Annotated in this window: 43 protein-coding genes and 6 pseudogenes (1 of these 49 cut by a window edge); 26 read left to right on the top strand and 23 right to left on the bottom strand. The window is 73.1% G+C overall.

Going from position 1 to position 56,104, the window contains the following annotated elements; genetic code table 11:
• A protein-coding gene (locus tag AC3EQ1_RS21070) for a VOC family protein (protein WP_432095887.1) crosses the window boundary here: on the top strand, positions 1-431 show its 3' portion. The gene continues 4 nt to the left of window position 1, outside the view; 431 of the gene's 435 nt are visible here — the last part of the coding sequence; its start codon lies beyond the left edge, outside the window; the stop codon is at positions 429-431.
• Between the two features lie 193 nt (positions 432-624).
• The gene (locus tag AC3EQ1_RS21065; protein WP_432095886.1) at positions 625-1,149 is read left to right on the top strand and encodes an LppU/SCO3897 family protein; all 525 of its coding nucleotides are present in this window, start codon (positions 625-627) and stop codon (positions 1,147-1,149) included.
• Between the two features lie 196 nt (positions 1,150-1,345).
• Here the strand turns inward: AC3EQ1_RS21065 and AC3EQ1_RS21060 are convergent, their stop codons facing one another.
• From AC3EQ1_RS21060 to hmgA, 3 genes are all read right to left on the bottom strand, one after another.
• Positions 1,346-2,587 carry a type ISP restriction/modification enzyme gene (locus tag AC3EQ1_RS21060; protein WP_432095909.1) on the bottom strand — a complete coding sequence of 414 codons (1,242 nt, stop codon included), beginning with the start codon at positions 2,585-2,587 and terminating at the stop codon, positions 1,346-1,348.
• Positions 2,588-2,954: 367 nt separating this feature from the next.
• A complete protein-coding gene (locus AC3EQ1_RS21055) occupies positions 2,955-3,701 on the bottom strand; it encodes a GntR family transcriptional regulator (RefSeq protein ID WP_432095885.1) in 747 nt (248 codons plus the stop codon).
• Positions 3,702-3,899: 198 nt separating this feature from the next.
• A complete protein-coding gene (hmgA, locus tag AC3EQ1_RS21050) occupies positions 3,900-5,240 on the bottom strand; it encodes a homogentisate 1,2-dioxygenase (RefSeq protein ID WP_432095884.1) in 1,341 nt (446 codons plus the stop codon).
• A gap of 202 nt (positions 5,241-5,442) precedes the next feature.
• Here hmgA and AC3EQ1_RS21045 point away from each other — a divergent pair, with 202 nt between their 5' ends.
• From AC3EQ1_RS21045 to AC3EQ1_RS21030, 4 genes are all read left to right on the top strand, one after another.
• Positions 5,443-7,500, top strand: coding sequence for a right-handed parallel beta-helix repeat-containing protein (locus tag AC3EQ1_RS21045; protein ID WP_432095883.1), 2,058 nt, complete (start codon positions 5,443-5,445; stop codon positions 7,498-7,500).
• Positions 7,497-8,441, top strand: coding sequence for a hypothetical protein (locus AC3EQ1_RS21040; protein ID WP_432095882.1), 945 nt, complete (start codon positions 7,497-7,499; stop codon positions 8,439-8,441). The genes AC3EQ1_RS21045 and AC3EQ1_RS21040 overlap by 4 nt, the downstream gene beginning before the upstream one ends.
• On the top strand, positions 8,438-9,724 hold the full coding sequence (locus AC3EQ1_RS21035) for a hypothetical protein (RefSeq protein WP_432095881.1): 1,287 nt from the start codon (positions 8,438-8,440) through the stop codon (positions 9,722-9,724). Before AC3EQ1_RS21040 ends, AC3EQ1_RS21035 begins: the two co-directional genes overlap by 4 nt.
• A 271-nt stretch (positions 9,725-9,995) precedes the next feature.
• Entirely contained in the window at positions 9,996-10,631 is a 636-nt protein-coding gene (locus AC3EQ1_RS21030) for a TetR/AcrR family transcriptional regulator (protein ID WP_432095908.1), read from the top strand.
• Between the two features lie 223 nt (positions 10,632-10,854).
• Here AC3EQ1_RS21030 and AC3EQ1_RS21025 read toward each other — a convergent pair whose 3' ends face one another.
• A complete protein-coding gene (locus AC3EQ1_RS21025) occupies positions 10,855-12,489 on the bottom strand; it encodes an alpha/beta hydrolase (RefSeq protein ID WP_432095880.1) in 1,635 nt (544 codons plus the stop codon).
• Positions 12,490-12,759: 270 nt separating this feature from the next.
• Between AC3EQ1_RS21025 and AC3EQ1_RS21020 the strand changes: the two genes are divergently transcribed.
• The 6 genes from AC3EQ1_RS21020 to AC3EQ1_RS20995 all read left to right on the top strand — a co-directional run bounded on the left by AC3EQ1_RS21020 (position 12,760) and on the right by AC3EQ1_RS20995 (position 21,683).
• Positions 12,760-15,009, top strand: a complete 2,250-nt coding sequence (locus tag AC3EQ1_RS21020; RefSeq protein ID WP_432095879.1) for a molybdopterin-dependent oxidoreductase — start codon at positions 12,760-12,762, stop codon at positions 15,007-15,009.
• Between the two features lie 168 nt (positions 15,010-15,177).
• Entirely contained in the window at positions 15,178-16,665 is a 1,488-nt protein-coding gene (locus AC3EQ1_RS21015) for a CitMHS family transporter (RefSeq protein WP_432095878.1), read from the top strand.
• Entirely contained in the window at positions 16,665-17,993 is a 1,329-nt protein-coding gene (locus AC3EQ1_RS21010; protein WP_432095877.1) for an MFS transporter, read from the top strand. The genes AC3EQ1_RS21015 and AC3EQ1_RS21010 overlap by 1 nt, the downstream gene beginning before the upstream one ends.
• Before the next feature lie 294 nt (positions 17,994-18,287).
• Positions 18,288-19,706 carry an aldehyde dehydrogenase family protein gene (locus tag AC3EQ1_RS21005; RefSeq protein ID WP_432095876.1) on the top strand — a complete coding sequence of 473 codons (1,419 nt, stop codon included), beginning with the start codon at positions 18,288-18,290 and terminating at the stop codon, positions 19,704-19,706.
• A gap of 215 nt (positions 19,707-19,921) precedes the next feature.
• Positions 19,922-21,001: a Zn-dependent alcohol dehydrogenase gene (locus tag AC3EQ1_RS21000; RefSeq protein WP_432095875.1), complete on the top strand. Its 1,080-nt coding sequence runs from the start codon at positions 19,922-19,924 to the stop codon at positions 20,999-21,001.
• 22 nt (positions 21,002-21,023) lie between these two features.
• Positions 21,024-21,683: a hypothetical protein gene (locus AC3EQ1_RS20995; protein ID WP_432095874.1), complete on the top strand. Its 660-nt coding sequence runs from the start codon at positions 21,024-21,026 to the stop codon at positions 21,681-21,683.
• A 269-nt stretch (positions 21,684-21,952) separates the two neighbouring features.
• Here the strand turns inward: AC3EQ1_RS20995 and AC3EQ1_RS20990 are convergent.
• Positions 21,953-22,483: pseudogene (locus AC3EQ1_RS20990) on the bottom strand (phosphatase PAP2 family protein); the annotation flags it as partial.
• A gap of 303 nt (positions 22,484-22,786) precedes the next feature.
• Between AC3EQ1_RS20990 and AC3EQ1_RS20985 the strand changes: the two are divergent.
• Positions 22,787-23,040 (top strand): annotated as a pseudogene (locus AC3EQ1_RS20985) (RidA family protein); the annotation flags it as partial.
• 31 nt (positions 23,041-23,071) lie between these two features.
• On the opposite strand, the gene AC3EQ1_RS20980 reads toward AC3EQ1_RS20985, so the two are convergent.
• The 4 genes from AC3EQ1_RS20980 to AC3EQ1_RS20965 form a co-directional block, all read right to left on the bottom strand.
• The gene (locus tag AC3EQ1_RS20980) at positions 23,072-23,470 is read right to left on the bottom strand and encodes a hypothetical protein (RefSeq protein WP_432095911.1); all 399 of its coding nucleotides are present in this window, start codon (positions 23,468-23,470) and stop codon (positions 23,072-23,074) included.
• 138 nt (positions 23,471-23,608) lie between these two features.
• Complete coding sequence (locus tag AC3EQ1_RS20975; RefSeq protein ID WP_432095873.1) at positions 23,609-24,592, bottom strand: AraC-like ligand-binding domain-containing protein; 984 nt, start codon at positions 24,590-24,592, stop codon at positions 23,609-23,611.
• 205 nt (positions 24,593-24,797) lie between these two features.
• Complete coding sequence (locus AC3EQ1_RS20970; RefSeq protein ID WP_432095872.1) at positions 24,798-25,694, bottom strand: alpha/beta fold hydrolase; 897 nt, start codon at positions 25,692-25,694, stop codon at positions 24,798-24,800.
• Between the two features lie 300 nt (positions 25,695-25,994).
• A complete protein-coding gene (locus AC3EQ1_RS20965) occupies positions 25,995-26,642 on the bottom strand; it encodes a TetR/AcrR family transcriptional regulator (protein ID WP_432095907.1) in 648 nt (215 codons plus the stop codon).
• A 64-nt stretch (positions 26,643-26,706) separates the two neighbouring features.
• Here AC3EQ1_RS20965 and AC3EQ1_RS20960 point away from each other — a divergent pair.
• A pseudogene (locus tag AC3EQ1_RS20960) lies at positions 26,707-27,859 on the top strand (acyl-CoA dehydrogenase family protein).
• A gap of 128 nt (positions 27,860-27,987) precedes the next feature.
• Complete coding sequence (locus AC3EQ1_RS20955; protein ID WP_432095906.1) at positions 27,988-28,602, top strand: TetR/AcrR family transcriptional regulator; 615 nt, start codon at positions 27,988-27,990, stop codon at positions 28,600-28,602.
• A gap of 289 nt (positions 28,603-28,891) precedes the next feature.
• Here AC3EQ1_RS20955 and AC3EQ1_RS20950 read toward each other — a convergent pair whose 3' ends face one another.
• Entirely contained in the window at positions 28,892-29,545 is a 654-nt protein-coding gene (locus AC3EQ1_RS20950; RefSeq protein ID WP_432095871.1) for a TetR/AcrR family transcriptional regulator, read from the bottom strand.
• 155 nt (positions 29,546-29,700) lie between these two features.
• On the opposite strand from AC3EQ1_RS20950, the gene abc-f reads away from it, so the two are divergent.
• Together abc-f and AC3EQ1_RS20940 are read left to right on the top strand one after the other, a co-directional pair.
• Positions 29,701-31,320 carry a ribosomal protection-like ABC-F family protein gene (gene abc-f / locus AC3EQ1_RS20945; RefSeq protein WP_432095870.1) on the top strand — a complete coding sequence of 540 codons (1,620 nt, stop codon included), beginning with the start codon at positions 29,701-29,703 and terminating at the stop codon, positions 31,318-31,320.
• Positions 31,321-31,537: 217 nt separating this feature from the next.
• Complete coding sequence (locus AC3EQ1_RS20940; protein ID WP_432095905.1) at positions 31,538-32,221, top strand: CatB-related O-acetyltransferase; 684 nt, start codon at positions 31,538-31,540, stop codon at positions 32,219-32,221.
• A gap of 138 nt (positions 32,222-32,359) precedes the next feature.
• Here AC3EQ1_RS20940 and AC3EQ1_RS20935 read toward each other — a convergent pair whose 3' ends face one another.
• Both AC3EQ1_RS20935 and AC3EQ1_RS20930 read right to left on the bottom strand, forming a co-directional pair.
• Complete coding sequence (locus AC3EQ1_RS20935) at positions 32,360-32,746, bottom strand: VOC family protein (RefSeq protein WP_432095869.1); 387 nt, start codon at positions 32,744-32,746, stop codon at positions 32,360-32,362.
• A gap of 137 nt (positions 32,747-32,883) precedes the next feature.
• Positions 32,884-33,345, bottom strand: coding sequence for a MaoC family dehydratase (locus tag AC3EQ1_RS20930; protein ID WP_432095868.1), 462 nt, complete (start codon positions 33,343-33,345; stop codon positions 32,884-32,886).
• Between the two features lie 138 nt (positions 33,346-33,483).
• Here AC3EQ1_RS20930 and soxR point away from each other — a divergent pair, with 138 nt between their 5' ends.
• Positions 33,484-33,945, top strand: coding sequence for a redox-sensitive transcriptional activator SoxR (gene soxR, locus AC3EQ1_RS20925; protein ID WP_432095867.1), 462 nt, complete (start codon positions 33,484-33,486; stop codon positions 33,943-33,945).
• A 197-nt stretch (positions 33,946-34,142) separates the two neighbouring features.
• On the opposite strand, the gene AC3EQ1_RS20920 is transcribed toward soxR, so the two are convergent.
• Positions 34,143-35,588 carry an amidase gene (locus AC3EQ1_RS20920; RefSeq protein WP_432095866.1) on the bottom strand — a complete coding sequence of 482 codons (1,446 nt, stop codon included), beginning with the start codon at positions 35,586-35,588 and terminating at the stop codon, positions 34,143-34,145.
• A 237-nt stretch (positions 35,589-35,825) separates the two neighbouring features.
• On the opposite strand from AC3EQ1_RS20920, the gene AC3EQ1_RS20915 reads away from it, so the two are divergent.
• Positions 35,826-36,404: a hypothetical protein gene (locus AC3EQ1_RS20915; RefSeq protein ID WP_432095865.1), complete on the top strand. Its 579-nt coding sequence runs from the start codon at positions 35,826-35,828 to the stop codon at positions 36,402-36,404.
• Positions 36,405-36,440: 36 nt separating this feature from the next.
• Here the strand turns inward: AC3EQ1_RS20915 and AC3EQ1_RS20910 are convergent, their stop codons facing one another.
• Positions 36,441-37,052 carry a hypothetical protein gene (locus AC3EQ1_RS20910; protein WP_432095864.1) on the bottom strand — a complete coding sequence of 204 codons (612 nt, stop codon included), beginning with the start codon at positions 37,050-37,052 and terminating at the stop codon, positions 36,441-36,443.
• A 222-nt stretch (positions 37,053-37,274) separates the two neighbouring features.
• Here AC3EQ1_RS20910 and AC3EQ1_RS20905 point away from each other — a divergent pair.
• Positions 37,275-37,564 (top strand): annotated as a pseudogene (locus tag AC3EQ1_RS20905) (hypothetical protein); the annotation flags it as partial.
• 249 nt (positions 37,565-37,813) lie between these two features.
• Positions 37,814-39,151, top strand: a complete 1,338-nt coding sequence (locus AC3EQ1_RS20900; protein ID WP_432095863.1) for a CAP domain-containing protein — start codon at positions 37,814-37,816, stop codon at positions 39,149-39,151.
• 133 nt (positions 39,152-39,284) lie between these two features.
• On the opposite strand, the gene AC3EQ1_RS20895 is transcribed toward AC3EQ1_RS20900, so the two are convergent.
• From AC3EQ1_RS20895 to AC3EQ1_RS20875, 5 genes and pseudogenes are all read right to left on the bottom strand, one after another.
• Positions 39,285-39,944 carry a response regulator transcription factor gene (locus AC3EQ1_RS20895; protein WP_432095904.1) on the bottom strand — a complete coding sequence of 220 codons (660 nt, stop codon included), beginning with the start codon at positions 39,942-39,944 and terminating at the stop codon, positions 39,285-39,287.
• 56 nt (positions 39,945-40,000) lie between these two features.
• On the bottom strand, positions 40,001-41,437 hold the full coding sequence (locus tag AC3EQ1_RS20890) for a sensor histidine kinase (RefSeq protein WP_432095862.1): 1,437 nt from the start codon (positions 41,435-41,437) through the stop codon (positions 40,001-40,003).
• Positions 41,434-42,735: an ABC transporter permease gene (locus AC3EQ1_RS20885; protein WP_432095861.1), complete on the bottom strand. Its 1,302-nt coding sequence runs from the start codon at positions 42,733-42,735 to the stop codon at positions 41,434-41,436. Before AC3EQ1_RS20885 ends, AC3EQ1_RS20890 begins: the two co-directional genes overlap by 4 nt.
• 191 nt (positions 42,736-42,926) lie before the next feature.
• A pseudogene (locus AC3EQ1_RS20880) lies at positions 42,927-43,724 on the bottom strand (ABC transporter ATP-binding protein); the annotation flags it as partial.
• Between the two features lie 346 nt (positions 43,725-44,070).
• Positions 44,071-45,354 carry an exo-beta-N-acetylmuramidase NamZ family protein gene (locus AC3EQ1_RS20875; RefSeq protein ID WP_432095860.1) on the bottom strand — a complete coding sequence of 428 codons (1,284 nt, stop codon included), beginning with the start codon at positions 45,352-45,354 and terminating at the stop codon, positions 44,071-44,073.
• 148 nt (positions 45,355-45,502) lie between these two features.
• Between AC3EQ1_RS20875 and AC3EQ1_RS20870 the strand changes: the two genes are divergently transcribed.
• The 3 genes from AC3EQ1_RS20870 to AC3EQ1_RS20860 are packed head-to-tail and all read left to right on the top strand — an operon-like array spanning position 45,503 to position 48,548.
• A complete protein-coding gene (locus tag AC3EQ1_RS20870; protein WP_351507637.1) occupies positions 45,503-46,270 on the top strand; it encodes an SDR family oxidoreductase in 768 nt (255 codons plus the stop codon).
• Positions 46,267-47,922 (top strand): class I adenylate-forming enzyme family protein, encoded by a 1,656-nt coding sequence (locus AC3EQ1_RS20865; RefSeq protein ID WP_432095859.1) that lies wholly within the window; start codon positions 46,267-46,269, stop codon positions 47,920-47,922. Before AC3EQ1_RS20870 ends, AC3EQ1_RS20865 begins: the two co-directional genes overlap by 4 nt.
• Before the next feature lie 32 nt (positions 47,923-47,954).
• Positions 47,955-48,548, top strand: a complete 594-nt coding sequence (locus AC3EQ1_RS20860) for a TetR/AcrR family transcriptional regulator (protein ID WP_432095858.1) — start codon at positions 47,955-47,957, stop codon at positions 48,546-48,548.
• A gap of 203 nt (positions 48,549-48,751) precedes the next feature.
• Here the strand turns inward: AC3EQ1_RS20860 and AC3EQ1_RS20855 are convergent, their stop codons facing one another.
• Positions 48,752-49,873, bottom strand: a complete 1,122-nt coding sequence (locus tag AC3EQ1_RS20855) for an XRE family transcriptional regulator (protein ID WP_432095857.1) — start codon at positions 49,871-49,873, stop codon at positions 48,752-48,754.
• Positions 49,874-50,849: 976 nt separating this feature from the next.
• On the opposite strand from AC3EQ1_RS20855, the gene AC3EQ1_RS20850 reads away from it, so the two are divergent.
• Positions 50,850-52,076 carry a helix-turn-helix transcriptional regulator gene (locus tag AC3EQ1_RS20850; RefSeq protein ID WP_432095856.1) on the top strand — a complete coding sequence of 409 codons (1,227 nt, stop codon included), beginning with the start codon at positions 50,850-50,852 and terminating at the stop codon, positions 52,074-52,076.
• 189 nt (positions 52,077-52,265) lie between these two features.
• Here the strand turns inward: AC3EQ1_RS20850 and AC3EQ1_RS20845 are convergent, their stop codons facing one another.
• From AC3EQ1_RS20845 to AC3EQ1_RS20835, 3 genes are all read right to left on the bottom strand, one after another.
• Positions 52,266-53,486: an acyl-CoA dehydrogenase family protein gene (locus AC3EQ1_RS20845; RefSeq protein WP_432095855.1), complete on the bottom strand. Its 1,221-nt coding sequence runs from the start codon at positions 53,484-53,486 to the stop codon at positions 52,266-52,268.
• Positions 53,487-53,492: 6 nt separating this feature from the next.
• Complete coding sequence (locus tag AC3EQ1_RS20840) at positions 53,493-54,512, bottom strand: phosphotransferase family protein (protein ID WP_432095854.1); 1,020 nt, start codon at positions 54,510-54,512, stop codon at positions 53,493-53,495.
• A 236-nt stretch (positions 54,513-54,748) separates the two neighbouring features.
• Positions 54,749-55,687: an MBL fold metallo-hydrolase gene (locus AC3EQ1_RS20835; RefSeq protein ID WP_432095853.1), complete on the bottom strand. Its 939-nt coding sequence runs from the start codon at positions 55,685-55,687 to the stop codon at positions 54,749-54,751.
• Between the two features lie 217 nt (positions 55,688-55,904).
• Between AC3EQ1_RS20835 and AC3EQ1_RS20830 the strand changes: the two are divergent.
• A pseudogene (locus tag AC3EQ1_RS20830) lies at positions 55,905-56,104 on the top strand (RNA-guided endonuclease TnpB family protein); the annotation flags it as partial.

Here is a 56,104-nt window from a genome sequence, read left to right as displayed (position 1 = left end):
CATCGGTCAAGCAGTTCCAAGTCACCTTCGACTGCGCGGAACCCGAGCGCGTCGCTCGTTTCTGGTGCGAGGTGTTGGGGTACGTCGTACCGCCGCCACCGGAGGGTTTCGCCACGTGGAACGATTTCGACCGCTCGCTGCCGCCTGAGCGTCAGGGGTCGGCGTTCGCCTGCGTGGATCCCTCAGGGGTGGGCCCGCGGCTGTTCTTTCAGCGCGTTCCCGAAGGCAAGGCCGTCAAGAATCGGCTGCATCTCTGCGTGCGGGTCGGCACCGGACTCGTAGGGGAAGAGCGCCTGGCGGCGCTCGAGGCCGAGTGCGCACGCCTGCTCCCGCTCGGCGCGGTGCGCGTGCGACTGCTGCCTGCCGACGAGGACAACGAGTCGTGCCTGGTGATGCAGGACATCGAGGGCAACGAGTTCTGTCTCGACTGAGCATCCTCCGAGGCGGAGAGGTGAGGAGTCCGGGGCCCGGACCGGGCTCCGCAGGGGACATCGCGGGCGTATGGCGACGCACAGGGACAGCAGTGGCCCCCGGGCTCGGGGCTCCGGCGGCCGGGCGCTAACTTGTCGGCTCCACGTCAATCTTGACGTGGCATCACCGTACTGTCATTCATGGGGGACTCGTATGTCTACGCCTCAGCCGCCCGGCGGCTACCACCCGTACGGCCAGCCGCAGCAGCCGCCGTACGGCGCACCGCCGCAGCAGGGGCCCTACGGTCAGCAGCCCCACCCGGGGCAGGCGCCCTACGGTGGGCCGCAGATGATGCCCGGTCCCGCACCGCGCCCGCCGCGGCGGCCCGGGAGCAGCCTCAAGGTCAAGATCTTCGCGGTGGTCGTCGCCCTCGGCATCGCCGCCGTCTGGAGCTACAACAGCAAGGGCAACACCCTCACCAAGAACAAGCACGGACGGACCGTCGCCAAGGGCGCGGAGAAGGCCGCCGTCTCGGCCGAGCCGGGCGACTGCGTGCAGAACAAGGGCACCGAGGGCAAGCCCGTGATCGAGATCGTCGAGTGCGGGAGCGTCGAGGCCGAGTTCACGGTGGTGGAGACCGAAGGCGTGGACACCTGCCCGGCCGGCACCAGCCGGTACCAGGAGCTCCGCAGGGGCGTGCCGCAGATCACGCGCTGTCTGAAGCCGCTCGAGAAGTAGGTACCGAGCGCGGGACGCCGTGAGGGGGCGGGTGTCCGGGCCGGCTGCGCCGTCGGTGCGCTGTGCCCGGGCCCGCTCCGCCCGCGGTCCGGTCCGCTGTCTCCAGCAGGACCGGGTGCCCACCCGGGCGATGAGGGACCACGCCCGTCGGCCCGCCGCAGTGGTGGTCGGCCGGCCGCAGTGGCGCCGCACCGGCTCAGAGCAGGGCGAACTGGCCGTTCGGGCCTTCCTCGTGGTGGTCCAGCACGGACGCCGGGTGGCGGGCCGCGGCCGGGGCGGGCAGCACACCGGCCGCCCGCAGTTCGTCGGCCGTGAGCTGCGGCCCCTCGGTGAGGATCCCGGCCAACTCCCGCTGCTGCGGCTGGAGTTCTGCCAGCAGGGCGAGCACGGTGATCAGTTCCAGCAGGTCGGAGGTCCACTCCCGCGGCCAGAGAGCCGGCCGGACCGCGTCCAGGGGCCCGGCCGGTGCCGGGGCCGTGCGGAGCTCGACCCAGTGCTCCAGCACGCGGACCCCCGCGGCCCGGAACTCCCAGGCACCCGTGGGCACCGGCGCGATCCGGCCCTCGCCCAGGTGCAGGGTCTCCGCGTCGGCGTCGTAGCGCAGCGTGCCGGACAGGTCGCGGAGGCTCGACGGGAGGGCGGCCCGGACGTACGGGCGGCGCCCGCCGGGCAGTTTGGGGCGGTCGTCCGGCGACCGGCCGCAGCGCGCGCCGTGCGTGTACAGCCACAGCATCCGGCGGCCGAGCGCCACCCCGGTGTCCCAGACGGCGGGGGAGAGCGGGAGCGGCACGGCGCAGCCGCCCGCACCGTGCGCCGCGGCGGCGGTGGTCCAGGCGAGGAAGTCCTCGGCGCGGACGGCCCGGCCGAGCAGACCGGTGAGCCGGTCGAGCAGGCCGGGCGCCAGGTTGGGCTCCCGGCCGCCGGGCCGCCGGAAGAGCGGCCGGATCCGCCCGGGCCGGCCGGCCGGCGCGTACCCGTCCGGGAGCAGCGCGGAGCACACCACGGCCGGTCCGGCCGGGCCCGGGTCACCGAGCGGGGCCCGGCCCTCCGCCGCGCGGGCGGCGGGCACCGGGCCGCGTGCCTGTTCCACCATGAAGGTCTGCCCGGGGCCGGCCACCCGCCACAGCTCCGGCCGGGCCGCGTCGATCAGCCGGTGGTCGGGGATCAGCCACTGCTGGTCGAACGGGCCGTGCAGCACCCGCACCGGCTCGGGACACGGGCCGCGCTCCACGGCGAGCGGTGCCGTCGGGGCGTCGTGGCCGGGCAGCTGGGGCACCGCGCTGTGCGGTCCGCGGATCCGCGAGGGCTGGAACAGGGCGGCGCGCTCCTCGGCCGATGCGCACCGCACCAGGGCGTCCCAGCGGGCGCGCAGGGACGCGGCGTCCGGGGCGAGAGGCCAGGCCCGGCCCGCCCGCAGCGGCGCCACGGACCAGGGCATCAGGTCCGCGAGCAGCGGGGCGCCGGGCGGCGCGGCCCCGGGGGCCGGCCGCTCCTCGGCTGGTTTCGCCGTCACGCAGCGGCCCTCCCCGGCGCGATGGACATCGCGGAACGTCCTTCCGTCCGCCCGCATGGTACCCACGCGGCCCGCGCGGGGGACCCGCTTGCGGCCGGGGTCACCGGACCGAGGGCGCAGCGGGCTCCTGCGGCCGGGACCGCGGGGCCGGTCCTGTCTCCACCCCGCTGTGCCCCGGACCATCAGGTCTCCACCCCGCACCGCGGCCCCCGTCCGCCTCCCGCCCCGTCCGTCTCCCGCGTTGCCGGCCGGCACAGCCCGGTCCTGTGGTCGGAACCACCGTGGGTGGCCCTCATGCCTCCAGAGTCACCGTGAAGGAGAAGCGGTCCCCGCGGTAGCGGATCCGCGCCACGTCGACCACCCGGCCGGACTCGTCGTACGTCACGCCCGTGTAGTGCAGGATCGGGCTGAGCAGCGGCACGTTCAGCAGCCGGGCGGTCTCCGGGTCGGCGAGGCGGGCCTCGACGGTGTCCGTGATCCGGCTGATCCGCACCCCGACCGCGTCCCGCAGCACCTTCGTCATCGGCAGGCGCGTCAGATCGGCGAGGTCGATCCGCTCGGCGAGCTCGGGCCGTACCGCGTTCTCGGCCCAGTTGGTCGGTTCGCCGCTGCTCTCCTCGCAGCGCAGCCGCCGGTACTCCACCACCTCGTCCAGACCGGGGAAGTGCTCCGCCAGATCGGCCGGGACGGGCACCGCCCCGTGGCTCAGGACGGTGGCCCGCTCGCCCGACTGCTGGGCCACGATGGCGTCCACCGAGCCCAGCAGCCGGACCGGGGCGCCGCGCTGTGCGGACGGTTCGATGAACGTCCCGCGCCGCCGGTGCCGGCTGATCAGCCCCTCCGTCTCCAGCTCCTTGAGGGCCTGGCGCATGGTGAGCACGCTGACCCCGTAGTGCTCCGCCAGCCGGTCCTCGGTGGGCAGCCGCAGCGGCTCCTGCGGGCTGCGGCCCAGTATCGAGGCCCGCAGCGACTGCGATACCTGGTACCACAGCGGCAGCTTGCGGTTCAGTACGAGGGAGTCGGGGGCGAAGGTGGTCACGGTGCGGCTCCGGGGCGATGACGGCTGGGCCGGGGGCCGCGGGCACCCGTGTCGGGTGCGGCCGCGGCTCCGGAGGACCGGACCGGGGCGAGGTGCCGGGGTCCGGTCCGCGGTGCCTCCGGGGGGCTGTCGTCGGGTCGGGCCGGGCGCGCGGTGCACGGCGCCGATCCCGGTCCTGCCCGATCCGGACGACAGGCCCTAGGGGCGGTCCCCGGGGCGGAAGTTCGCCTCCAGACCCTGCCACACGTCGTCGTAGCCGCGCTGCAGGTGGCCGGCCTCCGCCGCCTGGCGGGTGGCGGTCACCGGCCAGCGGGTCTCGAACATGAAGGCCAGCCCGTCGTCGATCTTCTGCGGCCGCAGCTCGGCGGCGCTCGCCCGGTCGAAGGTCTCCCGGTCGGGACCGTGCGCCGACATCATGTTGTGCAGCGAGCCGCCGCCCGGCACGAACCCCTCCGCCTTGGCGTCGTACGCGCCCTCGATCAGGCCCATGTACTCGCTCATCACGTTGCGGTGGAAGTACGGCGGCCGGAACGTGTCCTCGCCCACCAGCCAGCGCGGGGCGAACACCACGAAGTCGACACCGGCGAGGCCGGGGGTGTCCGACGGCGAGGTGAGCACGGTGAAGATCGACGGGTCCGGGTGGTCGTAGCTGATGCTGCCCAGGACGTTGAAGCGGCGCAGGTCGTAGACGTACGGCAGATGGTTGCCGTGCCAGGCGACGACGTCCAGCGGGGAGTGGTCGTAGGTGGCGGTCCAGAGGTTGCCGCAGAACTTGTTGATCACCTCGACGGGGCCCTCGCGGTCCTCGTACGCCGCCACCGGCGCGAGGAAGTCGCGGGCGTTGGCCAGCCCGTTGGCGCCGATGGGGCCCAGGTCGGGCAGGGTGAACGGCTGCCCGTAGTTCTCGCACACATAGCCCCGGGCGCTCGTGTCGAGGAGTTCGACGCGGAACCGCACCCCGCGGGGGATCAGCGCCACGTGCCCCGGTTCGGCCCGCAGCAGGCCGAACTCCGTGCGCAGCAGCAGCCCGCCGCGCTCGGGGACGATCAGCAGCTCGCCGTCGGCGTCCGAGAACACCCGGTCGGTCATCGAGGCGGTGGCGTTGTAGAGGTGGATCGCCATGCCGGTGCGCTGCTGGGCGTCGCCGTTGCCGCCGAGGGTCCACAGGCCGCCGACGAAGTCCACCGGGCCGTCCGGCTCGGGCAGCGGGTTCCAGCGCAGCCGGTTCGGGTCCGGGACCGTCTCGGTGAACGGGGCGCTGCGCAGGGCGCCGTTGTCGGTGCGGACGAACGCCGGGTGCGCGGCCGACGGGCGGATGCGGTACAGCCAGGAGCGGCGGTTGTGCGCGCGCGGCTCGGTGAAGGCGGAGCCGCTGAGCTGCTCCGCGTAGAGGCCCAGCGGGGCGCGCTGTGGAGAGTTGCGGCCGAGCGGCAGCGCGCCGGGAATCGCCTCCGAGCTGTGCTCATTGCCGAAGCCGGGGGAGTGGGCCAGCCCCTCGGCCGCCTTCCTCGCCTGCTCGATGCCGCCGCTGCTGCTCATCGTGTGCTCCCGCCGCTCAAGGAATCCTATGGAAGACCATAGGAATGCGGTCGGGGGTCCGTCAATGACGTCCCGGCCGCCGGCGCCCCGCACGGCCCTTCAGGGCCTTCAGGCCCCCCATGCACCCTTCAGGGCCTTCAAGGTCCTCATGGGGGCCTTCATGGGTCTTCCCAATACATGAGCCCTGCTCTACTTTTCGCCCATGGCCTCTTCGGCATGGACACGAAAAGTGGCTGCTCTGCTGGTCGTGCTGGCCGCGCTGCTGGCGACTGCGCCCGCCGCGGAGGCACACGAGGAGCGCGAGGTCCGCTTCCCCGACGGCACCGGCAGCGTCCCGGTGTACCGGAAGGGCGAGCCGGACCTGCTGGTGTGCAAGACCGGCCGGCGCGACTTCGAGCGCCGGATCGCCGGCTTCCCCGACGATCTGCGCCGCCGCAACCTCCAGCTGTACGAACGGTGCCGGAGGGACGGCTTCCGGCACCTTCAGGCAGCGGTCGACGCCGTGGACCGGCCGGGCATGAACATCGCCGTCCTGCCCGGCCGCTACGAGGAGGAGCCCTCCCAGCCCGCGCCCACCGGCGCCTGCGCCCGGCTCACCGCCCGCAAGGCCGCGCTCGGCTACCAGATCCTCTCCTACGCCCAGCAGCGGCAGTGCCCGCACAACCAGAACCTGGTCGCCGTCCTGGGCAAGAAGGACCTGCAGATCGAGGGCACCGGCGCCGGGCCGCGCGACGTGGTCGTCGACGCCGGGTACCGCAAGCTCAACGCGATCCGGGCGGACGGCTCCGACGGCGTCTACTTCCGCAACTTCACCGCCCAGCGCACCACGTTCAACTCGCTGTACGTGCTGGCCGCCGACGGCTTCGTCATCGACGACGTGCTCACCCGCTGGAACGACGAGTACGGCTTCCTCACCTTCGCCAGCGACCACGGGCTGTACAAGAACTGCGAGTCCTACGGCAACGGCGACTCCGGCATCTACCCCGGCAGCGCCTCCGACATCAACGACGGCCGCGGCTACGCCGTACCCCGCTACTCCATCGAGATCCGGGACTGCCGCAGCCACCACAACATGGTCGGCTACTCGGGCACGGCCGGGGACTCGGTCTGGGCGCACGACAACGAGTTCGACCACAACATGGGCGGCGCCTCCATGGACAGCGCCTTCCCCGGACACCCCGGTCTCCCGCAGAACCACGCCCGGTTCGAGCGCAACCTCATCCACGACAACAACCAGGACTACTACCCCTACGTCGCCGACGGGACCTGCGCCCGGCCCTCCGCCGAGCGCGGCTACGAGCGCGGGGTCGTCTGCCCGCAGATCTCCATGCCACCCGGCACCGGCGTCATCACCGCCGGGGGCAACTGGAACGTCTTCGAGGACAACTGGGTCTACGGGCACCGCCGGACCGGCTTCTACCTGAACGCCGTGCCCGCCTGGATCCGCGGCGAGGAGGCGTGGTCGAAACAGACCGACACCTCGCACCACAACCGGTACACCGGCAACCGGCTGGGCCTGACCCGCGGCGGCGAGCACCGGCCCAACCGCACCGATGTGTGGTGGGACGGCCAGGGCCGGGACAACTGCTGGCAGTCGGACACCGGCGCCAGCAGCCCGCGCACCCTGCCGGAGTGCGGACGGAAGCCCGGGGAGGTCTCCGGCGGCTCCCACCGCCTGCTGGCCGAGCCGGTGAAGATCGCCCAACTGCTGGTCTGCGCCGACTACGACGTGGGCGCCCGGCGGCTGCCCGCGGGCTGCGACTGGTACGGGGCGCGCGGCGCCGAGCGGATCGAGGTGCAGCTCGCGCTGGCCGTCGCCGCCGTCCTCGCCCTGGTCGGCGGGGTGCTCTGGTGGCGCCGGCTGCGCCACCACCGCTGGGCCACGGCCGCCACGGCACTGGGCGCGGCCGGGCTGGTCCTCGACGTGGCCGGCGCGACCACCTCGCTGGCGCCGACCGCCGTGCCGCCACTGGCCCTGCTGTGCACCGGGGTGTGGTGGGTCGTCGTGGGGCTCGCGCTGCGCGGGCGGCGGCCCGCGTTCGGCTGGACGACCGTGGTGCTCGGCGCACTGACGCTGCTGGACGCCTTCGACAAGGCCGTACTGCTGGTCCCCTGGCTGCCGTTGAGCCCCGCGTGGCTGCGCGGCGTGCTCGGGGTGGTGTGGGTGCTCTGGGCCGTCGTGGCCTCGGCGCGGAGCGCCGGCCCGGCGCCAGGGCGGACGGACGAACGGTCCGCGGACCCGGCGGGAGCGGCGGCATGACGGGGCCGGGGAGCAGGGCACGTCGAACCCGCCCGCGGTGCCGCCCGGGGCAGCCGGCCCGGTCCGCCGTCGTCGCGCCGGCCCTCGCACTGATCCTTGCGCTGGGCGCGGCCGGCTGTGCCGAGCGGCCAACCACCCATCACAAGCCGGGCACCCGTCACGACGTCGCCGACGGGCCGGCCGGCCGGCTGCTCACCGCCGACGACGGTGAGGGGCACCGGCTGCGGGAAGTGCCCGCGCGCGGCGCACCGGCCGTCACCGTGACCGTCCGGCCCGACGCGGAGGACGGCTGGAACGTCCGGCTGGACGTCCGCCGCTTCCGCTTCACCCCGGACAGCGTCGGCGGCGCCGCCGTACCCGGCGGCGGCCACGCCCATCTCCTGCTCGACGGGCGCAAGCTGGCCCGGGTCTACGGCCGTTGGCACCACCTGCCCGCCGCCGGTGTCCCGGCCGGCCGCCACACGCTCACCGCCCGGCTCTACGCCGACGACCACACGGCGTGGGCGGTACGCGGCCGGCCCGTCGAGGGCTCCGCCCGGCTCACGGCCACGGCGGGCAGCGGGCACGGCCGTCCCTCCCAGGGCCACGGCCACCACCATCCGCCGGAGTCCGGCCGGCCCTCCTCGGGCGGCGGGGCGGGCAGCGCACCCCCGGCCACCGGGCAGGGACGGCCGCGCGCCGACCGGACGATCACGGTCCGGATCGCCGACGGCCGGGTCAGCCCCCGCCCCGGCCGGATCGAGCTGCGCAAGGGCCGGCGGATCGCCCTGCGCGTCACCAGCGACACCGACGACGAGCTGCACGTCCACGGCATCGACCGGTCCGCCGCGCTGCGGGCCGGGCGGACCACCACGCTCACCGTCGTCCTGGACCGCACCGGGCTGTTCGAGGTGGAGACCCATGGATCCGGGCTGCTGCTGGCCCAGCTCGCCGTCCGGTGAACCGCCCCCTCGCGCACGGCGTCGGCTCCTCGCACGACCTGCCGATCTCGCCGTTCCACGCCTACGCCGGGGCGTTCGCGGCCCTGTTCGTCTCGTTCCTCGCCCTGGGGCTGCTCTGGTCCGCGTCCCGGTTCCGCGGCGCCGACGGAGGCCGCCCGCTTCCCGCCGCGGTCCGGCGGGCCGCCGACGCGCCCGCCCTGCGCACCGGGCTCCGGGGCCTCGGCCTCCTCGCGGGCGCAGCCGTCTGCCTGTTCCTGCTGGCCGGGCCCGACGACCCCGACCGCAACCCGGCACCCGGCGCCGTCCACGTCCTGTTCTGGGTGGGGCTCGTCCCGGCCTCGCTCCTGCTCGGCCCCGTGTGGCGGCTGCTCAACCCGCTGCGCGCCCTGCACACCGGGCTCTGCCGCGCCCTGCGCCGCGACCCCGCCACCGGGCCCGTTCCGCTGCCCGACCGCCTCGGCCACTGGCCGGCCGCCGCCGGCCTGCTCGCCTACACCTGGCTCGAACTCGCCTCGCCCGAGCCCGCGTCGGCCGGTGCCCTCCTCGCCTTCCTCACCGGCTACGCCCTCGTCCAGCTGGCGGGCGCCGGCCTCTGCGGGCGCGGGTGGTTCGACCGGTGCGACGCCTTCGAGGTGTACTCGGCGCTGCTCGGACGGCTCGCCCCGGTCGGCCGCCGGGCCGACGGACGGCTCGTCCTGCGCAACCCGTTCGACGGGCTGGACGCGACACCGGCCGCTCCCGGACTGGTCGCCACGGTCTGTGTGATGCTCGGCAGCACCGCCTACGACGGCTTCTCCGACGCGCCCTCCTGGATCGACACGGTCCAGACCTCGCCGCTGGGCCGGACCCCCACCGCCACCCTGGGCCTCCTCGGAGCCGTCGCCCTGGTCGGGGTCCTGCACAGCGTCTGCGCGGGCGTCGTCCGCCTCATCTCCGGCCCGGTGCCCCATCCGTTCACGGCCTTCGTCCACGCGCTGCTGCCGATCGCCGCGGGCTATCTGATCGCCCACTACTGCACGCTGCTGCTCACCGAAGGCCCCCGGACCCTGCTCCTGGCGGCCGGCAGTCGCCCCGCGGACGGCCCGGCGCCGCCGCTCGGGCCGGGTGCCCTCGCCGCACTCCAGGTCACGGCCGTCGTCACCGGCCATGTCCTCGGGGTCGTCGCCGCCCACGACCGGGCCGTACGGCTCTTCCCCGCGGCACGTGCCGTCGCCGGTCAGCTCCCGATCCTCGTGCTGATGATCGTGTTCACCCTCGGGGGGATCGGGCTGCTCATCGCCTGACCGCGGTCGACCGCCGGACCGCGCGCGACCGCCGGACCGCGCGCGACCGCCGGGGCCGCTCGACCGCCGGGCCGCCGCCCGACCACCCGATACCCGACGTCCGGCCGCCCCCGGCCCGGTCGGCTCGGTCGGCCCGGTGTCCGGCACCGGCTGTAGTGGCCTCCGGCCCGGCGGCCCGCCGCGGACTAAAGGCCTGCGTACCGCGGCCCTCGGCCCGTACCACCCTCGTCGGACAGCACCCGGTCCCGAGCGCCGGAGAGGGGAAGGCATGATGGACCCCGTGCCCACGTCCAGTGACCAGCAGTCCCGCCCCACCCTGCGCTGCATGCCCGTGCAGCAGCGCAGCGCCGAACGCCTCGCACGGATCCTCGACGCCTGCGCCGAGGTCCTGGACGAGGTCGGCTACGAGGAGCTGACCACCCGCGTCGTGGCGCTCCGCGCCGGGGTCCCGATCGGCTCCGTCTACCGCTTCTTCAGTAACAAGCGCGCGCTGGCCGACGCTCTCGCCCACCGCAACCTCGAGGTCTACATCGCGCGGGTCAACGAGGGGCTCGGCGCGGCCGACCCGCTCGACTGGCGTCGCGCGCTCGATGTGGTCATCGATGTCTATATCGGGATGAGGCGGGATGTAGCGGGCTTCTCGCACATCGACTTCGGGGTGCCGGTGCCCGCCGCCGGAATTCCCGACCCCGCCAACCACCTCGTCGCCGACCGGCTGTGCGACCTGCTCGCGGGACGGCTGGGCCAAGAGCCCGACGCCGAGCTGCGCCGCACGTTCCTGGTCGCGGTCGAAGCCGCCGACGCGCTGCTGCAACTAGCCTTCCGTACCGAGCCGTCCGGTGACCGAGCGATCATCGCCGAGACCAAGGAGCTGGTGCGGGCCTATCTGGCGCGCCTTCTCGACTGAGGACGCCGGTCCGCCCGCACCACCGGCTCTCGCGTTCCTCCGGCGCCGACGACGCAGGCGGGGACGACGCACGAGCCCCGATGCACGAGCCGCCGACGCACGAACCAGACGACGCACGAGCCGCCGACGCACGAGGGGACGGGACCCCGCTGGGAGGTCCCGCCCCGTCGTCAAGAGGTCGTACGGCAAGGGAGCATTGCGGCAATGGGCCGCGCGGCCGGGCTCAGAAGCGGTCCGGTGCCCGCCCCGGGAGCGGAGATCCGGGGAGCGCGTCCCGCTTCCGGTTCTTCCGTGCCTCCGCGTTCGAATCGGCCGTCGCCTTGCAGGTCACGTCCTTCGCCGGGAGCTTGCCGGTGAGCAGGTAGCGGTTGACCGTGCCGTCCGTGCACGCGTTGCCGTTCGGGTAGACGCCGTGGCCCTCGCCGCCGAGGACGGTGAGCATCTTCGAGCGCTTCAGGTCGGCGTGCAGGGCCTGAGCGCTGGGCAGCGGGGTCTGCGCGTCCCACTCGTTCTGGACGATCAGGGAGCCGACCGTGTTGTTCACCTCTGTTGCCGGTTCCGCGGACTTGCCCCAGAACGCACAGGGCTTGATGCTGGACGCGAAGTCGCCGAAGAGCGGGTAACGGCCCTTGTCCTCGATGGCGTCCCGCCGGTAGCTCTCGGGATCGCGGGACCACGCGGCCGAGTTGTCGCCGCACACCACGGCCCAGAGGCTCGCCGTCATGTTGTCGGACGGCGTCTCGGCGGCACCCGCCGTCCCGGTTCCTTCGGACCCGGCGAACACCGCGAGCTTCTTCGCGGAGGCGGGCTTGCCGGCCGCGGCCTTCTTCAGCTCCACGAGCCCCTCGGCGGCCTCCTTCGGGCTGAAGACCGCCCCGCGGAAACCGCTCCGGATGTCGTCACCGGTGGTCGGCTGCCCGTCCACCTCGATGGGCTTCTCGTCGGCCTGCGCGACCAGGTCCCAGAAGGTCCGCTCGACCTTCTTCGGGGTGTCACCGAGGCCGTACTTCCGCGAACGCTCGGCGGTCCACCCGGTCCACCGGTCGAACGCGGGCTCGGCGCCCTCCGCCCACCACTGGATCATCCCCCGCCAGGCGCGCGCCGGGTCGACCGCGCTGTCCAGCACGAACCGGTCGGCCCGGCCCGGGAAGAGCTGGGTGTAGACGGAGCCCAGGTAGGTGCCGTACGAGTAGCCCACGTACGAGATCTTCTTCTCGCCGAGGACCGCCCGGAGCAGATCCATGTCGCGCGCGGTGTTGCGCGTGGTGATGTGCCCGAGCGTGCCGCCCGCCTTGTTCCGGCACTTCTTCGCGACGGCGCGTGCCCAGGCGACGTCCTTGTCGAACGTCTTCTCCTTGTACGGCCGCAGCCAGTTCTCGTCCTTCGGCTTCAGACCGCAGGAGACGGGGCTGCTGCGTCCCACACCGCGCGGGTCGAAGCCGATGAGGTCGTACTTCTGCCGGCCGGACCGGGGGAGCGACTCCTGCATGCTCAGCGGCATGAAGAGCCCCGGTCCCCCCGGGCCGCCGGGGTTGGAGAAGAGGACACCGTGCCGCTTGCCGGGCGCGGTGCTCTTGATCCGGGATATGGCCAGGTCCATCCGCTTGCCCTCGGGAGCCCGGTAGTCCAGCGGGACCTTGATCGTGGCGCACTGGAAGGTCGCCGGAGAGTCGGCACTGCACCGCTTCCACCGAGGCTTCTGCTGCACGTACCGGTCCAGCGCGCCCTTGGCGGCGGAAGAGGAGGCGGCCGACGGGGTGGCGGCCGGAGCGGCGGTGGCCGTGGCGGTGGCGAGCGCGGGAGCCAGCGTTGCCGTGACACTCACGGCCACCAGGGGCGCGAGACGTCGTCTGCGCACGATATCGATCCTTCCGGTCGTAAATTTCGGACAGGAGAGATCTTTCAGGGGCCGCCCCGCATGCGGATCCCTCAACGGGGCTGCACCTCTGTCCGCCCTGGGGATGACACAACAGCCTTGCGTGGTACCCGAGTTGTACGGGACGGGCCACTCTCGGCCACCTGTCGCGACGGACGAATCGACGTCCGGGGGCTCCCCTCGCATGCGTACCGGTCGGTATGGTCGGGGCGTCGTGCCGCGCCGCCGCAGCCGTGCCCCGGGAGGGACCGAATGAGCCGTACCGCCCTGCGTATCTGCCCGCTGTGCGAGGCCACCTGCGGCCTCACCCTCACCGTCGAGGGGGACAGGGTCACCGGGGCCCGCGGTGACCGCGACGACGTGTTCAGCGCCGGCTTCATCTGCCCCAAGGGAGCCGCCTTCGGCGAGCTCGACGGCGACCCGGACCGCCTGTCCCGGCCGCTCGTACGGCGTGACGGAGAGCTCCGGGAGGCGAGTTGGGGGGAGGCGTTCGACGCGGTCGCCGCCGGGCTGCGGCCGGTGATCGAGGAACACGGCCCCGACGCCGTCGCCGTCGTCCTCGGCAACCCGAACGTCCACACCATGGCAGGCGCGCTCTACCCGCCGCTGCTGCTCGGGGCCCTGCGCACCCACAACCTCTACACCGCGAGCACCGTCGACCAGATGCCCAAACACGTCTCCTCCGGACTGCTCTTCGGGGACCCGTTCGCCATACCCGTACCGGACCTCGACCGCACCGCCCACCTGCTGCTCATCGGGGCCAACCCCTTCGACTCCAACGGCAGTCTGTGCACCGCCCCCGACTTCCCCGGCCGGCTCAGGGCGCTGCGCCGCCGCGGCGGGACGCTCACCGTCATCGACCCGCGCCGCACCCGCACCGCCAAGCTCGCCGACCGGCATGTGGCCATCCGTCCCGGCGCGGACGCGCTGCTCCTCGCCGCGCTCGTCCAGGTGCTGTTCGCCGAGGACCTGGTCGACCTCGGCGCGCTCGCGGACCAGGTCGACGGGGTCGCCGAAGTCCGCGCCCGGACCGCCGACTTCACGCCCGAGGCGGTGGCGGGGGCGTGCGACGTCCCCGCCGCGGAGATCCGGGCCATCGCCCGGGAGCTGGCCGCCGCCCCCACCGCGGCCGTGTACGGGCGGGTCGGCAGCTCGACCGTCGAGTTCGGCACCCTCGCCAACTGGCTGGTCGACGTGCTCAACACCCTCACCGGAAACCTCGACCGGCCCGGCGGCGCGATGTTCCCGCTCGCCGCCACGGCCCGCGCGCCCCGGCCGGCCGGTCCCGGCAAGGGCTTCGACCTCGGGCGCCGGCACAGCCGGGTCAGCGGCCATCCGGAGGTCAAGGGCGAATTCCCGCTCGCCGCCCTGGCCGAGGAGATCGACACCCCCGGGGACGGGCGGGTCCGCGCCGTGCTCGCCGTCGCCGCCAACCCCGTGCTGTCCGCGCCCGACGGCGACCGCCTCGACCGGGCCCTGGCCGGCCTGGACTTCATGGTCGCCGTCGACCCCTACCTGAACGAGACCTCCCGGCACGCCCAGGTGGTGCTGCCCCCGCCGAGGCCCGCGCAGAGCGCCCACCACGACTTCGCGTTCAACGGGTTCGCCGTCCGCAACCAGGTCCGCTACACCCGCGAGGCGCTGCCGCTCCCCGACGGCCGGCCCGACGAATGCGAGATCCTCGCCCGGCTCGTGCTGTGCGTCAGCGGGACGCACGGGGCCGACCCGTCGGCCGTCGACACCCTGGCCATCGACACCGCCCTGGCCAAGGCCGTCGCCGACCCGCACTCACCCGTCCACGGCCGCGACCCGGCCGACCTGGCCGGGCGGCTCCACGGCCGCACCGGTGCCGAACGGCGGCTGGACCTGATGCTCCGGCTCGGCCCGTACGGCGACGGGTTCGGCGCGCCGCGCGCCGCCGGCCCGGAGCAGGCGCCCGGCGGCCTCGGCCTGGAGGTGCTCCTCGCCCACCCGCACGGCATCGACCTCGGTCCGCTCGCGCCGCGCCTCCCGGAACTCCTGCGGACCCGCAGCGGAAAGGTCGAGCTGTGCCCGGAGCCGGTCGTCGCCGACCTGCCCCGGCTGCGCCGCGCCCTGACCGGCCGCCCCGCCGGACTCGTCCTCGTCGGCCGCCGCCATCTGCGGTCCAACAACAGCTGGATGCACAACCTGCCCGCGCTCACCGGCGGCAGCAACCGCTGCACCCTCCAGGTGCACCCGCAGGACGCCGCCCGGCTCGGTCTGACCCACGGCGCGGAGGCCGAGGTGACGGCGGACGGGGGCGGGCTCCGGGTGCCCGTCGAGGTGACCGACGCCGTCCGCGCCGGAGTCGTCAGCCTGCCGCACGGCTGGGGCCACCACCGGCCCGGCACCCGGCTCCGCGTCGCCTCGGCCGACGCCGGAGCCAATGTCAACCAGCTCCTCGACGGCAGCCTGCTCGACCCGCTCTCCGGCACCGCCGTCCTCAACGGCTTCCCCGTGCAGGTGGCCCCCGTGCGCTGAACCTTCCACGCGCACCGCGTTGACCTGGTCTTTTGCGCTTATTGCTCACGCGTCAAGGTCTTGTTCACGCGGAGTTCGGCCCCCTACGGTCATCCGGACCGCCACCGGCGGCTGCCGGGACTGCTCGCCCCCGGTGGAGTTCACGGGCGAACGATTGGTGTCCACCCCATGCTGACAATCCTCGGATTCGTCATGATCGCGGCGTTCCTGACGCTGATCATGACCAAGAAGATGTCCCCGATGGCAGCGCTGGTCCTCATTCCGGCACTGTTCTGCGTCCTCGTCGGGCAGGGCGCCCATCTCGGGGACTACGTGCTCAAGGGCATCGGCGACCTCGCGCCCACGGCCGCGATGCTGATGTTCGCCATCGTCTACTTCGGCGTGATGATCGACGTCGGGCTGTTCGACCCGGTCGTCCGGGTCATCCTGCGGTTCTGCAAGGCCGATCCGATGCGGATCGTCGTCGGCACCGCCGTGCTCGCCGCGGTCGTCTCGTTGGACGGCGACGGCTCCACCACCTTCATGATCACGGTGTCCGCGATGCTGCCGCTCTACCGGCGGCTGAAGATGAGCCTCGTCGTGATGACCGGCGTCGCCGCGACCGCGAACGGCGTCATGAACACCGTGCCGTGGGGCGGCCCCACCGCCCGTGCCGCGACCGCGCTCAAGCTGGACGCCGGCGACATCTTCGTCCCGATGATCCCCGCCCTCGGCGTGGGGCTGGTCTGCGTGTTCGTCCTCGCCTACGTCCTCGGGCTGCGCGAGCGGAAGCGCCTCGGCCTGCTCAGCCTCGACGGGCCGGCCGAGGAGGCCCCCGGCCGGGTGACCGAGAAGACCGCCGAGCAGGAGACGGAGGAGCAGGGCGAACCCGTGCTCGTCGGCGCCGGAGCAGGCCCGGGAGCCGGTGCCGGTGCCGCCGCAGGAGAGGACGGCACCGGGACGCCCGCACAGCGCGGCACCGGCGGAGCCGGGACGGCCGGCGGCACCGACGCCGACCGCGACGACGCCCCCACGGACGCCGTCCTCGACCCGCACCGCGCCACGCTCCGCCCCAAGCTCTACTGGTTCAACGCCGCCCTGACTCTCGCCCTGCTCGCCCTGCTCATCCTGCAGACGCTGCCCATCCCGGTGCTGTTCCTGCTGGGCGCGGCCATCGCGCTGACCGTCAACTTCCCCCACATGCCCGACCAGAAGGCCCGGGTCGCCGCCCACGCGGAGAACGTCCTCAACGTCTCCGGCATGGTCTTCGCCGCCGCCGTGTTCACCGGCGTCCTCACCGGCACCGGCATGGTCGAGCACATGGCCCGGTACGTCGTCGACGCCGTCCCCGACGGCATGGGCCCGCACATGGGTCTGGTCACCGGCCTGTTGAGCATTCCGTTCACCTACTTCATGTCCAACGACGGCTTCTACTTCGGCATCGTGCCGATCCTCGCCGAGGCCGGCGCCGCCCACGGCGTGGCCCCCGTCGAGATCGCCCGCGCCTCGCTCGTCGGCCAGGCCCTCCACATGTCCAGCCCCCTCGTCCCGGCCGTCTACGTCCTGGTCGGCATGGCCAAGGTGGAGTTCGGCGACCACACCCGGTTCACGGTGAAGTGGGCGGCGCTCACCTCGCTGGTGGTCCTGGCCGCCGGACTGCTCTTCGGCATCATCTGATGGCACTCCCGGATACGGGGCCCGGCAGGGGCTGGCTGCTGCGCCTGGTCATCGCCTTCTCGTTCGCGCAGGGGGCGGTGTCCATGGCGCGGCCCGCCGTCTCCTACCGGGCCCTCGCACTGGGCGCCGACGCCCGCGCCGTCGGCGTCATCGCCGGGGTCTACGCCCTGCTGCCGCTGTTCGCCGCGGTCCCGCTGGGGCGCAGAACCGACCACGGCCGCTGCGCCCCGCTGCTGCCCACCGGCGTCGCGCTCATCGCGGCCGGCTGCGCGCTCAGCGGGACCGCCGGGTCGCTGGCCGCCGTGGCCGCCTGGAGCGGGGTGATGGGACTGGGCCACCTCTGCTTCGTCATCGGCGCCCAGAGCATCGTCGCCCGGCAGAGCGGGCCGGCCGAACAGGACCGGAACTTCGGGCACTTCACCATCGGCGCCTCGTTCGGCCAGCTCGTCGGCCCGGTCGCGGCGGGCTTCCTGGTCTCCGAGCACAGCGGACGGATGGGACCCACCAGCGCCACGGCCCTGCTGGCCGCCGCCGCGGTCGCCGCGGTCTCGGTCACCTCGCTCTGGCGGATCGAACACCGCACCGGGCGCCGGGACCGGGCGCCGGGCGAAGCCGCCGCCGGCCGGGTGCCCGTCCACCGCATCCTGCGCACCCGCGGCGTCCCCGCCGGGATCTTCACCAGCCTCGCCGTGCTCTCCGCGACCGACATCCTCACCGCCTACCTCCCCGTCATCGGCGAACACCGGGGCATCGCCCCGGCCACCATCGGAGTGCTGCTCAGCCTGCGCGCCGCGGCGACGATCGCCTGCCGCCTCGTCATGACCCCGATGATCCGGCTCGTCGGCCGCACCGCCCTGCTGGCCGGGAGCTGCCTGCTGGCCGCGCTGCTCTGCGGCAGCATCGCCGCGCCGCTGCCCGTCCCGGTGCTGGCCGGGGTGCTGGTCGCCCTCGGCTTCTGTCTCGGCGTCGGGCAGCCGCTGTCGATGACCACCGTGGTCCGGGCCGCTCCCGCCGGATCCCGCTCCACCGCGCTCGCCCTCCGGCTGACCGGCAACCGGCTCGGACAGGTCGCCGCGCCCGCCGGGGCGGGACTGCTGGCCGGAATCGCCGGTACGGCCGCCCCGTTCGTCACCCTCGGCCTGCTGCTCCTCGTCTCGGCGGGAGCCGCGGCGCGCCCGGGCGGCCCGGCGCCGCCGCCTGCCGCGCCGGACGCGGACCCGGGCCCGGAGCGGGAACCGGCGGGCCGGGCCGCGCCCGGCTCCGGGCGGGAGACCGCGTCCCGAGGCGAGCACCGGCCGGACTCCGCGGGGTCCGGCCGGACGGTGTGAGGGCCGGGCCGGGTTCCCGCAGGCCGGGAGGAGTGGAACGCTGGGAGATCCACGTTCCGGATGCGGCCACCGCGACCGGATCCGGCGGCGTGTGCCGGAGCCGGGGGCGCGTGCCGGATCCGGGGGTATGCCCCGGTCCACGCCCGCCCCCCGGGCGCGGGCCATGCCGGCCCCCGGGGCGCGGTCCACCCCCGCCCCCGATCACGGGTGCCCCGGACCGGATCACCCTGGCGCAATAAAACTACCGCCGCTAGTTTGGTCCGTACCCAGCAGTCTGCCCCGGAAGGACGCACGATGAAGGCCCATGACGGGATGTACCTCGACGGCGACTGGCGGCCGTCCGCCGGCACCGAGACGATCGAGGTGGTGAACCCGGCAGACGAGCAGGTCATCGGTGTGGTCCCGGCCGGGACCCCCGCCGACGTCGACGCCGCCGTACGCGCCGCCCGTGCCGCGTTCCCCGGCTGGGCCGCCACCCCGCCCGCCGAGCGGGCGGCCCGGCTCACCGCCCTGCGCGACGCCCTCGCGGCCCGCCGGGACGAGATCGCCGACACCGTCACCGCCGAACTGGGCGCGCCGCTGGGCTTCTCCCGCGCCGTTCACGCCGATCTGCCCATCGCGGTCGCCGGCAGCTACGCCGAGCTCGCCGCCTCGTACGCCTTCGAGGAGAAGGTGGGCAACTCCACCGTGCTGCACGAGCCGGTGGGCGTCGTCGGCGCGATCACCCCGTGGAACTACCCGCTGCACCAGATCGTCGCCAAGGTCGCCCCGGCCCTCGCCGCGGGCTGCACCGTGGTGCTCAAACCCGCCGAGGACACCCCGCTGGTCGCTCAGCTGTTCGCCGCGGCCGTGCACGAAGCGGGCCTGCCCGCCGGGGTGTTCAACCTGGTCACCGGCGTCGGCCCGGTCGCCGGGCAGGCCCTGGCCGCGCACGAGGACGTCGACCTCGTCTCCTTCACCGGCTCCACCGCCGTCGGCCGGCGGATCGGCGCGGCGGCCGGCGGCGCCGTCAAGCGGGTCGCCCTGGAACTCGGCGGCAAGTCCGCCAACGTCATCCTGCCCGGCGCCGACCTCACCCGCGCCGTCAAGGTCGGCGTGGCGAACGTCTTCGCCAACTCCGGCCAGACGTGCAGCGCGTGGACCCGGATCCTGGTGGACGCCGACCGCTACGACGAGGCGGTCGAGCTCGCCGCGGCCGCCGCGGCGAAGTACGTCCCCGGCGACCCGCGGGACGAGACCTCCCGGCTCGGCCCGGTCGTCAACGCCCGGCAGCGCGACCGCGTCCGCGGGTACATCGAGCGGGGCGTGGCGGAGGGGGCGCGCCTCGTCGCCGGCGGCCCGGGCGCCCCCGAGGGCAGGGAGACCGGCTACTACGTCCGGCCCACCGTCTTCGCGGACGTCACCCCGGAGATGACCATCGCGCAGGAGGAGATCTTCGGCCCGGTCGTGGCGATCCTGAAGTACCGGGACGAGGAGGACGCCCTGCGGATCGCCAACGGCACGGTGTACGGCCTCGCGGGCGCGGTCTGGTCGGACGACGAGGAGGAGGCGGTCGCCTTCGCCCGCCGCCTCGACACCGGACAGGTCGACATCAACGGCGGCCGCTTCAACCCGCTGGCGCCGTTCGGCGGTTACAAGCAGTCCGGGGTGGGCCGGGAGCTGGGCGTGCACGGCCTCGCCGAGTACCTGCACACCAAGTCACTGCAGTTCTGACGGGCCCCGGCTCGACTCGACTCGGCCCGATCCGGATCGAATCGCCCCGCTCCGGCCCGTTGCGCCGTCCCGGCCCCCGTCCCGTGCGGGGCCCAGGACCGGGGCCACCGCGACGGGGCCCGTCGCCCCCGGGATCACCCCTCCGCCCCGGGGAGCAGCCTCCCCCTGTCCCACACCCCGTCTCCCGCCCTCATCCGCCGCCCGAAGGAGAACCCGTGGTCCGCGCCGCCATCCTGCCCGCCGTCGACGCACCGCTCGTCGTCGAGGAGATCGAGCTGCCCCCGCCCGGCCCCGGCCGCGTACGGGTGCGGCTCGCGGCGGCCGGAGTGTGCCACTCCGACCTGTCGCTCTCCAACGGCACCCTGCGCCAGCCCGTCCCCGCCGTCCTCGGCCACGAGGGCGCGGGCACAGTGGTCGCCGTCGGCGACGGCGTCACCACCGTCGCCGACGGTGACCGGGTGGTCCTCAACTGGGCGCCCTCCTGCGGCGACTGCCACTACTGCGGCCTCGACGAGCCCTGGCTGTGCGCCGACGCCCTGGCCGGCGCCGGCGAGCCGTACGCCCGCACCGCCGACGGCCGCGAGTTCCACCCGGGCCTGGGCACCGCCGCCTTCGCCGAGGAGACGGTCGTCCCGGCCTCCGCCGTGCTGCCGCTGCCGCACGGCGTCCCGCTCACCGAGGCGGCGCTGCTCGGCTGCGCCGTTCTCACCGGCTACGGCGCCGTTCACCACGCGGCGGCGGTACGCGAGGGCGAGTCGGTCGTGGTCCTCGGCGTCGGGGGAGTGGGCCTGTCCGTCATCCAGGCGGCCCGGATCGCCGGCGCGGGAGCCGTGATCGCCGTGGACGTCTCCCCGGAGAAGGAGGAACTCGCCCGGAAGGCCGGCGCCACCGGCTTCCTGGTGTCGGCACCCGACACGGCCAAGCGGATCCGCCAACTCACCGGACGCCACGGCGCCGATGTCGCCGTCGAGTGCGTGGGCCGGGCCGAGACGATCCGCACCGCCTGGGACTCGACCCGGCGCGGGGGCAGGACCACGGTGGTCGGCATCGGCGGCAAGGACCAGCTGGTCTCCTTCTCCGCCCTGGAGATCTTCCACTTCGGCCGCACCCTCTCGGGCTGCGTCTACGGCAACTGCGACCCGGCCCGCGACCTCCCGGTGCTCGCCGAACACATCCGCGCGGGCCGACTCGATCTGAGCACCATGGTCACCGACCGGATCGCCCTCGACGGCATCCCCGCCGCCTTCGACACCATGCTCGCCGGCCGCGGCGGGCGCACACTGGTGGTCTTCTGACCCGACAGGAAGAGGCGAAGCCATGGCATCAGCGGACCAGGGGCCGCGGCTGCGCGCGGTATCGGATCTCGCTCCGGCTCGCTGGATCGAGTCCCGGACCGGCGATTTCCATGCCGGAGTCCACGCGCTGCTGCCGTCCGGATTCGCCGCGTACGCACGGGTGTTGCACCCGGTCGAGGCGTCCGGTGGCACGTTCCTGCGGTGGGCCGAGGCCGCCGAGCGGGCCGGCCGCCCCCTGCACTCCCGCGTCCGGTTCGCGGACATCGCCGCCGGTGCCGGGGACGCGGAGCCGTGGCAGGGGTCGTTCGAGGCGGAGCTCCTGCCCGCACTGTGCGAGGTGCTGAGCGCACACACCACCACACCGGAAGCCTGCTACCTGGGGCTCTGGGACGGCTGGGGCTGGCTCACCGCCGACGGCCCCCGGGTGCACCTCAGCGGGCGCGCCTACCTGTTGTACGAGGGTCCGGTCGAGGCCGCGACGGACCTGGGGGACCGCGGGGCGGGCTGCTTCCTGCCCCAGTCGCCGAACCTGTGGTGGCCGCGCGACCGGGCGTGGTGCGTCGCCACCGACGTCGACCTCGACTCCACCTATGTCGGCGGACCGGCCTCACTGATCGAGGAGTTGACCGGCAGCTCGCGCCTGGAAGCGGTGCGAGCGGAGCTGTCCGATCCGCTGAGCTGACACCGGGGGCGACTACCAGGGTCCACCGGCTGTGATACTGGTGGGCTCGCCTATTCAACTGTCGCCAGTCCCTCATTGAGCCCAGCCCTTTGGTGACTGCATGTGGCTTCCAGGGAGCTGGCTCCACGAAATCCCACATGCCCGCCACTGGCGAGTTGTGTGGCCCCGGCAGTCACCTTCTGGCCGCTGCTGACAGCGCGAAGGCGGTACGCGGGTCCCGGGCTTCAGACTCCCGCTCCTCACATCCGTGGACTTGCCCTAAGGTTCCGGATCGGGGCGAGGCGGGGCCACAGCGCGGCGAGACCGGCGGCGAGACCGGCGGCCAGGGTGGCGTGGTTGCTCGGGAACGACCAGTCCCCCGCTCCGGGGCATTCCGCGACGAGTTCGGCGCCTGCGCGTAACGCACGGCAGGGACGCTCCTCGTCCACGACGAGCTTCACCGCTTCGCTCACCGCATAGGCCGCGACGGTCCCGAGACCGGTCAGGACGGATCCGGCGACCTCCCGTGCGTCTTTGCGGCGGATCGCCGTCCACCACATCCAGACCAGCAACATTCCGAGGATCACCAAAGTGCCCTCGGTGGCCACTTCCAGGAGCGGGCCCAGCCACGACGGTGCATCCGCCGCCCCGGCCGTCGACCGGTATGCGGACGCCGAAGCTCCCCCCGTGACCTCGACAGCACCAGCCTCGCCCAGCCCACCTGGGGACAGCCAAGTGACGACTCCTGCCCCCACGCCCAGGGCGGCCAACGCGCCGAGCAGCCGGCCGGCGCGGATCTTCTTTCGCGGTTCTCGTTCCATGAGGACCGAACGTAGAAGCGGGAACAGCCGGGAACCCGAGCCGAACGGCAATACCCGCCCTTGACGATCGTCAGGGTTGACGGCTCTGGGCACCTTCGTTCCGCGTCACCGGACACACACCCCGACCTTCCACCGGGGAAGTCATCAAGGCCGCCCGCGACCTCCTGCGCCTGACCCCCGGCCGCTCGATCACTTCGAGCGCCAAGCTGCTGGGCGTCTCCCCGGGCACCCTCTGCAACCACATCCCCGACCTCCGGGAGTTGCGCGCCGGCGCGGTCCCCCACCAGCGATGCCTACCGGCAGGTGCCGATCGCACTAGGATCGAAACGGGTCTTCATCGCCGGGCAGGTTGCCCTGGGACGCGGAAGGGGGCACGGTCGGCGAAGGTGACCTCACCGCACAGGTCGAGCACTGCTACCTCAGCATCGGGATCGCGCCGGCCGAGGTGGGCGGCTCCTTCGACGACGTGGCGAAGCTGCCCTTGTACGTCGTTGACTGGGCCCCCGACAAGATGCCCCTGCTCCTGGATCTCCCGGGCGGCCGCGAAGCTGGGAGTCGCATGGCGAACCTGGGCGTTCACCGGCGCGCTCAGGCCGCTCCCAGCCCGGATGTCTTGCAGGGTGTGCCCCGAGAGCCCTTGGTGAGGCACAGCAGCAGCTTGACGGCCGTACCTTCCCGAAGGTTGCGCGTCCTTGTAGTGCACTTCCCCTTCCCGCCCACATGCACTACCCGTGCGAGGGCGTTGCTCTCCGAGTCCACAAGCCAGGCACTGACGCCGAAACCGTCATCGTCTCCATCGCAGACCCTGACCAGGTCTCCGTTCGACTTGAACTCGCCCGCCCCGCTGAACCCGGGAGGCGGCTGGAACCCCAGGTTGACCTTTGTCCAACCGATGTCGGTACCGGCGTAGGCAGGGGTGGCGCAGACGGCGACTCCGATCAGCGCGGCGGCCGCGACGGCGGCAGAGGCTCGCTTGGTGATGCCCATGTCTTCCTTCCCTCTACAACGCTTGCCTTCCGCCAAGTTGAGCGGGGCAACGTCAATCGGTGACATGGCATCAGAGTGTCGGGTGGAGGGCTGGAGTGTCGTTAGCGGACAGTTTCCGGTCTGTTGGCAATCCGTCCACTACTCACGGGAGTGCAACGCCACCTTGTCCCGGTAGTCCCGGGGCGGGATGCCGTAGGCGGTTCGGAAGGCGCGGGTGAAGTCGGCGGCGCGGGGAAAGCCCCAGCGGGCGGCGATGACGTGGACGGGACGGTCGCGCAGGCCCGGATCGGTCAGGTCGCGGCGCGCGTGTTCCAGGCGCTGGCGGCGGATCCAGGCCGCCACGGTCTCTGCCTCGGGTTCGAAGAGGCGGTGCAGGTGGCTGAGGGAGATGTGGTGTGCGGCGGCAATGCTGCGGGGTGTGAGCTGCGGGTCGTGCAGGTGCGTCCGGACGAAGGCACGGATGCGCAGGACGAGCGTGTGCCGGCGCGTCTCGGGCGGGAGTGACCGGTCCGCCTCCAGAGCGTGGGCGAACAGCGCGGACAGCAGATCGACCATCACGGCTCCGAGCCGGGGCCCGTCGGCGGGCCGGTAGGCATCGGTGCCGTTCGCCAGCTGGGTGAGCAACTGCGCGAGCAGCAGGCCGAATCCCTCCAGGGCCGACAGTGGCAGACCGGCCGCCCGGTCGAGCTGCCGGCCGGCCAGCGGCAGCACCGACTTGGGGACCTCCAGCCCCACTCCGGTGTGCAGGCCTGAACCGTCGCCCCCGTACACGTCGACAGGCCGCGAGGTATCGACCACACACAGGCTGTCCGGGCCGTACACACACTCCTCCCGGCCCCGGTCGGTGCGCAGCGGCCCGCTCAACGGCAGGGAGAGGTGCAGACCCTCGGGATCCGACTGCCGGATCAGCCTCGGGGTCCGGCGAAAGCACACCGGCTGGAACGTGGTCGGCCACACGGACACGACACCGAGGTCCAGCAGCCGCTGAGAGGCCCTGAAGTCCGCCCGGTGGTCGCTGAGCAGCTCCAAGGGCGCATGCGTCTGGCCGACCAGCTCGCGCCAGTGGTCGAACCGGTCCGCCGCCGGAACGTCCTCGCTTCGGAACACCGTCTCGGTCAGCATGCCCCCATCATCCCCTCCGAGAAGACCGCCTCCCAGACGTGAATGCGACGCGGTGCCGCATCGGGTCCGAGCGTGCCTCGCGGCCGGTCAAGACCCACGTTCCGCATCGGGTTCGAGCGCGCCCCGCGGCCTCCCGGTCAGGACTCACGTTCCGTCGAGAGGCGGTCATGTGACCGGTACGCCAACGGCTTCTCGGCCACGTCCATCACCGCCCCGCCGGCATCGTCCCGGCGCCGCCGGCGGCCCGGTCGAGGAGTGCGGCGAGGACCGGCTCGGCGTGCGTCCACAGCAGCGCGCCGCCCGCACCGGGAACAACCCGGCGCCGGGCGCCGGGAATACGGTCGGCCAGCCGTGCCCCGGCATCGGGGGAGTGGCCGGTGTCCCGCTCGCCGTACCAGATGTCGACCGGGACGGAGATGCCGTCGAGGGCGAACGGCCACCGCCCCATGGCCAGCACCGTGTCCCGGGCGTAGCCCTCCCCGCCCTGAGCGAAGCCCTCGTCCAGGGCCCGGCGGTAGGCCGCCGCGAAACCGGGCTCCCGGTACACGGCGAGGTCGCACTCCGGACTCCCGGCCATCACCCTGTCCCGCATCGCCTCCGCGCCGAACCCCGCGAAGAACTTCTCGGCCCCGCCCGGATCGCACGCAACCCGCTCCACGAGGCCCCGCAGTTCCGCCGGCAGCACCGGGGCGAACTCCGGCGCGGCGACCTCGTCCGCGCCGGAGACGACGGCCAGCGCGGACACGACGCCCGCCGCGGCACAGGCGAGAGCGAACGGCGCGCCCTGCGAGTTCCCGACGACGGCCGGACGCCCCAGCCCGCGCAGCACGGTGAGTTGCCGCAGGTCGGCGGCGAAGTCGGCGAAGGACCGGCCGGGCGCGGGGGTCGACGCGCCGAGCCCCGGACGGTCCACCGAGACCAGCCGCACGCCCAGCGACTCGGCCGCGCCCGCGCCGAGCCCGAGCCACCGGCTCGTCGCCGCACCCGGACACAGCACCACGGGCGTCCCGTCCTCCGGCCCCCACTCGGCCCAGCCGAGCATTCGTCCGTCGGGCAGCCGGCTCCGACCGAGCCTGGCGGGTTCATCAGCATACGCATTCATGATCGCCAGCATGGCCGGAGCAGGGGTCGCTGCGCACGGAATATCGCCCGGCTCCGATCACCTCGCGCGGCGGTGAGTTCGCCATGGCGCGACCGTGATCCGTTGCCCGTGCTCTCCCGTGCTCTGCGGAGACGGCGCAGCCGCGGTGCCGGCACGGCTGCCGCTTCCCGTTCCCGGCGGCCTCGGACCTCCGGCCCGGCCACCCGGTGTCGGGCCTCCCGGTCCCGGTCTCGGACCATCCCGCCGCGGACCATCCGGCCTCGGACGACCCCAGACCGCCCGGCCTCAGACCGCCCGCCCTCAGCCCGGCCGCACCTGCTCGAACTGCAGCGCCAAGCCGTCCACCAGCGCCGTCAGCCCTGCCTCGAAGGCGCCCTCGTCCACCTGCTGTTGATGCTCGGCCAGCAGATGTGCCTGACCGAGGTGCGGATAGTCGGCCGGATCGTAGGCCGCGGCGTCGTCCACGAAGCCGCGGGCGAACGAACCGAGCGCCGAGCCCGCCACGAAGTAGCGCATCAGCGCCCCGATCCGGGTCGCTTGTGCGGGCGGCCAGCCCGCGCCGACCATCGCGCCGAACACCGCGTCCGCCATGCGCAGTCCGGCCGGCCGGCGGCCGGGACCCTGCGCGAGGAACGGCACGATGTTGGGGTGCGTGGTGAGCGCGGCGCGGTAGGAGCGTCCCCAGGCCAGCAGCGCGCTCCGCCAGTCCGTGCCGTCCTCGAACATCGACAGGTCGACCTGCCCGACGACCCGGTCCGCGACCGCGTCCAGGATTTCGTCCTTGACCGCGAAGTGGTTGTACAAGGACGGCCCGCTGACCCCGAGTTCCGCTGCCAGCCGCCGCGTCGACACCGCCTGAAGCCCCTCCGCGTCGGCCAGCGCGAGCGCGGTGGTGACGATGCGGTCGCGGCTGAGCAGGGGCTTGCGGGGACGTGCCATGCGGCACATAGTAGAGGCGGCCATAAACTAGCGCTGCTAATTAAAGCGCTGCGCATGAACGGGAGGGGTCCGCGTGAACCTGGAGTTGTCCGAGGAGCAGGCCGCCGTCCGCCGGCTCGCCCGGGACTTCGTCGACCGCGAGATCACCCCGAACGCCGCCGCCTGGGACCGGGCGGAGAGCGTCGACCGCGGCATCGTGAAGCAGCTCGGCGAGCTGGGCTTCCTCGGGCTCACGATCCCCGAGGAGTACGGCGGCTCGGGCGGTGACCACCTGGCGTACGCCCTGGTCACCGAGGAGCTGGGCCGGGGCGACTCCGCGGTCCGCGGCATCCTCTCCGTCTCCCTCGGCCTGGTGGCGAAGTCGGTCGCGGCCTGGGGGGAGCGAGGAGCAGAAGCGGGAATGGCTGCCGCGGCTCTGCTCCGGTGCGGCCCTCGGCTGCTTCGGCCTGACCGAGCCGGGGACCGGCTCCGACGCCGCCGCCCTCACCACCCGTGCGGTCCGCGACGGCGACGGCTATGTGATCGACGGCGGCAAGACGTTCATCACCAACGGCACCTGGGCCGATGTCGTACTGCTCTTCGCCCGCACCGGCGAGGACGCCGGGCACCGGGGGATCAGCGCGTTCCTCGTCCCGGCCGGCACCCCGGGGCTCACGCGCCGGGAGATCCACGGCAAGCTCGGACTGCGCGGCCAGGCCACCGCGGAACTGGTCCTCGACGGCGTCCGGGTGCCCGTCTCGGCCATGATCGGCCCCGCGGGCAAGGGATTCTCCGTCGCCATGTCGGCGCTGGCCAAGGGCCGGATGTCGGTCGCGGCGGGCTGCGTCGGACTCGCCCAGGCGTGCCTGGACGCCGCCGTGGGGTACGCGGGCGAGCGCGAACAGTTCGGCACCCCCATCGCGGGCCACCAGCTCGTCCAGGAACTCATCTCCGACATCGCGGTGGACGTCGACGCGGCCCGCCTGCTGACCTGGCGGGTCGCGGACCACATCGACCGGGGGCTGCCGTTCGCCACCGAGTCCTCCGTCGCCAAGCTGTACGCGAGCGAAGCGGCGGTGCGCTGCGCCAACAACGCGCTCCAGGTCTTCGGCGGCTACGGCTACATCGACGAGTGCCCCGTGGGCAAGCTGCTGCGCGACGCCCGGGTGATGACCCTCTACGAGGGCACCAGCCAGATCCAGAAGCTCCTCATCGGCCGCGCCCTCACCGGCGTCGGGGCCTTCTGACCCGGGGGCGGGCTGCCCTCGCCGCCACACCCCGAGCACCTCTAAGCGCTTGCTCACCTTCGGGGTATGGTGTACGTCCTGTCAGCGGACGGACCGCCGAAGGACGGGAGAAACGGGGCGTGGGTGCCATGGGCGGCGAGGAGCAGCAGACCGGGGCCTGGGCGGACATCAGCCCCGACGCGGCCAGGCGGCTGGTGATCGCCGCCGTCGAGGCTTTCGCCGAACGCGGCTACCACGCCACCACCACCCGCGACATCGCTGGCCGCGCCGGGATGAGCCCCGCCGCCCTCTACATCCACTACAAGACCAAGGAAGAGCTGCTCTTCCAGATCAGCCGGGTCGGCCACCAGCTCTCGCTGCGGATCCTCCAGGACGCGGCGGAGAGCGCGGGCACCCCGGCCGACCGGCTGGCCCGGGCCGTCCGCGCCTTCGTCCGCTGGCACGCCGAGCACCACACGACGGCCCGGGTGGTGCAGTACGAGCTGGGCGCGCTCTCCGAGGAGCACTACACCGAGGTCGTCGCCCTGCGGCGGCGCACCGACGGCGCGGTGCGCTCCATCATCGAAGCCGGGGTGGACACCGGCGACTTCGACGTCCCCGACGTGCCGGGCACCACCCTCGCGGTCCTGTCGCTCTGTATCGACGTGGCCCGCTGGTTCAACACCGAGGGCCGCCGCACCCCCGACGAGGTCGGCGACCTGTACGCGGCCCTGGTGCTGCGCATGGTGGGGGCGAGCGGGTAGGGCCCCCGAAGATCCACCCGCAGCCCGGCCCCATTCGCAGCCCGGCCCCATTCGCAGCCCGGGCCCACCTGCAGCCCGGGCCCACCTGCAGCCCGGGCCCACCCGCAGCCCGGCCCCCCTCGCAGCCCCGACCCACTCGCAGCCTGCGGCCCACCCGGCCCGGGCACACCCATGGCCCGGGCCCACCCCGTCGCCCGCCGGCATCAGCTCACCGGCGGACGGGGCCGTCCCGGCTGCCGGTACTGGAATTCGGACGGCGCGCGGCGCGACGGCCGTGCGGGCAGGGCCGTCAGGTGTCATCTGCCGCCGGAGGCTCGGCGACGGCGAAGGCGCCGGCGCTCGCGGCGAGGGCGGCGGTTCGGGCCGCCTGGCCCGGCAGGTGCGGGTCGGGCGGCGTCCGGAGGAGCACCAACTGGTGGTACAGCGGCGCCGTGGCGGCGAGGAGCAGGCGCCGGGCGTCGGTGCGCGGCGGGAGTTCGCCGCGCCGTACGGCGCGGTCGACGGTGACCTCGCAGCGGGTGTACCGGTCCTCCCAGAGCCGCTGTTGGGCCTGGGCGGCTTCCTCGGAGCGGAACGAGGCGGCGATCAGCGCGGCGACGATCGGCGGCTGCGCCGTCAGGGCCGTGTGGATCTCCTGGTTCAGCGCTGTGAGGTCGCCCTCCAGCGAGCCGGTGTCCGGCGGCTGCCAGTCGTCGTCGCTCGCCGCGTCGAGGACGTCGGCGAGCAGACCTCCGACGTCCCTCCAGCGCCGGTACACCGTGGTCCGGTGCACACCCGCGCGGGCGGCCACGGCTTCCACGGTGAGCCCGTCGAAGCCGTGTTCGCCGAGCTCAGCGAGTGCCGCGTCGAGTACCTGCGTGCGGATACGGGCGGTGCGGCCGCCGGGCCGGCGCCGGGCCGACGGCCGCCGGGTGTCTTCCGGGCCCGGGGCTTCGGGAGTCATCGCTGGAAATCCGATTGCTCAGGGGAAGGCGTTGTGGCAGCATCTTAACGCATCAGTTGTCGCACTAGTGGAGTGATCGATGCTCATTCGAAGCGTTCGCCCGACCATCCGGCCCTCGACGGCCGTCTCGTCCCCGAATGCTTCGGAGTTTTTGTATGCCTGCACAGATCACCGCGCTCGCCGTCAGCAAGTCCTTCAACGACAGGCTCGTCCTTGACTCGGTGACCTGCTCGCTCCCCGTGGGCGAGCGCACCGGGATCATCGGTGAGAACGGATCCGGCAAGACCACCCTGCTGCGCCTGCTCGCCGGGCGTGAACGCCCCGATCAGGGCGAGATCGTCGTCCAGGCGGCCGGCGGCGTCGGCTACCTCGCCCAGGACGAGCGCCTGGACCCCCGAGTGACGGTCCGGCAGATCATCGACCGGGCCCTGAGCGACCTGCGCGCCGTCGAGCGGCGCATGGGCCGTCTGGAAGCCGCGATGGCCGAGGGCGACGAGTCCGTTCTGGCCGAATACGGCGAACTGATGACCGTCTTCGAGCTGCGCGGCGGCTACGACGCCGACGCCCGGGTGGAACGTGCGCTGCACGGCCTCGGCCTGGGGCTGGTGGGCCGTGACCGTACCGCGGGCAGTCTGTCCGGCGGAGAACAGGTCCGGCTGCGGCTGGCGGCCGTCCTGGCGGCTTCACCGGAGGTGCTGCTGTTGGACGAGCCGACCAACCACCTCGACGAGGCCGCCCTGCACTGGCTGGAGGAACACCTGCGCACCCGGCGGGGCACCACGGTGACGGTCTCCCACGACCGCCTCTTCCTCGAACGGGTCGCCACCGGCCTGCTGGAGGTGGACGCCGACCGCCGCCGCGTCGTCCGGTACGGCAACGGCTACACCGGCTACCTCGCCGAGAAGACGGCCGCCCGGCAGCGCTGGGTCCAGGCGCACGACCAGTGGCGGGCCGACATCGACCGGCAGCGCGAGGCCGTCGCGACCACCGCCCGTCAGGTGGCCCCCGGCCGTCCGATGAAGGACCGCAACAAGATGGCCTACGGCCGGGCGGCCGGCCGCGTGCAGCAGTCGCTCGCCGGCCGGGTGCGCAACGCCGAGGAACGGCTGCGCCGCCTCCTCGCCGACCCGGTCCCGGCCCCGCCGGAGCCGCTGCGCTTCACCCCCGTCCTGCGGGCCCGCCGCGTGCGGGGCGCCGTACTCGACGCGGCCGACGTCGCCGTCACCGACCGGCTCGACCGCACGAGCCTCACCGTCGCGGCGGGCGAACATCTGCTGATCACGGGGGCGAACGGAGCGGGCAAGAGCACCCTGCTCGGCGTCCTGGCCGGCGAAGTCGCCCCCGACAGCGGGGGCGTCACCCGCCGCGGCAGGATCGGCCACCTCCCCCAGGAGCCGCGTCCCGGGGAACCGGACGAAACCGTGCTGGCCGCCTTCGCCCGCGGACGGGCGGGGGAGGCCGCGGAGCACGCCGAACGGCTGCTGTCCCTCGGCCTGTTCGCCCGCGACCAGCTCACGGTGCCGGTAGGCCGGCTGTCCACCGGGCAGCTGCAGCGACTCGCTCTGGCCCGACTGCTCAGCGAGCCCTCGGACGTCCTGCTGCTCGACGAACCCACCAACCACCTCTCGCCCGCCCTCACCGAGGAACTGGAAACCGCTCTGGCCGGCTACAACGGCGCCCTCGTCGTCGTCAGCCACGACCGCCGGCTGCGTCGGCGCTGGCAGGGCACCCACCTGGAACTGCCGGCGAACGCGAAGTCCGGCGCCACGGCTTGAGGGGCACGGCTTTGAGGGGCACGGCCTTGAGGTCCGCGGCCTGAGGGCTGCTCGGCCTCGAGGTCGCGGCCTGAGGTGAGGTCCGCGCCCCGAGGCCCCCAGTCCGAGGCCCCCGACGCCTGAGGTCCGCAGCCGCCCTGCCGGAGGCCCCGGCCCCACAGTCATCTCGCCCTTTTCAGGAAGGAAGACACACGCAATGTCACCTGTTCCCGCCGATATGTCCCCTGTTCCCGCCGACCCGACCGTGGTGCATCCGATGCCCGGCCAGCCGCGCGTGGTGCTGCTGAAGCCGCTGGTCACCTCGCCGCTGATCGAGGTCGGAGAGTTCTCCTACTACGACGACCCCGACGATCCGACCGCCTTCGAGACCCGCAACGTGCTGTACCACTACGGGCCGGAGAAGCTGGTCATCGGGAAGTTCTGCGCGCTGGGGGAGGGCGTGCGGTTCATCATGAATGGCGCCAACCACCGCATGGACGGCCCCTCGACGTTCCCGTTCCCCATCATGGGCGGCTCCTGGGCCGCGCACATGGACCTCATCGCCGGGCTGCCCGGACGGGGCGACACCGTGGTGGGCAACGACGTCTGGTTCGGCTACCGCGCCACGGTGATGCCCGGTGTCCGCATCGGTCACGGAGCGATCATCGCCTCCGGGGCCGTCGTCGTCGATGACGTCCCCGACTACGGCATCGTCGGTGGCAACCCCGCCCGTCTCGTCCGCCGCCGCTACAGCGATGCGGACGTCGACCGCCTCCTGGCCCTGGCCTGGTGGGACTGGCCGCTCCAGCAGATCACCGAACACCTCCGCACGATCATGTCCGGCAGCGTCGACGACCTGGAGACGGCGGCGGCCGGACAGACGGCGGCGGAGGCGCGTCAGGACCCGCCGCCGGGCCGTTGAACGCGCGGCAGAGGACGAACGGGCCCTGCGAAGGCCGGTCCCCTGCTGGGAAGAGCTCCGTGCGGTGAGGCCGAAAGGCTTCACCGCCGCCACCGCGCCCCGCCGCAGGTTCGGCGCGGCGCGGTGGGCGGTCTGCGATCAGGGGTGGCGGCCCGCGAGGACGCAGAACTCGTTCCCCTCCGGGTCGGTGAGGACGACCCAGCTCTGATCGCCCTGGCCGACGTCGGCCCGTCGGGCACCCAGGTCGAGCAGGCGACGGACCTCGTCGTCCTGCTCCCTGTCGGTCGGGTTGACGTCGATGTGGAGCCTGTTCTTGACGGTCTTGCCCTCGGGCACGCTCGCGAAGGTCAACGTCGGTGGCACCGGGCCGGGGCGGTGCTTGCCTTCGGGCGCCATGGGCGAGCCAATGGTGACCAGTCCGTCGTCCTCGTCCTGCACCTCGTAGTCGAGGACCGAACACCAGAACCGGGCGAGACCGCGGGGATCGGCACAGTCGATCGCAAGCTCCGTGAACTTACTGGCCATGTGGGGCCTTCCGGTCGGGTGGTGCGGGTTCGCCACAGGCCACACGCCAATCGCGGTGTTCGGCGGTGCGGCAGGGTCCTTGAAGCCGAACAACGAAGCCGAACAACGGCGATGCGGCGCGGACAGCGGTGCGGCCGTCAAAGATAGAAGCGGCTCACCGTCTCCGCCACGCAGACCGGCTTGTCGCCGCCCTCCCGCTCCACCGTCACCACGGTGGTCAGTTGCACGCCGTCGGTCACCTCGGCCACCTCGGCGATCTTCCCCGTGGCACGCAGGCGGGAGCCGACCGGCACGGGGGAGGGGAAACGGACCTTGTTGGCGCCGTAGTTGATGCCCATCCGGACGCCGTCCACCCGCATCAGCTGCGGCACCAGGGCCGGCAGCAGCGACAGCGTGAGATAGCCGTGGGCGATCGTGGTGCCGAACGGTCCGGCCGCGGCCTTCTCCGAGTCCACATGGATCCACTGGTGGTCGCCGGTCGCGTCCGCGAACAGGTCGATCCGCTTCTGGTCGACCTCCAGCCAGTCGCTCGTGCCCAACTGCTCGCCGACCGCCGCCCGCAGCTCGTCCAGCGACCCGAAGACCCGGGGGTCCGCCATCTCGTACCTCCACCGACATCCGTCATCCGGCATCCGACAACTGTGCGTACTAAGCAGTTGCTCAGCATGCTGCGACAGGGCTCCGCTGTCAACGTCCGCCGACGGGTGCCGCGGCGTGGCGACGTACGCTTGGACGCTGTGCCCCAGATTCCCCGCGACGTCCAGGAACTCAGCGTCGGCCAGGTGTCCGCCCGCAGCGGCGCGGCCGTCTCCGCGCTGCACTTCTACGAGTCCAAGGGGCTGATCAGCAGCCGCCGGACCCCGGGCAACCAGCGCCGGTACAGCAGAGACGCGCTGCGCCGGATCGCGTTCATCCGGGCCGCGCAGCGCGTCGGCATCCCGCTCGCCACCATCCGGGACGCCCTCGCCGAACTGCCCGAGGAGCGCACGCCGAACCGGGAGGACTGGGCCCGGCTCTCCGAGCTGTGGCGCTCCGAACTGGACCGCCGCATCCAGCAGCTCAACCGGCTGCGGGACCACCTGACCGACTGCATCGCCTGCGGGTGCCTGTCGCTGGACACCTGTGTGCTGTCGAACCCGGACGACACCGTCGGCCGGCAGGGCAGCGGCTCCCGCCTGCTGGCCGAGCGCAAGCGCTGAGCACGGGGCGGCCCGGGCCCGGCTGCTGGTCGGCGCGGTGATTCCGGGCCGGGCCGGGGGCCGGGTGGCGTTCGGAATGCGCGTCCGCCGCTGCCCTGTCACTCCACTGCATCGCCGTTCCGCTGCGCTGCCACTCGCGCTTCCGGACGGCAGAGTGAGGATCGCCGTTCCGGAACGCCTCCCCGTCCGTCCGCCCCTCACCACATGGCAGGATGCCGCCCGGCCCACGGCCGGGCCTCCTCCAGCTCCGCCGAGAGGGAGAGCAGTGTCGCCTCGGCGCCGTAGCGGCCGCCGAGCATGACGCCGACCGGCAGCCCGCTCTCCGTCCAGTGCAGCGGCAGGCTGACCGCGGGCTGGCCGGTCGCGTTGTAGAGCGGGGTGAACGGGGTGAACGCGGTGATGGCCGCGAACTCCGCCTCGGGATCCGCGTCGTTGCGCTGGCCGCCGACCGGAGCGGGCGGCTGGGCCAGGGTCGGGGTGAGGATCACGTCGTAGCCGGTTCCGGCCGTCAGCAGCACGTCCTCGACCATCTGGCCGAGCATCCGGAACGCGTACAGCGCGTCCGCGAAGGACTTCGCGGACACCCGGCCGCCGCGCTCCCGCAGATGGCGGGTGAGCGGCATCAGGTGCTCCTCCGCGTCGGCCGGTACCGGACGGGCCAGGGTCATCACGTCCCAGACGGCGGCGAACGCCTGCCGCACCGTGTCGTCGACCGGCAGCTCCAACTCGTCCACCTGGTGGCCGAGTTCCCGCAGCAGCGCCGCCGTGCCGTCCGCCGCGGCCCGGCAGTCCGGGTGCAGTTCCACGCCCGGCACGGGCGGGGTGAGCAGCGAGACGATCCGCAGCCGCGTCTCCGGCCGCCGCCGGGCGTGACCGAGGAAGGTCTCGCCCGGCGGCAGGCCCGGAGCGCCGTACGGGTCGCCGGGCATGGGGCCGGACAGCGCGTCCAGCAGCGCCGCCGCGTCCGCCACGGTGCGGGCGACGGGTCCGGAGGTGCTCAGTCCGCTGATGTCGTGCAGGGTCGGCCCCGAACTGACCCGGCCCCGGCTCGGCTTGATGCCGTAGAGCCCGCACACCGAGGACGGGATGCGGATCGAGCCTGCTCCGTCGCTGCCGTGCGCGAGGGGCGCCAGGCCGCCCGCCACCGCCGCGGCGGCGCCGCCGCTGGATCCGCCCGCCGACCGGTCGAGGTCCCACGGGGTGCGCGCCGGGGGAGCGAGCCGGTTCTCGGTGTAGCAGGGGAGCCCGAACTCGGGGGTGTTGGTCTTGCCGAGCATGACCGTGCCCGCCGCGCGGAGCTTGGTCACCACATGGTCGTCGACCTCCGGGACGTGGTTCCGGAAGGCCTCCGAGCCGAAGGTGCAGCGCACCCCTGCCACCATGCTCAGGTCCTTCACGGGCACCGGGACGCCGTGCAGCGGCGCCAGGCCGTGGCCGTCCCGGCGGGCCGCGACGGCCACGCTCTCGGCGTCGGCGGCCTGCTTGCGCGCGATCTCCGGGGTGACCGTGATGTAGGCGCCGAGGGACGGGTCGAGCCGGTCGATGCGGCTCAGATAGTGCTCGGTGAGCTCCACCGGGGAGAGCGTGCCCTCCCGGATCGCGTCCGCCTGCTCCAGGGCTGTCAGATCGTGCAGCTCGGCCATGCCGTCCGTCCTCTCGCGCGTGGACGGGAATCCTCCCACTACCGATCGGTAACGACCAGACCCGTGGGGGGCCCGGCGGGCTTGACGGACCTGTGACCGGGCATCACCGTCCCAGAGCCGGCCGGGACGAGCCGGCGGAGGAGCTCGGGGCCGACGGGAGTGCCGGGCCGGCTGAGCGCCGGGCCGGCGGGGACGTCGTCCGGACCGGTCCCGTGACCGGTGGAGAAGGGGTGGCCGATGAGCCTGGTCGTCTGTTCGCTCAAGTGGGATCTGGGGACCTCCGGGACGGGCCCCCAGCGGATCAGCTACGACTCCGACGGGTACCACCTGGTGCGCTTCCCCTACGGCCGGACCGGCGAGTCGACGGACCCCTGGGGCATGCACGATCCGGCCCACGGCGGGAGCGAGCCGTCGGTGTACCCCGACGCCCGGTCGGGGCTCATCCACCCCAGCCACGACGGCTGGGGTGTGCTGTCGGCGATGGTGATCTGGCAGCCCGACACCCGGCCGAGCGAGTTCCGGGCCCGGTTCGTCCGGGACCCGCTCGGCCAGAGCACCGGGTACGACTCCACGGGGACCTGCGACTCCGCGCACACCGGTGGCAGCCAGTTCCGCACCTACATGTGGCAGTTCGCCGTCAAGCGCGGCACGCCGGTCGGTCTGAAGGTGACCGCGCGGGGCAGCGACGACCGGCGGATCGCCGTGCCCGTCACGCTGGCCGAGTTCAAACTCGCCATCCACACCGACGTCCTGCTGCCCGGCTCCGACGCCGAGTACGACGGCGGACGGGCTGACGGGTCCGCGCCTGCCGCGTGACGGTCCGGGGCGGGACGTGCCGGGGTATTCCCGGCGTCAGGAAGCGGTGGCCAGCGTGCCGAGTCTGGATCTCTTGGCCTCGGCCAGCGCCTCGACGGTCAGCGCGGGTTCGGGTACGACGATGCCGCAGCCGGTGCAGACCGGGCCCGAACTCGGATGGTGGTCCAGGCCGCCGCGCCACACGATCCGGTCCGTGGCGCACACCGGGCACGCGGTGCCCGCCTCCGACTCCAGCGCGCCGATGATGCGGCGCAGCACGTCCGGCAGGGGAGCGGACGGATGGACCAGCGGGTCGTCGCACCAGGCCACGCCGCACCCGCCCCAGGTGCAGCGGTGCCAGTCGTCCAGGGGGACGGGCTTCCTGATGCCCTCGTGCTTCTCGCGCCGGCGCCGGGCCGCGAACTCCACCTCGTACGCGAGCCACACGGTCCGGGCCTCCTCCAGTTCCTCCAGTGCGGCCACCAGCCGCCCCGGGTCGGCCTGTCGGTCCTCGGTGCCGACTCCGGCCCGGGCGCACAGATGGTGCCAGGTCGCCCGGTGTCCGTAGGGGGCGAATTTCTCCAGGCACTTGCGCAGTGCGGTGCGCCGCCGACGGGTCTCGACCCGGGGGTCGCGCACATGCTCCGCGAGACTTCTGAATCCGGCCATCCTTGCCACCTCCGTCGCTGGTACTTCGGCGATGAGGAATGGACGTACGGCACCCCCATCCGGATCCATCGAACTGTTGTCCCGCGTACCCGTGGCGTTCTCCGGTATTCGTGGTGATTCAGAAGAGGTGACGGCTGCTCGTCTTCCGGCTGTGGCGTACCGCAATTGACGTGCTCCCTTGCCTGAAGTCCAGGCATTCCGGCCTGGGTCGTGTGCCCCTTCCGGGGCCTAAGGCAGGTCCTCGGACAGCCCGTCAAGGGGAAGCCGGCGAAGTCGTACTGCGGCGCCGGTGACCTGGGCGCTTGCCGCGACACCCTGCTCGGCGCGCTGAAGCAGGCGGCCGGGAAGAGCCCGCCGACGTCCACCCGGGCGACGCCGACTGCAAGGCCGGCGACCAGTGGTGCGCGGACGCGATCATCCACCGCCCGGTGGGCGGCATCACCCAGGACACCGTCCACTGGCAGAAACGGCCGGCCTTCCAGCACGTCGTGGAGTTCCCTGGCCGGAGCTGACACTCCATCGGGTCATGCTCCCGACCAGTGGCCCGGACGGTGGAACGCCGTCCGGGCCATGCGGAGTTCGGCCCGCCGCAGGGCCGCTCCGAACTGCGGGAACGCGCCGGACCGGGCGAGCCGTCCGCGGCCTCCGGCGGGTGGTCCGGCTGGATCGGTCACCGATCTGACGGAGTGTCGACCATTGTCCGATGACCCATCTGGACTCGCGTGGATGCAGGGGGTAGCCGCCCCGGTTATGGATGAGCCATGGTCATCCACAGCACTGGTCAGCGGTCCGGTCGGGCCGCCCGACGCCACACGCACCGGAAGGGCACCGCCTCCCTCCGGCTCATCGTCCCCGCCGCCGTCGTCCTGGCAGCCACCTGGGGGGTCCCGGCCGAGGCCTGGGCTCGCCCCGTACCGCAGCCCGCCTCCGGCCGGAGCGCCGGTCCCGCACAGGAGTCGGCGGTGCCGCAGGGCCCGAAGGCGCCCGCCGCGCCGTCCGTCCCCGGCGGCGGTTCCGACACGGACCCGGTTCCCGGTGAGCCCGGCTCCCCGGCGGCGGCGCCCGCCGCCGGCCCGGCCGGCCCCCCGCCCGCCGAGCCGCCCGCCGACCGGCCCGCGCCGCCGGCCGCGACGGGCCAGAGCCCGGCGCAGGCCTCCACGCCGGCGCCGGCGCCGGCGCCCTCCGCCTCCGCCTCGTCCGCCCCGTCCGACGGGCCGTATGTGACCCTGCCCGCGGTCGACCGGCCCGCGGACGCGCCCGCCGTACCGTCCGCCGAACCGCAGTCCGCTGCCCCCTCGGCGGGGCCGTCCGTGGACCCCTCGGCGGGGACCGCGAGTGCCGCCCCCGCCCAACAGCAGCCGCAGCAGTCCGCGGCCGCGCAGCAACCACCGCAGCAGTCCGCCCCGTCCGCTTCGGCCGCGCCGTCCGCTTCGGCCGCGCCAGCCGCGCCGTCCGCCTCCGCCGCTCCGTCCGCCCCGGAGGCTGCTCCGGCCCCGCAGCCCGTCGCGAAGGAACCGGCGAAGGAGGAGCTCGCACAGGAGCCCGTGAAGGAACCGGTCGAGGAGCAGGCCAAGGAACCGGCGAAGGAGGCCGCGAAGGAACCGGTCGAGGAGCAGGCCAAGGAACCGGCCAAGGAGCCCGCGAAGGAGCCGGCGAAGGAGCAGGCCGGGCCGGTGGCGGACGAGGCCGCCGGAAAGCCCGACGCCTCCGAGCAGGAGGCGGCCGGTGAGGTCGTCCGGCTCGTCAACAAGGAGCGGACCGCCGCGGGCTGCCAGCCGCTGAAGGTGAGCGCCCCGCTGACCCAGGCCGCCGAGCAGTACGCCGGGGTCATGGCCGACGGGGGCGGACTGTCCCACACCGGTCCCGACGGATCGCGGCCCAGCACCCGCGCGATGCGGACGGGCTACCACCAGTGGACCGACCTCGGGGAGAACATCGCCCGCGGCTACGCGACGCCCACCGAGGTGACGCAGGCCTGGATGCGCAGCCCGGAGCACCGGGCCAACATCCTTGACTGCCGTTTCCGGGAGATCGGCGTCGGCGTGCACAACGGCCCGGAAGGGCCCTGGTGGGCGCAGTACTTCGGGTCCCGCGTGTAGCACGCGTCCGTACGTCTCCGGCGGGACCGGGCCCGCCGGAGACGTACGCTGCCCGGCCCCTCACGAGGACAACGGCACCTCACCGGGACAACAGCCCCGCGGCTCACGGCCCCGCGGCTCACGGCCCCGCGGCTCACGGCCGGGCGGGCGAGGCCCCCAGATAGCGCAGCACGGCCAGCACCCGACGGTGCTCGCTGTCGGTGCGCGGCAGCCCCAGCTTGGCGAAGATCCCCGCCACATGCTTCTCGACCGACCGCTGGGTGATGCCCAGCGAGCGCGCCACCGCCGCGTTGGTCAGGCCCTGGGCCATCAGCGCCAGCACCTCGTCCTCCCGCGGGCTCAGGGAGCCGAGGCCACCGCTGTCCCGGCCGGCCGACAGCAACTGCGACACGACCTCGGGGTCCAGCGCGGTCCCACCGGTCCCGACCCGGTGGACGGCGTCCACGAACTCGTCGACGTCGGAGACCCGTTCCTTGAGCAGATAGCCGACGCCGCTGGTTCCGCCGGCCAGCAGCCGCGCGGTGTAGCGGGTCTCGACGTACTGGGAGAACAGCAGCACCCCGAGCCCCGGGTGCTCCAGCCGCAGGGCGACGGCGGCGCGCAGACCCTCGTCGGTGTGGTCCGGCGGCATCCGGATGTCCGCCACGATGGCGTCGGGCGTGTGTTCGGCGACGGCGGCGTACAGCCCGTCGGCATCGGCCACCGCGGCGGCCACCTCCAGTCCGCGCTCGGTGAGCAGTTGGACCATGCCGTGCCGCAGCACCGCGGCGTCCTCGGCGATCACGATGCGCATGGCGGTTCCCTGGGAGTCGGCGGGGGTGTCCGGCCCGGTGGCCGGCCGGCGCACGGTCATACGGGAAGCTCCACGGTAACGGTGGTCGGCCCGCCCCGGGGGCTGCTGATCAGCAGCCGGCCGTCGACGGTGCGGACCCGTTCGGCCAGCCCCGCCAGGCCGCTGCCGCCGCCCGCCGAGCCGGGCACGGTCACCGCCCCGCCCTGCCCCTCGTCGTGCACCCGCAGGGTCAGCAGGCCGTCCCGGCGCTCCGCCGTCAGCTCGATCCGTTCGGCACCGGAGTGCCGGGCCGCGTTGCTGAGCAGCTCCGACGCGCAGAAGTACGCGATGGTGGCCACCGCTTCGGGCAGCGGACCGGGGACATGCGCCCGGAGCCGCACCGGGACACCGGTGCGTGCGGCCAGGGTCTCCAGCGCCGCGTCCAGCCCGGTGTCCAGCACCGGCGGGTGGATGCCGCGGACCAGGTCCCGCAGCTGGGTCACGGCGGTGCGGGCGGTGTCCAGCGCGTGCTCGACCAGCTCCCGGCCGCGCTCCAGGTCCTGCGGCGCGACCGCCCCGTCCGGGCCGCTCGGCGTCAGCCTGCCGCGGGCCGAGGCCAGCGACATCGTCACCGCGGTCAACTGGGCCTGGGGGCCGTCGTGCAGATCCCGTTCGATCCGCCGCAGGGTCCTCGCCGAGTCCTGGACGGCCAGCGCACGGGTCTCCTCCAGGTCCCGCACCCGGTCCGAGAGCCGGCTGGGCCCCAGCAGCGCCCGCCCCGCGTACCGGACCAGCACCAGCAGCCGACGGCCCGACCAGCCGGCCAGGGCGGTGACCAAGAAGCCGGCGAGGGCGACCGCCAGAATGCGTGGCCAGGTGTCCAGGGCCAGGGAGCCCAGGCTCAGCCCCCGGTGCCCGTCGGCGCTGACGCTCCGCCACCACAGCGGATAGAGGACGCCGGCCAGGCCGTAGAGCCGGAGGCCGACCGCCACGGCCAGGAGCAGCAGGCCCAGCGGCAGCGCCGCCAGCAGGTGGGCGACGGCCCGCCAGCCGGTGCCGTCGGTGAGCGCGGCGCGGACGGCGCCCGTCCGGCCCCGCTCCACGGGGGGCGGCGCCGGGATGTCCTCGCCGAGCAGGGCGCGCAGCAGGAAACGGTGGACACCGGCCAGGCGCCGGCCGACGGTGAGGACGCCGGCCAGTAGGGGCAGCCCCAGATGGGTCACCGAGAGGGGCAGTGCCAGGACCAGCACCGGGTAGGTCAGGGCGGTGCCGAGCACCGCCAAAGGGGCGAGGAGCAGGGCGAAGGCGAGCTCCCGCCAGTCGCCGCGGCCGACGGGAACACCGAGCAGGCGCAGCAGCCCGCCCGTCCGGTCGGCGGAACCGGTCCCGCGGCGCGTCTTCCCGGCGGGCCCGGAGGTGGGTGCGTCACCGGTCGGCCGTGCGGGCCGCGCCGCACCGGCGCGTTCCTCCGCTGCCGCGGTCTCCGTTCCGACGGCCCCCTCCCGCGCGGTCACGCGGTGGCCGCCGTGGCCGGACGGGCCGTCAGCAACCGTACCGACGGCAGGACCGAGGAGAGCAGCACCAGCAGCGCCACCGCTCCGGCGAGCCCGGCCAGGACCTCCCCGGGCAGGCCCGAGGGGGCGGTGGCGCCGCCCGTCCCGCCGAGCGGCGCCAGAGCCGCGGTCGCCACGGCGGCACCCAGGACCAGGGACGTTCCCGACACGATGACTCCTTCGAGCAGCACCATCCGGAGCAGTTGGCCCGCCCCGGCCCCCACCAGCCGCAGCAGCGCGATCTCGCGGCGCCGCTCCAGGATCAGCATCACCAGGGTGTTCGCCGCAGCCAGCCCGGCGAACCCGGCGTACAGAGCGGTGGCGAAGAGGTCGGTCCAGGACGGGGCGGCGCGGCCGGCCGTCGTACCGAGCTTGGCCAGGATGAAGGCGACGACCAGGGTAACCGGGGTGATCGCCGCCGACAGCCGGCGGGCCCGGGCTCGGCTGTTGGCCACCGCCAGGACGCCCGGAGCGCCGAACAGCCGGAAGGGGACGGCGAGCAGCGTGCACCCGACCCGGCCGAGCACCGGACCGGCCAGCCCGACGGCCACCAGATACAGGAGGAGCAGCAGCGGAACGCGTTCCGCCGCACGGTCCGCGGGGCCGGCGGCGACGGCCGAGCTCAGCGCGACCGCACCCGCCAGGGCACCGAAGGCGAGCAGCACCCGGACGACGGTCACCCCGCCCGCGGGCCCTGCCGCCTCACCGAGCGCGACGGACGGGCGGGAACGGGCGGCCCGCTGGGCTGCCGACAGCCCGCCGAGCAGCGAGGTGACGGTGAGCACCCCGGCCGCGACGAGGGCGGGCAGCGGACCGACGGTCAGCCGTACCCCCTCCGGCACCAGCCCCTGATCCGCCATCGCCCCGAACCACCAGCGGGCCAGCAGCACCCCGAGCCCGTAGCCGACGGGCAGCGCGGGCACCGCCGTGAGCAGGGCCTCGGTGGCCACCATCCGCCGGATCTGCCAGGGGTCGGCGCCGACGGTCCGCAGCAGCGCCGTCTCGCGCTGCCGCTGTGCCACGGCCAGCGCCGTCACCTGGCCGGTCACGAACACCGAGAGGTAGACGGCGACCAGGGTGAAACCCACGCCCATCAGGGCCAGTTCGTCTCCTTGGCGGGAGCGCGGCCCGGCGGTGGCCGAGAACAGCACCGCGGTGCAGGCAGTGATGACCGTGGCGGAGAGGACCAAAGCCGAGAACACCCCGGCGGCCGCCGCCGGCCGGGACCGCAGCGAGGTACGGGCGAGACCGGTGGTCATACGACGGCCTCGCGGGGCCCGGTGGCCTGCCGGGGCTCGCTGGTCCGGTGGGTCTCTGTGGCTTCCCGGGTCCCTGCGGCCTGGCGGCTCTCTGTGGCTTCCCGAGGCTCGGTGGTCTGGTGGGTCTCCGTGGCTTTCCGGGGCTCGGTGGCCTCGCGGTCCTCGCCGGTCATCCGGAGCCCGTCTGCGGGCGCTTGCGGTGCGGCAAGAGCCCGCATTCGTGCGGCGATCCGCCGGGCCTCCGCCTCGCGCCGCCGCTCGTGGCGGGCCGTGCCGGGCTCCGGCCGCAGGTCCTGGGCGATGCGCCCCTGATCCAGCAGGAGCACCCGGTCGGCCCAGGCAGCGGCTGCCGGGTCATGGGTCACCATCACCACGGTGGCGCCCATCCGGTCGACCGAGTCCCGCAGCAGGCCGAGGACTTCGGCGGCCGTCACGGTGTCCAGCGCACCGGTGGGCTCGTCCGCGAACACCACCTCGGGCCGGGTGATCAGGGCCCGGGCGATGGCGACGCGCTGCTGCTGGCCACCGGAGAGCTGCCCCGGCCGGTGGTGCGCCCGGCCGGTCAGTCCGACGTCCGCCAGCGCGCGGGCCGCCGCGTCCCGCCCGGCCCGCCGGCCGTCCAGCCGCAGCGGCAGCAGCACGTTCTCCTCAACCGTCAGCGCCGGCAGCAGGTTGAACGCCTGGAAGACGAAGCCGATCCGGGCCCGGCGCAGCCGGGTCAGCCGGCGCTCCCGCATCCGGGAGAGCTCCTGCCCGCCGAGGCGGACCGAGCCCGACGAGGGCCGGTCGAGCCCCGCGGCACAGTGCAGAAAGGTGCTCTTGCCCGATCCGGACGGGCCCATGACGGCGGTGAAACTGCCGACCGGCAGCCGCAGGTCGATCCCCCGCAGCGCGTGGACGGCGCGGGCGCCCCGCCCGTAACGGCGCGTCACCTCCTGCAGGTGCAGCGCGTCCGGCGGGACGGTCCGGCCGTGTGCGGATCCGGGCATCGGCAAGCCTCTCTCGGGTGGCCGGCACCCACTGCCGACGCTGCTTTCGAATCTACGAAGCAGCAGGTCAGCAGGGCACTGGGGCAGCCACCCGAGTCCGGGGTTCGGAGTTTCCGAATCCCCTGGCCCGCCGGACGGGACGCGCTGCCGGACCCGGCCGCGCATACGCCGTCCGGGAGCCGCCCACCGGTACGAAGGCCTGCGCCCCCGAGCCGGAGGAGCCGCGCCGGGAGGGCCTGCGCACCGGAGCCGTGGAACCCGTACGGGTACCGGGGACTCGCGTACACCGGCGTGGTGCGGACCGCTACCGGTCCCGGAGACCCGCCCACCGGGTGTCGCGCGCCCGCTACCGGTACCGCAGGTACCGCCTGCGCACGGCCCGGAACTCCGCCAGCCGGTCCGCCCACGCGGCGGCCACCTCGTCCGTACCGGCCCCCGCGTCGATCATCGTGCGTACCGCGGTCGATCCGGTGAGCTTGTCGATCCAGTGGTCCGGGCGCCAGGCGAAGCCGCTCCACACCCGCTTCGCGGTCACCAGCAGACCGATCCCGGTGCGCACCGGGTCGTACGCCGCCCGGTCGTCCACGTGCAGCTGGACGCCACCGACGGTCTTCCCCTGGAACTTGGAGAACGTCGGGGTGAAGTACGCCTCGCGGAAGCGGACACCGGGGAGCCCGAGCGCGTTCGCCGCCTCCGCCCACCGCCGGTCGATGCCCTCGGCGCCGAGCAGTTCGAACGGGCGCGTGGTGCCGCGCCCCTCCGACAGATTGGTGCCCTCGAACAGACAGGTCCCCGAGTAGACCAGCGCGGTCTCCGGCGTGGGCATGTTGGGGCTCGGCGGCACCCAGGGCAGGCCGGTGGCGTCGAAGAAGTCCGTGCGCCGCCACCCCGACAGGGACACCGTCGCCAGTTCCACGGCCCGCCCGGCGGCCCCGGGCACGAACTCGGCGTTGAACAGCAGCGCCAGCTCCGCGGCCGTCATGCCGTGCGCCTGGGCGATCGGCTCCCGGCCGACGAAGGTGGCGAACGCCTTGTCCAGCACCGGCCCGTACGCCCCGCGCCCGGTGACCGGATTGGGCCGGTCCAGGACGACGAAGCGCTTGCCGGCCAGGACCGCCGCCACCATGCAGTCGTACAGCGTCCAGATGTAGGTGTAGAAGCGGGCGCCCACGTCCTGGATGTCGAAGACGACCGTGTCCACGGCGGACTCGGTGAAGACGGCGGCCAGTGCCTGACCGCTCTTCAGATAGGTGTCGAAGACCGGCAGTCCGGTCGCCGGGTCCACGGAGCGGCCCTCGGAGTCGCCCGCCTGCGCGGTGCCGCGGAAGCCGTGCTCCGGACCGAACACGGCCGTGAGATTCACCCGTTCGTCGGCGTGCATCACATCGACGATGTGCCGGACCTCCCGCGTCACCCCCGTCGGGTTGGTGACCACACCGACCCGCTGCCCCTCCAGCAGCCGGTAGCCGGCCGCCGCCAGCCGGTCGAATCCCGTCCGCACCCCGCCGCCCCTGGCTTCCGCCGCGGCGTACGCCGGGCCGGCCGCGGCTGCTCCGGCGACGGCCGCTCCCGCGGCTCCGGTTCCGGCCAGCAGGCTCCGCCGGGAAAGGCTCGCTTCAGATGTCCGCATGTCCGCGCACGGTAGCGCCGTCGTGCGCAGGACGGAACGACCGCGACCGGGCCTGCCGCACCGGCTTGCCCCGACCCCTTTCCCCACAACATACCGACTGGTTAGTCTGCTGCCTTGTCCACGGGGCAGTCGAGTCGAAGGAGCCACGATCGTGCAGACCCTTCAGGACGCCGGAGTCGTCGTCACCGGCGCGGGCGGCGGCATCGGAGCCGCCCTCGCCCGCAGGTTCGCCGCCGAGGGCGCCCGGGTGGTCGTCAACGACCTCGACGGGGACAAGGCCGCGGCCGTGGCCGGCGAGATCGGGGGCATCGCGCTCCCCGGCGACGCCTCCGCCGTGGTGTCCGCCGCCCGGAAGGCGCTCGACGGGACCGTCGACGTCTACTGCGCCAACGCCGGGCTCGCCTCGGGCGGCGGGGCCGACGCCGACGAGGAGGTGTGGGCCGCCGCCTGGGACGTCAATGTGATGGCGCACGTCAGAGCCGCCCGGGAGCTGCTGCCCGACTGGCTGGAGCGCGGCAGCGGCCGCTTCGTCTCCACCGTCTCCGCCGCCGGACTGCTCACCATGATCGGCGCCGCGCCGTACAGCGTCACCAAGCACGGTGCCCTGGCCTTCGCCGAGTGGCTCTCCCTCACCTACCGGCACCGCGGCATCCAGGTGCACGCGGTCTGCCCGCAGGGTGTGCGCACCGACATGCTCAGCGCCACCGGCAGCGCGGGCGACCTCGTCCTGGCGCCCACCGCCATCGAGCCGGAGCAGGTCGCCGACGCGCTGTTCGCCGGCATGGCCGAGGGACGCTTCCTGATCCTGCCGCACCCCGAGGTGGCCGGATTCTCCAGCGCCCGCACCGGCGACCCCGACCGCTGGCTGAACCGGATGAACCAGCTCCAGCAGAAGTGGGAGGAGGTGGCGCGATGAGCGGCTCCCCGTACGCCGCCCGGCCGTGGCTCGGCCGGCTGTCCGACGCCCAGCTGGCCCCGGCCGACCCTCCCGAGACCGTGCTCCACGCCTTCCGCGAGGCGGTGCGCCGGGCCCCCGACCGCACCGCCCTCGGCTACTTCGACGGCCGGATCGGCTACCGGGAGGCCGACGAGCTGTCCGACGGGATCGCCGGCCGGCTCGCCGAGCGCGGCTTCGCCCCCGGCGACCGGCTCGCCCTGGTCCTGCAGAACGTCCCGCAGTTCGCCCTCGCCCTGCTGGGCGCGTGGAAGGCGGGCGGCACCGTCGTCCCCGTCAACCCGATGTACAAGGAGCGCGAGGTCGCCCACGTCCTCGCCGACGCCGAGGTCACCGCGCTGGTCTGCGCCGACCGCGCCTGGGAGGGCTTCCTGCGGGACACCGCGGCCGGCTCACCGGTCCGGATCGCCTTCACCACCAGCGACTTCGACCTCCAGACCCGGAACGACGAGCGGGTGCTGGGGGGCGAGCGGATGCCCGTACCCGACGACGCCGAGGACCTGCTCGCCGCCGCCCGCTCCGGGCTCGCCGCACCCGCCGGACGCGACCCCGACTCCTCCGGCATCGCCCTGATCAGCTACACCTCGGGCACCAGCGGCACCCCCAAGGGCGCCATGAACACTCATGCCAACATCGCGTACAACGCCGAGCGCCAGCGCACGAGCTGCGATCTGCCCGACGGCAGCACGATCTTCGCGCTCGCCCCGCTGTTCCACATCACCGGCCTGGTCTGCGAGCTCTCCGCCTCGCTCGTCGGCGCGGGCACCCTCGCGCTGGCTCACCGCTTCGAGCCCGGCGTCGTCCTCGACGCCTTCGCCGAACACCGGCCCGCGTACACCGTCGGCCCGTCCACGGCCTTCATGGCCCTGGCCGCCCACCCCGGCTGCACCCCCGACCACTTCGGCTCCTTCCGGATGATCTCCTCCGGCGGGGCGCCGCTGCCGCCCGCGCTGGTCGAGAAGTTCCGCGCGGGGTTCGGCCCGTACATCCGCAACGGCTACGGCCTCACCGAGTGCACCGCGCCCTGCGCCAGTGTCCCGCCCCAGCGGGAGGCGCCCGTCGACCCGGTCTCGGGCACGCTGTCCGTCGGCGTCCCCGGCCCCGACACGGTCGTCCGGATCGTGGACGAGAACGGCGCGGACGTGCCCCTGGGCGAGCACGGCGAGATCGCGGTCCGCGGACCGATGGTGATCCCCGGCTACTGGCGCCGCCCCGAGGACAGCGCCGCCGCGATCCCGGACGGCGAGCTGCGCACCGGCGACATCGGCTTCATGGACCCCGACGGCTGGCTCTACGTCGTCGACCGCAAGAAGGACATGATCAACGCGTCCGGCTTCAAGGTGTGGCCGCGCGAGGTGGAGGACGTCCTCTACACCCACCCCGCGGTCCGCGAGGCCGCGGTCGTGGGGGTGCCCGACGCCTACCGGGGCGAATCGGTCAAGGCGTATGTGAGCCTGCGGCCGGGGGAGGACACCACCCCCGAGGAACTGGCCGCCCACTGCAAGGACCGGCTCGCCGCGTTCAAGTACCCGCGCGAGGTCGAGGTCCTGCCCGAGTTGCCGAAGACCACGAGTGGGAAGATCCTCCGACGGGAGCTGCGCTCCCGCGCATGACCGACGAGCGAGCAGAGAGGCAGGTGGCGGTGATGGCCAGAACGACGGAGGGCAATGGGACACCCGTCCCGCAGCGGCTGCTGGCCGCCGCCACCCGCCTCTTCGCCGAACGCGGCTACGACCGGACCTCCGTCCAGGAGATCGTCGAGGCCGCCGGAGTGACCAAGGGCGCGCTCTACCACTACTTCGGTTCCAAGGACGACCTGCTGCACGAGATCTACGGGCGGGTCCTGCGACTCCAGCAGGAGCGGCTGGACGCGTTCGCCGACTCCGACGCCCCGGTGGCCGAGCGGCTGCGCGGCGCCGCGGCCGATGTCGTCATCACCACCATCGAGCACCTCGACGACGCCACCATCTTCTTCCGCTCGATGCACCAGCTCAGCCCGGAGAAGAACAAGCAGGTCAGGGCGGAGCGGCGGCGCTACCACGAGCGGTTCCGCGCCCTCATCGAGGAGGGCCAGCAGGACGGGGTGTTCAGCACGGCCACCCCCGCCGACCTGGTGGTCGACTACCACTTCGGGTCGGTGCACCACCTCGCCAGCTGGTACCGCCCGGACGGCCCGCTGACCCCGCAGCAGGTCGCCGACCACCTGGCCGATCTGCTGCTGCGGGCGCTGCGGCCGTAGGGCTCCGGCGGCCCGCCGGGCGCGGGAGGAGTTCCGGGGCCCGTCGGCTCCGCGCCATGGGCCCCTTCTGTGTCGGCCTCAGCGTTATCCAGAGCTGTCGAGCCGAACGTGCGGCTCAGCGGCAGATCGGACGTTGCGGCAGGGTGGGCATGTTCTTTCCGGTGCCCGAGTTCCTTCAGCGCGAGAGGTCGCTGCGACTCCGGTCAGGCGAGGGCGCCGACGCGCTGGGTGAACGTCCGTACGCCGGGGAGGGTGCGATCGTGCCGCATGAGCCCGGCGGCCATGGTCCGGACCGAGTCGCGGCGGACCTCCTGCGGCGCTGCTCGTTCGGCAGCCAGGAGGGCTCGGAAGCAGCGGTCGGGCTTACCCCATTGGTCGAAGGCCCGGGCCACGTCGATCCAGTAACGGGCCTGGCGTTCGGTGGTGGGAAGGGCGGCAGCATCGATACGGCGGGCGTGCTCGATGGCTTGGCCTGCGTCGCCCATCAGGTGGCTGATCGATACCTGATGAAGGAGAACCTGGCTGGGCCCGAAGGTGGTGCCACGGAGCAGCGCGTCGCGGCCAAGCTGCCCAGCGGTGGCCTCGGCCTCGGCAATGAGGGCGTGTGCGGTGTGCCGGTCGCCTTGCTTCGCTGCGGTATAGGCGGCGGTGGCATAGAGGTTGCCCTGGACGGAGAGCCGTTCGGTTTCGTCGGTGGCACGGTCGCCGGTCAGCTGCTGGGCAGCAGTGACGGCAACATCGGTGGCGCGAGCGTAGTGCCCTTGACGGCGCCAGACGGACGAGACCATACGGTGGGCCTCGGCCACGGTGAGTGCGTCCGCGCCGCCAAGTGCTGCGGTGCGGGCCCGGTCGGCAGTGACGGCGGCCAGGCCGTCTTCATCGAGCTTGATACACAGCCGGGTTGCGGTGCTGTAGAGCTCGGCGACCGCGGTTGCCGCCTGCTCCGGGTGACCGGCGGCGCCGAGGGCTTGGGCGAGCACGATCCGGGCCGGGAGTGCGCGGGCGAGGGTGTCGTACCGGCAGGCGCTGAAGTCCCCTCGCGAGGCGTTCACCGCCGCGGTGACGGTTGACGGAGTGGGGTCCGAGGCGAGGGCTTCGCCGTGCTGCCGGTGGAGCAGCAGGTCTTCCAGCCCGGACAGGCTCGGCCTTGTCGGAGCGTGTCCGGCGGCTGGAGGTCCGAGGACCGCGCTGGTGGTGGCTCCGGCCAGGGTGGCCAGGAGTTCGCGGCGTCGCACCGGGTCGTCCCCCTCTTCGCCGAACAGGGCCTGTCTGCTCAGCGTAGTGGCGTCGAGCCGGACCGGCAGTGATTGCAGAACTCGTTGCAAAGCCCAGTGACTTCGAGCCACGTGAATAACAGTCGGTTTGTGGTAGCCGTCATTGTGCTTCTCCTTGGTTGGAGGAAGGTGGGCCGGGTGCGGCTCACCAATTGATGCGCCCCCGCGTCTCCGCCGACGCACACAGGGCAAGGACGTTTGCGGGTCTGCTTGCATCGGGTGCACCCAGTGAACCCGTGGCACCCGTCACACCAAATCTCGCGGTGCCCGGTGCACATTCCGCAGTAGGACGCCGAGTTAGTCGGATCTGCGGGTTCAGGCTTTGATGCTTTCCGGGGCTGTCTGCGGGGGGTATGCCGCCTTTTCGGGGCTGTCGGCATTAGTGGTCCTCGGGATGCTTCCGCAGGTATTCGTTGCAGTAGTGCACGCTCACGGAATCCCCGACTTCACGGGCGCGGTCCCGCATTTTCGCCAGTTCCAGACAACCGGCACAGCCGGGCACGGGCGTGGGCTCCAATTGGCCAGCCAGTTCCGGCAGCATCTTCTGTACTTCGTTGGGCTCTACGGCCATTGAGGCACCTCCGGAAGCTCCACACCTGTGGTGGCAAGCACGAGCGTCCGACGCTGCCGTCGCGCCGCTACGTGCCGCTCGTGAGCGGCTAGGCAGGGCCGGACAAGCCCAAGGTCCTCACCGCTCAGCGCGGGTACGCGGGGCTTGCCGGCGGGCTCAGTGGCCAGGGGCGGCGGTAGCGCATCCGTCGTGATCCGATGGCGCCCCTCAGCGGGCAGTAAGAGCCTGAGCACCAGCCTGAGCAATCGAGCTGCCGCGTGGAACATGTCGTCAACCTCCCGGGGTTGATGGCCACGCCCCCGGACGTTCGCCGCGACGCGGGGGTACTTGAGTCCGCCCACGGAACCGTGCGAGCCAGGGCAGCGCCACGGCAGAAAGGCCGCAGTGATGCCGCAAGTTGGCCGCACTGGCTACGCTGACCAGGGCAGACACCCGGACGGGAGAGGACGGGCCAGGATGACCAGCAAGCGGCGTCGGTTGGCGGAGCACCGGAAAGCATGCGGATTCAGTCAAGAGGAATTTGCGGAAGCGGTCGGAGTGGACCGCTCTACCGTTCAGCGCTGGGAGAATGGAAAGACCGACCCTCAACCTTGGCAAAGGCCAAAGATCGCTAAGGTTCTGGACATCACCGCTGGCACACTCGACACGCTACTGATCCCGGACACCTATGCGCCGCCGCAACTCCCTAATACCTGGCTTGCTGTCACACCTCCGGCCAGCGATGACGAATTCGACGCCTATGAACTGGCGCGGCGAGTGGGGGCAAGCGATGTAGGAAAGGAGACCTTGAGGCGACTCGAAAACGCCTTTGACGAGTTGGCCATGAAGTACCCAGTTTCTCCGCCCCAAGAATTGCTGGAGCGTGTACGGAAGCATTCCGCCTACGTGGCACAGCTCATGACCGAACGTATGACCCTCGCTGAACAGCGTCGCCTATATATCGTTGGTGGCTGGTTTCAGCTCTTGGGCGCCACGCTCCATATTGATCTCAGCCAGGATCACGCTGCTACGGCACGATTGCAGACAGCAGCCACGCTTGCCCGACACGCCGAGTTCCGAGAAATTGAGGCGTGGTGTTACGAGACGGACGCTTGGCGAGTTCTCACGGATGGAGACTATAGCCGCGCGCTCCAACTATCCCAGGTAGCTCAGCAGCTAGCCCCGGCAGGAAGCTCGGTCGCCATTCAGGCGACTGCCCAAGAAGGAAGGGCGCGAGCGCGTCTCGGAGAGCGGGCGGAGACTTACGATGCCATAAAGCGCGTCCAGCAAATGTCGGGGGCACTCACTCCGCGAAAGAGAAAGGAGCATCATTATCAGTACGACCCCAGTAAGTCATTGGCGTACACCGCAACCACTCTGGCATGGGTCGGAGATCCGACAGCAGAGACCTACGCGAGAGAAGTGATTGCCAGACTTGCCCCCGCTAATGACATTCACAAATGGCCGCGTCGTGTCGCGTCCGCAAATATCGACCTGGCTCTGACTTTGCTAGGTGGCGAACGGCTGGACGAAGCGTGCGACACTGCCCAGCGCGCCATTCTGTCCGGCCGTATCGTGCCGTCCAACTATTGGCGTGCGCTGGAAGTCGTCAAGGCTGTGGAGGCCCGGCAACTGCCCGAAGCACCGGATCTCCGCGAGGCGTACCAGGGGCTCACCGCTCTTGAGATCCAGCCTCAGCAGTGATCACGCTGAGTATACCGGCGTCCCTGAGCTGGCCGGGGTCTCATGGGTAGTAGTGTCCGTTTCTCTGCGACGCTGCGTAATCGGAAACGCCGAAAGCCCCCGACGACCGCCCAGCGCGGGCGGCCATCGAGTGGCCGACGGCGTACCGCCCAGCGGTCGGTCATCCGGGCCGGATGACCGACCGAGTGCCTACGACCCGCTGTGCTTCTTCAGCTCCCGGCGGGCCAGCGACCGCTGGTGCACCTCGTCCGGCCCGTCCGCGAGCCGCAGCGTGCGGGCCGCCGCCCACAGCTCCGCCAGCGGGTAGTCCTGGCTCACCCCGCCCGCGCCGTGCAGCTGCACCGCCCGGTCCAGGATGTCCACCACCGTGCGCGGGGTGGCGATCTTGATGGCCTGGATCTCGGTGTGCGCGCCCTTGTTGCCGACGGTGTCCATCAGCCAGGCCGTCTTGAGCACCAGCAGCCGCAGCTGCTCCACTGCGACCCGGGCGTCCGCGATCCACTCCTGCACCTGGCCCTGCGCGGCGAGCGGCTTGCCGAAGGCCGTGCGGGAGACCGCCCGGTGGCACATCAGCTCGATCGCCCGCTCCGCCATGCCGATCAGCCGCATGCAGTGGTGGATCCGGCCCGGACCGAGCCGGGCCTGGGCGATCGCGAAGCCGCCGCCCTCCTCGCCGATCAGGTTCGCCGCCGGGACGCGCACACCGTCGAAGACCACCTCGGCGTGGCCCCCGTGGGAGTGGTCCTCGTACCCGTACACCTGCATGGCCCGGCGGACCTCGACACCCGGGGTGTCCCGCGGCACCAGCACCATGGACTGCTGGCGGCGGATGTCCTCGCCGTCCGGGTCGGTCTTGCCCATCACGATGAAGACCGCGCAGTCCGGGTTCATCGCCCCCGAGATGTACCACTTGCGGCCGGTGATGACGTACGCGTCACCGTCCCGCTCGATCCGCGTCTCGATGTTGGTGGCGTCGGAGGAGGCCACCTCGGGCTCGGTCATCGCGAACGCGGACCGGATCTCGCCCGCCAGCAGCGGCTCCAGCCACTGCTTCCGCTGCTGCTCGCTGCCGAACTGGGCCAGCACCTCCATGTTCCCGGTGTCCGGCGCGGCACAGTTCAGCGCGGTGGGGGCCAGGTGCGGGCTGCGGCCGGTGATCTCGGCGAGCGGCGCGTACTGGAGGTTGGTGAGCCCCGCGCCGTACTCGCTGTCCGGCAGAAACAGGTTCCACAGCCCCTGCCGGCGCGCCTCGGCCTTCAGCTCCTCCACGACCGGCGGGGTGAGCCAGGGGGAGGAGAGCCCGGCGCGCTGCTCCTCGGCGGTCTCCTCGGCCGGGAGCACATGCTCGTCCATGAAGGCGAGCAGCTTCCCGCGCAGTTCCTCGGTGCGGGAGTCGAAAGCGAAGTCCATGGGTGCTCAGCCCTCCTGAAGGGTGGTGAGGCCGCTCTCGATGAAGACCGGGACGAGCGGGCCGATCCGGTCGAAGTCCGCGCCCACGGTCCGGCCGAGGGTGAAGCGGTAGTGGATGCCCTCGAGGATCACCGCGAGCTTGAACCAGGCGAACGCCGTGTACCAGGAGATCGCCGAGACATCGCGCCCGGACGCCGCCGCGTACCGCTCGATCAGTTCGGACGCCTCGGGGTGGCCGGGGGCGCCACCGGTGGTGCTGACCGGCGAGCCGGGCAGGTCCAGGCTGCTGTACATCGCCAGCAGCCCCAGGTCGGTCAGCGGGTCGCCGAGGGTGGACATCTCCCAGTCGAGGATCGCGGTGATCCGGTCGTCCGCGCCGACGAGGACGTTGTCCAGCCGGTAGTCGCCGTGGACGACGGCCGGGGCGGGGGAGCGCGGGAGCTCCTTCCCGAGCGCGGCGTGCAGTTCGTCGATGCCGGGCAGGTCGCGGTTGCGCGAGGCGTCCAACTGCTTGCCCCACCGGCGCAACTGGCGTTCCAGGAAGCCCTCGGGCCGCCCGAAGTCGGCCAGCCCGGCCGCCGCCGGGTCGACGGAGTGCAACTCGACCAGGGTGTCGGCGAGACCGAGGACGACACCGCGGGTGCGCTCCGGGCCGAGCGGGGCGAGCTGTTCGACGGTCCGGTACGGCGTCCCCTCGACGAACTCCATGACGTAGAAGGGGGACCCGATGACCGTCTCGTCCTCGCAGAGCAGCAGCGGCTCCGGGACGGGGACGGTGGTCGGGTGCAGGGCGCTGATCACCCGGTGCTCGCGGTGCATGTCGTGGGCGGTCGCCAGGACGTGGCCCAGGGGCGGACGCCGGACCACCCAGCGGGAGGTCCCGTCGGTGACCGCGTAGGTGAGGTTCGACCGGCCGCCCTCGATCAGCTCGGCGCCGAGCGGTCCGCCGACCAGGCCGGGGCGCTCGCGGTCCAGGTGGGCCCGCAGACGCTCGAGGTCGAGACCGGGCGGGTGGTCGTGACTCATCGGGGAACACTCCTCCATCGGGCAGTCGGATGCGCTCATCATGCCGACCAGTCGGTATGGAGTCCAGTGGTCCGCCCTGTGGGATCGGTGACCCCGGCCTTCTTCGACCGTCGCCCACCGGAGCCGCCCGCCCCGGGCGTCGCCTGCGCCGGGCGTCGCCGACGCCGGGGACATGTGTTGCGGACGAGGAGCCGGAGAGTGGGCGGGTGAGTCGTGGAGCGGCGCGGGACCCGTGGTCAGGCGTGACAGGAGACGGGGACGCCACCGTTCATCGTGGTCATGTCGCCGAACACGGCCGCCACGTCCAGCGGTGCCCCCGGCGGCTGACCGTCCAGCTCGGCGTAGGCCCGGTGCAGATTGGCGACCAGCCGCTCGCTCTCCCGCAGCTCCGCGAACTCCCCGAGGTCCGCCGAGCGCGCGGCCTCCAGCGGCGTGCGGCCCGCGGCGCGGGAGCGCTCCGCCAGGTCGGCGACGTACCGCACATACCGCTCGATGCCGTCGTACACCCCCGGGTCGGTCACGGCGCCGTGGCCGGGCACCACGGTCCGTGCGTCCAGCTCCCGCAGGAGCTCCAGGGCCCGCAGCGAACCGTCCAGCGACCCCATGGCGAAGAACGGCGTGCCGCCGTGGAAGACGAGGTCGCCGGTGAAGACCACGCGCTCCCGCGGCAGCCAGACGATGCTGTCGCCCGGGGTGTGGGCGACGCCCGGGTGGATGAGCTCCACCTCGATGTCCCCCACCCGGCAGCTCATCCGGTCGGTGTAGCCGACGGTGGGCGCGGTGACGCGGATGTCGCCGAAGTCCACCTCGGGCCAGAGGGCGTGCAGTTGCCGCCCCGCCGCCAGGGTCTCCGCACGGCAGGCGACATGGCCCACGACCGTGGCCTCGGGGGTGAAGACGCAGTTGCCGTAGGTGTGGTCCCCGTGGTGATGGGTGTTGACCACGGTCCGGGGGAGCGGCGCGCCGCTGCCGAGTACTGCGTCCCGCAGCAGCAGGGCCCGCCGCTCGGTCGCGGCCGTGTCGACGAGCAGGGTCTGGGAACCGTCGCTGACGAAACCGGCGTTGTTCAGGCACCAGCCGCCGTCGGGCTGCACGAACGCGTGGACACCTGGCGCGAGCGGGACCGTGTACGGCTCGGTGCCGGTCGCTTCGGTGGCCGTGCTGTTCCCCGTCATGGGTGTCCTCCCTGGTCCGGCTGCCGGTGTGCGGTCACCGGATCTCCCGGAGGATGCCACAGGCTTCAGCCTGGGGAGGAATCCGGCTTCCCGCGGAGCGGGGCAGGGAAAGCCGAATCGCGGCCGGGCGATTCGGCGTCCGCCGTCCGCGCTGGTGAGGAACACCGTAAAGATCGATAGGGCTCAACTGTCAGTCCTCCCGGATAGGTTCGGGTGCATGACGACGGAAGCGAGGACGGGGAACGCCGGGTACGCCCGGTACACCTTCCGTGTTCGCCTGTCGGTGACGGCCCGGCGTGCGCTCGAAGCCGAGTGGGACCGGTGCCGCTGGCTGTGGAATGAGTGCGTCGCGAAGTCCCAGCAGGTCCACCAGGCAGCTCAGGGCACCGGGGAGAAGCTGACGTGCGGACCGGCTCA

This window comes from Streptomyces sp. bgisy100, from assembly GCF_057709105.1.
This window is presented reverse-complemented; position numbering and strand designations above follow the sequence as displayed.

What these genes read in the sequence shown, in the direction of transcription:
- AC3EQ1_RS21065 (WP_432095886.1), top strand. Translation starts at nt 625, where the DNA reads ATGTCTACGCCTCAGCCGCCCGGCGGCTACCACCCGTACGGCCAGCCG.
- AC3EQ1_RS21060 (WP_432095909.1), bottom strand. Translation starts at nt 2,587, where the DNA reads ATGCCCTGGTCCGTGGCGCCGCTGCGGGCGGGCCGGGCCTGGCCTCTC.
- hmgA (WP_432095884.1), bottom strand. Translation starts at nt 5,240, where the DNA reads ATGAGCAGCAGCGGCGGCATCGAGCAGGCGAGGAAGGCGGCCGAGGGG.
- AC3EQ1_RS21045 (WP_432095883.1), top strand. Translation starts at nt 5,443, where the DNA reads ATGGCCTCTTCGGCATGGACACGAAAAGTGGCTGCTCTGCTGGTCGTG.
- AC3EQ1_RS21040 (WP_432095882.1), top strand. Translation starts at nt 7,497, where the DNA reads ATGACGGGGCCGGGGAGCAGGGCACGTCGAACCCGCCCGCGGTGCCGC.
- AC3EQ1_RS21030 (WP_432095908.1), top strand. Translation starts at nt 9,996, where the DNA reads ATGGACCCCGTGCCCACGTCCAGTGACCAGCAGTCCCGCCCCACCCTG.
- AC3EQ1_RS21020 (WP_432095879.1), top strand. Translation starts at nt 12,760, where the DNA reads ATGAGCCGTACCGCCCTGCGTATCTGCCCGCTGTGCGAGGCCACCTGC.
- AC3EQ1_RS21015 (WP_432095878.1), top strand. Translation starts at nt 15,178, where the DNA reads ATGCTGACAATCCTCGGATTCGTCATGATCGCGGCGTTCCTGACGCTG.
- AC3EQ1_RS21010 (WP_432095877.1), top strand. Translation starts at nt 16,665, where the DNA reads ATGGCACTCCCGGATACGGGGCCCGGCAGGGGCTGGCTGCTGCGCCTG.
- AC3EQ1_RS21005 (WP_432095876.1), top strand. Translation starts at nt 18,288, where the DNA reads ATGAAGGCCCATGACGGGATGTACCTCGACGGCGACTGGCGGCCGTCC.
- AC3EQ1_RS20995 (WP_432095874.1), top strand. Translation starts at nt 21,024, where the DNA reads ATGGCATCAGCGGACCAGGGGCCGCGGCTGCGCGCGGTATCGGATCTC.
- AC3EQ1_RS20980 (WP_432095911.1), bottom strand. Translation starts at nt 23,470, where the DNA reads ATGGGCATCACCAAGCGAGCCTCTGCCGCCGTCGCGGCCGCCGCGCTG.
- AC3EQ1_RS20975 (WP_432095873.1), bottom strand. Translation starts at nt 24,592, where the DNA reads ATGCTGACCGAGACGGTGTTCCGAAGCGAGGACGTTCCGGCGGCGGAC.
- AC3EQ1_RS20970 (WP_432095872.1), bottom strand. Translation starts at nt 25,694, where the DNA reads ATGAATGCGTATGCTGATGAACCCGCCAGGCTCGGTCGGAGCCGGCTG.
- AC3EQ1_RS20965 (WP_432095907.1), bottom strand. Translation starts at nt 26,642, where the DNA reads ATGTGCCGCATGGCACGTCCCCGCAAGCCCCTGCTCAGCCGCGACCGC.
- AC3EQ1_RS20955 (WP_432095906.1), top strand. Translation starts at nt 27,988, where the DNA reads ATGGGCGGCGAGGAGCAGCAGACCGGGGCCTGGGCGGACATCAGCCCC.
- AC3EQ1_RS20950 (WP_432095871.1), bottom strand. Translation starts at nt 29,545, where the DNA reads ATGACTCCCGAAGCCCCGGGCCCGGAAGACACCCGGCGGCCGTCGGCC.
- abc-f (WP_432095870.1), top strand. Translation starts at nt 29,701, where the DNA reads ATGCCTGCACAGATCACCGCGCTCGCCGTCAGCAAGTCCTTCAACGAC.
- AC3EQ1_RS20940 (WP_432095905.1), top strand. Translation starts at nt 31,538, where the DNA reads ATGTCCCCTGTTCCCGCCGACCCGACCGTGGTGCATCCGATGCCCGGC.
- AC3EQ1_RS20935 (WP_432095869.1), bottom strand. Translation starts at nt 32,746, where the DNA reads ATGGCCAGTAAGTTCACGGAGCTTGCGATCGACTGTGCCGATCCCCGC.
- AC3EQ1_RS20930 (WP_432095868.1), bottom strand. Translation starts at nt 33,345, where the DNA reads ATGGCGGACCCCCGGGTCTTCGGGTCGCTGGACGAGCTGCGGGCGGCG.
- AC3EQ1_RS20920 (WP_432095866.1), bottom strand. Translation starts at nt 35,588, where the DNA reads ATGGCCGAGCTGCACGATCTGACAGCCCTGGAGCAGGCGGACGCGATC.
- AC3EQ1_RS20915 (WP_432095865.1), top strand. Translation starts at nt 35,826, where the DNA reads ATGAGCCTGGTCGTCTGTTCGCTCAAGTGGGATCTGGGGACCTCCGGG.
- AC3EQ1_RS20910 (WP_432095864.1), bottom strand. Translation starts at nt 37,052, where the DNA reads ATGGCCGGATTCAGAAGTCTCGCGGAGCATGTGCGCGACCCCCGGGTC.
- AC3EQ1_RS20900 (WP_432095863.1), top strand. Translation starts at nt 37,814, where the DNA reads ATGGTCATCCACAGCACTGGTCAGCGGTCCGGTCGGGCCGCCCGACGC.
- AC3EQ1_RS20895 (WP_432095904.1), bottom strand. Translation starts at nt 39,944, where the DNA reads ATGCGCATCGTGATCGCCGAGGACGCCGCGGTGCTGCGGCACGGCATG.
- AC3EQ1_RS20885 (WP_432095861.1), bottom strand. Translation starts at nt 42,735, where the DNA reads ATGACCACCGGTCTCGCCCGTACCTCGCTGCGGTCCCGGCCGGCGGCG.
- AC3EQ1_RS20875 (WP_432095860.1), bottom strand. Translation starts at nt 45,354, where the DNA reads ATGCGGACATCTGAAGCGAGCCTTTCCCGGCGGAGCCTGCTGGCCGGA.
- AC3EQ1_RS20865 (WP_432095859.1), top strand. Translation starts at nt 46,267, where the DNA reads ATGAGCGGCTCCCCGTACGCCGCCCGGCCGTGGCTCGGCCGGCTGTCC.
- AC3EQ1_RS20860 (WP_432095858.1), top strand. Translation starts at nt 47,955, where the DNA reads ATGGCCAGAACGACGGAGGGCAATGGGACACCCGTCCCGCAGCGGCTG.
- AC3EQ1_RS20850 (WP_432095856.1), top strand. Translation starts at nt 50,850, where the DNA reads ATGACCAGCAAGCGGCGTCGGTTGGCGGAGCACCGGAAAGCATGCGGA.
- AC3EQ1_RS20845 (WP_432095855.1), bottom strand. Translation starts at nt 53,486, where the DNA reads ATGGACTTCGCTTTCGACTCCCGCACCGAGGAACTGCGCGGGAAGCTG.
- AC3EQ1_RS20840 (WP_432095854.1), bottom strand. Translation starts at nt 54,512, where the DNA reads ATGAGTCACGACCACCCGCCCGGTCTCGACCTCGAGCGTCTGCGGGCC.
- AC3EQ1_RS20835 (WP_432095853.1), bottom strand. Translation starts at nt 55,687, where the DNA reads ATGACGGGGAACAGCACGGCCACCGAAGCGACCGGCACCGAGCCGTAC.